The following is a 57,671-nucleotide window of genomic DNA, read 5'->3' as shown; positions in this document are numbered from 1 at the left end:
AAATTAACTAGTTATAATATTAATGTTAATGTATAATAAAATATGCTAAATACACATAAGAAAAACTTGAAAACAAGGAGGGGTACAAATGAAAAAACTTAAAATGCCAACAGCATATACTATTTTATTTGCAATTATAATAGCTGTAGCAATATTAACATGGGTTGTACCAGCAGGTCAGTATGATTATGTTGATCCTAATGCCGCAAAGAAAGAGCCGATTCCTGGTACTTATCATCTTGTTGATAGAAATCCACAGGGATTTAAAGAGGTAGTAATGGCTCCTATTGAAGGATTTTACGATGCAGTTGATGTAGCTTTATTTGTTATAGTAATAGGTGGTTTCTTGGGAGTTGTTATGAAAACAGGTGCTATAGATGCAGGAATAGCTAAAATAACAAGAGATTTAAAAGGTAAGGAAAAATGGATGATTCCAATTCTAATGATACTTTTCGGATTAGGTGGAACAAGTTTTGGTATGGCAGAGGAAACTATAGCATTCTATCCATTGTTGTTACCTGTATTTATAGCAGCAGGGTATGATTCTGTAACAGCTATATCAGTTATAATGTTAGGAGCAGGTGTAGGAGTACTTGGCTCTACTGTGAATCCATTTGCAACAGGAATAGCATCAGGATTTGCAGGAATTTCGTTAGGTGAGGGTATTGGATTAAGATTATTAATATTAATAGCAAGTGAGTTAGCGGCTATTTTGTTTGTTATGAGATATGCAGAAAAAGTGAAAAAAGACCCGACAAAATCCATTGTATACGATATGTGGGAGGATAATAAGAAGCATTTCTTATCAAAGAAGCCTGAAAATGAATTCCCAGAATTAACTGGTAAGAGAAAGTTTATATTATTTTTATTTGCTCTAACTTTTATAATTATGGTATTTGGAGTTATTCCTTTTGAAGATATAGGTATTACAGCTATTCCGACTTTATGGTGGTGGTTTGGTGAATTAACTGCACTATTTTTAGTTTCAGCAATTGTTATTGGTTTGGCTGCTGGTATGAGTGAAAAGGAGCTTGTATCTGCGTTTGTAGAAGGAGCACGTGATTTGTTAGGTGTTGCATTAATAATTGGGGTATCTCGTGGTATTACTGTCGTAATGAATGCAGGTAATATTACAGATACTGTACTTAATTTAGGAGAAAAAACTTTATCACAAACGGGTTCTGTGCCGTTTGCTATATTAACATATTTATTCTATATACCATTATCATTCTTAATTCCTTCTACATCTGGATTAGCAACTTTATCAATGCCTATTATGGCGCCGTTAGGAGATTTTGCAGGAGTTGCAAGACATATAGTAATAACTGCTTATCAATCTGCTTCGGGTATTGTTAATTTAATTACTCCTACTAGTGCAGTTGTTATGGGAGGTTTAGCTATAGGCAGATTATCTTATGATAAATGGTTAAAACATACATGGAAACTTTTAGTGATATTAATGATAATAATTATTGCTGCATTAAGTTTAGGAGTAATAATTGGATAATTTAAAGTATAATTAGCAGTTAGCAATTTGGAGTAAGACACCTTCTAGCTAAAATAGTCTAGAAGGTGTTTTGCTCATATTAAAAAATTCATATTTTTAAAAGATAAGTTCAAATATACTAAATGGGGGAGATTAGAATGAAAAAAAGATGTGGATGGGTAACTAATGACCCTATATATGTAAGATATCACGATGAAGAATGGGGAGTACCTATTCATGATGATGGAAAACTATTTGAATTTTTAGTATTAGAGACATTTCAAGCAGGTCTTAGTTGGATTACTATCCTTAAAAAAAGAGAAAATTTTAGAAAAGCATTTGATAATTTTGATCCTGTAAAAATATCAAACTATGATGAAAATAAAATTGAAGAGCTAATGAAAAATAAGGGTATTATTAGAAATAGAAAAAAGATTGAAGCAGTAATTAATAATGCTAAAGCTTTTTTAAAGATTCAAAAGGAATTCGGAAGCTTTGATAAATATTTATGGCAGTTTGTTGGTAATAAGCCGATAGTAAATTCGTGGACAGACGAACCCTTGATACCTTCTAAAACAGAGTTATCTGAAAAAATAAGCAAAGATTTAAAGAAAAGAGGATTTAAATTTTTTGGTCCAACAATTTGCTATGCTCACATGCAGGCAGTAGGAATGGTAAATGATCATATTACAAATTGTTTTAGATATAAAGAAATAATTGAGGGATATTAGTTTGTTGACAAAGTTAAATTTGATAATGAATTGAAAAACAATGCTTATAGACAAATCTTTTTATGTTTATAGTCTGAATATTATTTGACAATGTCAAAAATCTTATAGAGAATTGATACTATTCGCTTTTGGTCTTCTAATTTAACGAATATGTAATGACGAATGACTAATAACGTTAATTGATAGGAGTGTTCATTTTGAAAAGGATAGATGAAAGAGATACAATGTTCGCGAGGATGAACTATAAAAAAGGTACGCCTCAGTATGAAGACTATTATAAAAGGAATAAGGATAAAAAGGAAATAGATGATGATATTAGAAGTAGACCTCAAATATGTGGAGAGGGTACAGCTACTTATAGCCCAGTAAATTCACCAATTGCAGTAGCAAACTTCAGATTTTTAGGTAATATAACGAATTTGGTAGAAGGAGAAATTAATCCTGATAAAGTTGAAGCTAATGCGGAAGACATGACAAAAAAGATAAAGGGATTAGCAAAGTATTATGGAGCTAAGCTAGTTGGAATAGCAAAGATGGAAGAATATCACTACTACAGTCATAGAGGTAGACGAGATGAGGTATATGGTCAAGAAGTTGAAGCTAAGCATCCTTATGGAATAGTTTTTGCAATTGAAATGGATAAAAATATGATTAATAGAGCACCTCAAGTATCTGAAGTGATAGAAACATCAAAAGCGTATGTAGATGCAGCTATAATAGGAATGCTTTTATCTTATTATATTAGGGAGTTAGGTTATGATGCAAGAAATCATATGGATGGTAATTATTTAGTTGTAGCTCCGCTTGTAGCAAGAGATGCAGGAATTGGCGATATAGGAAGAAAGGGAATAATAATAACTAGAGAATACGGTTCAAGGGTTAGATTAGGAGTAGTTACTACAGATATACCACTAATACCCGATGAGAGAATAGATTTTGGATTAGAGGAATTTTGTAAGATATGTAAAAGATGTGTAAGAACATGCCCAGGTAGAGCGATTCCTCCAGGTGATCCAGTAGAGATAGATGGAATAAAGAGATGGCAAATAAAACAGGAAGATTGCTATAAGATGTGGAGAAGTTTAGGTACTGATTGTGGAATATGTATAAGCAGTTGTCCATTTAGTCAAGGTATAGATTTAGAATTAATAGATAGAATAAAAGGATCAAAAGAAGTAATTGAAGAAATATTAGAAGAACATGATAAAAAGTATGGTATAAGACCATATATAAAGGATCCACCAGACTGGATTAAATAAATAGTATTTATTTAAAAAATTAAACTTTTTATGATTCAGAAAGTATGTTGGCTTAACATAGAGTTAAGCCAACATAATATTAAGTTATCAATACTAATTCTAATTAGCAATTTCAAAGAGTATTAAAATGCTGGGATAACTCCTCCATTATACTCTTTTTCAATAAATTTCCTAACCTCTTCTGATTGAAGAGCTTTAATTAGTGCCTTTAATTTTGGATCGTTTTCTTCTCCTTTTCTAACAGCCACAATATTTGCATAAGGAGAATCACCATCTTCAAGTAAAATAGCATCTTTTGTAGGTATAAGACCTGCCTCTAAAGCATAATTTCCATTAATGACAGCACCGTCAACGTCTTTAAGCACTCTTGGTAGTTGAGCTGCTTCTAAAGACTTAAACACAAGTTTCTTTGGATTTTCAATTATATCTTTCTCCGTAGCTTCAAGACCTGCATTTTCTCTAAGTTTTATAAGGCCATTTTTTTCAAGAAGTATAAGAGCTCTTCCGCAGTTTGTAGGGTCGTTTGGTATAGCAATAACTGCACCTTCTTTTAATTCTTCTATTGATTTTACTTTTTCTGAATATAAACCAAGTGGCTCAACGTGTACTGCTCCTATAGATACAATATCTATATTATTCTTTTTAGCAAAGCTGTTCATATATGGTATGTGTTGAAAGAAATTCGCGTCAATTTCTTTTTCTGCTAAGGCTAAGTTTGGTTTTACATAGTCAGTAAATTCAATAATTTGTAGGTCTATACCTTGTTCTTTAAGTTTGTCTTTTACTACTTCAAGTATTTGAGCGTGAGGTACTGGAGTAGCCCCAACTTTTAGTACATTATTATCTTTTTTTGAAGATTGGCAGCCAATAAGAATAATACCACTTAATACAGAAATAATTAGTAATAGAATTAAAGATTTTTTCATATTTATTCCTCCTTATCTTTTTTTGCTAATACTCAATGCAATTTTATTGCCTATTGCTTGTACTCCCTGTACAAGTAAAATAATTATTATCACAGATGCAATCATTATACTAGTTTCAAAACGGTAAAGCCCATAACGTATTGCTAAATCTCCTAAACCACCTCCTCCAATAGCACCAGCCATAGCTGAATAGCCAATTAAATTTATGATTGTTAGAGTGATACCAAGTACTAACGAAGGCAAAGCTTCTGGAATAAGTACTTTAAAAATGATTTGTGGGATTGTAGCTCCCATTGCTAAAGCAGTTTCTATAACTCCACTATCGACTTCCTTAAAGGAACTTTCAATAACCCTTGCTACAAAAGGAGCAGCTGCAATTGCTAATGGTATTATACTGGCTGTAGTTCCTATAGATGTTCCTACAAGGATACGTGATAGAGGGAAAACTAGAATCATTAAAATAATAAATGGGAAAGAACGACATACATTTATAACAGTACCTAGTACTGAATTTAATACAGGCTTTTCCCAAATGCCATTCTTTTCTGTAACTACTAGTAAAATACCTAGAGGGAAACCTAGGATTAGAGCAAATATTGTTGAAGCTGCTACCATATATATGGTTTCCCATAAGGAGGGAAAAAGTAATCCTATCAAGTTATCCATTCCATACTACCTCCAATCCGATTTTCTCTTTTTTGAGCCATTTGATTGCATTTTCTACTTCTTCATTTTTCCCATAAATTTGTATAAGCAGGGTCCCTATATTTGTTGTTTGTAATTCATTTATATTAGCTGATAATATGTTTATATCTACTGAAAAAAGTTTAATCAATTGAGATATAATAGGTTTTTTCACAACTTCTCCTAAAAGTTTTAATCGTATAACCTTAGAGCCAGAGGTTTTAGGGAAATTGATTTCTTCTTTATTATGTTGAATGTGTGAAACAAAGTCTTTAGCAGTTCTAGTTTTAGGGTTTGTGAATATTGTTTCAACTGTATCTAGTTCGATTATCTTTCCGTTTTCAATAATTGCAACTCTATCACAAATATCACGAATTACTTCCATTTGGTGTGTTATAAGAACTATTGTCAGACCGAATTTACTTTGAATTTCTTTAAGAAGTTTCAAAATAGATTTTGTTGTTTTAGGGTCAAGAGCAGAAGTTGCCTCATCACACAATAAAATATCTGGTTGATTAGCAAGAGCACGAGCTATGGCAACTCTCTGTTTTTGTCCTCCACTTAGTTGGGAAGGATATGCATTCATTTTATCTGAGAGTTCAACTAAAGATAACAGATTTTCTACTCTTTCTTTAATTTGTTTCTTGTTGTAACCTGAAATTTCAAGTGGAAAAGCTATATTTTCAAAAACTGTTCTTGAGTTAAGTAGGTTAAAATGTTGAAAAATCATTCCAATACGTTTTCTTATTTCTCTAAGTTCATGTTTATTTAAAACCGTTATGTCTTTTTTGTTAATGAAAATACTACCACTAGTAGGTTTTTCAAGAAGATTAATACAGCGAATAAGAGTAGATTTTCCTGCTCCACTCAAACCCATGATTCCAAAAATTTCACCTTTTTTAATTTCTAAATTGATATCTTTTAATGCATGTACTTTTTCGTTTTTACTTTCATATATTTTGCTGAGATTTTGAATTACAATCAATTACTTCACTCCTTTATCGGTTTAATGTGATAAACTAAAACAGTTATAATAATACCCCTTCTGTGGATAGAAGGATATTAAAAAAACCTCTTTCGGATGAAAGAGGCATAAAAAACTTATTTCTCTCTCTCATCTCTCGGTATATCTTATACCGCAGGAATTGGCACCTTGTGTTTTGAAACACAGGTTGCCGGGCTTCATAGGGCCAGTCCCTCCACCTCTCTGGATAAGAGCGTATTATTTATTTTTATCACTATAGTTTAAGATTCTAAATCATTTCATAGAGTTTGTCAATACTTTTTTTATGGTAAAATAGTTTATTAAAAAGAGTAATGAAACAAAGTTGTTTAAATAGCTTTGTTTCAGCTATTTAAATAAAATATAATCTATGATATACTAGAACTAGTGTTCTATACTTATAAGAATCAGTTGGAGGATACAAAAGATGAAGGGTAAGACGCATGTTATGCTAGGGATTGCAGCAGGAATTACTACTATTTCAGATTATTCTTTAGAAAGGGGTATTATTTTTATTTTTTCAACGGTATTAGGGTCTTTATTACCTGATATAGACCATCCCAAGAGCAAGTTAAATCAAAAGCTTCTTTTTAAGAAAAATAGAATATTTAAAATTATATTTTATATAACTTTAAGTTTTGGTTGTATTTATTTCGGTATAAGTTTAAACAGTAGGCTTTTAAAAATTTTATCTATAACTTTAGCATTTACAGGAATATCTCATCATAGAGGATTTACTCATAGTTTACTAGGTCTTTTACTGTTTTCAATGGTTGTTAAAATTTTAGCAATGAGATATAATTTAATTGATGTGTATAAAGGTTTCGTTATAGGCTATATTAGCCATTTGATTGCCGATTTTCTTACTAAAGGCGGCATAGAATTATTTTATCCATGTAGTTTTAAAATTTCATCTCCTTTTAATGTAAAAAGTGGTGGTGAAGAAGAACTTATATTAAAGGGTTCGTGTTTTTATTCGATTTATGTTTTACTTAAGATTATAGGAGTTTAGAAAGAAGGAATAATTATGGGGATTGTAACTAAAATAGTTGAGCAAAAAAATAATAAAGAAAATGTTAATATATATATTGATCATGAATTTTTTGCTGGAGTCCATAAAGAAGTTATTTATAAATTTAGAATTGAAGAAGGAATTCAAGTAGATAAAGAAAAGTTAGAACTCTTAATATTTGATGAAAACCTTAGAAGAGCTAAGAACAGAGCTTTTAGTATATTGGCTAGAACAATGCAAAGCGAGATGTTACTTAGAGATAAGTTATCTAAAGAAGGTTATCAAGGTGAAATTATAGATAATGTAATAGAAATTTTAAAAGAATATAAAATGGTTAATGATGAAGAATATGCAAAAAATTATGTTAGAAATAAAATAAATAGCAATAAATACGGAAAAAAACGTATTATATTTGAATTAACAAAGAAAAAAATAAGTGAAGATATAATAAACAAAGTTATTTCAGAAATAGAAGATGAAAAAATATATGAAAATGCAGTTTATCTGGCCAAGAAAAAATTAAGAAGTATAAAAGATAAAGATAAGAATAAAATATATCAGAAGTTATCTCAACACTTAGCTTATAAAGGATATGATTATGAAATTATAAAAAAAGTTGTGAACGCTGTTATGAAGGATTCAAGTAACTAAAATTAAGAAATTTCATTATTCTTTACTTAATACTGATGATATAATAATATTATTTATGTGTAAATAATACAAAGATATTTTGATGAAAAGGGGTTTTGAGTATGAAAAGGATATCTTATATTATTGTTTTTACAATAATTACAATGTTAGCTATAACAGGGTGCAATTCAGTAACTGACAAGGATATGAGCTATAAGGATGGTACTTATAAAGCGTCTGATGATTATGATAAATATGGGTGGAAAGCAGAAATTTCAATAACCTATAAGGATGGTAAAATAGTTGATGTTGTATTTAATGAAGTTAACAAAGAAGGACAAAATAAAAATGAAAATAAAGAATATGCTAAAAAAATGAAAGAAGCATCTGGAATAACTCCAGAAGATGTTAAGGTTAAATTAGAGAAAGAGCTTGTTAGTAAACAGGATGTCGATAAAGTAGATGTAGTTACTGGTGCAACGTATACTAGCGAAAGATTTAAAAAATTAGCTAAAAAGGCTATGAATAAGAATATGAAATAAAGGCTTTAGAGTTTGACTCTAAAGCCTTATAATATATTTAGGGTTAAAATTGAAGTATGAATTGGAGGATTAAAATGGGAAAATTTAAGAGAATTATTTGTTTATTGTTAATTCTTGCATTGTTTTTGAGTTTAGTAGGATGCTCAACAAAAATTAGAAACAAACCATTAACAAGAACAGAATTCCTTTTAGGGACTATAGTAACAGTGAATATTTATCAGGATGCTAACCCAATTGTACTTGATAAGGTATTTGAAAGGATTAAAGATATAGATAACAAAATGAGTAAAAACATTAAAGATAGTGATATTTATAAAGTTAATATTAACTCAGGAAATGATTATATCAAAGTTTCTGAAGATGTATTTGATGTAATTAAAAGAGGGATTTTTTATTCTAAATTGTCTAATGGGAAATTTGATATTACTATAGGACCTTTAGTTGAATTATGGGGAATAGGCACAGATAGGGCTAAAGTGCCGAGTGAAGAAGAAATAAATAATACTATAAAACTAATTGATTATAAAAAGATACTATTAGATGAAAAAGAGAAAAAAGTAAAACTTATGGAAAAAGGTATGAAAATAGACCTTGGAGGAATTGCGAAAGGTTATGCTGCTGATGAAGTAGCTGATATTTTAATAAATGAAAATGTAAAGCATGCTATTATAAATTTAGGAGGAAATATTTTTGCTTTAGGTAGTAAACCTGATGGGTCTCCTTGGAATATAGGAGTTCAGAATCCTTTTACTAAAAGAGGAGATTATATTGGGATAGTTAAGGTTATAGATAAGACTGTAGTTACGTCAGGTGTATATGAGAGGTATTTTGAGCAGAATGGAAAAAGATATCACCATATATTAGATCCTTATACAGGATATCCAGTAGAAAACTCATTGGTAAGTGTTTCGATAATAACAAATAAATCAATTGATGCAGATGCACTTTCAACTGTTGCTTTTTCTTTAGGGCTTTCTGAAGGAAAAAGACTAATAGAAAATTTAGATGGAGTAGAAGCTATATTTATTACTAAAGACAAACGTGTTTTTATTACAGATGGACTTAATAATACTTTCAAGTTAACTAATCCAGATTTTCATATGCAAAAATAAATGCGGCTATTTTAGCCGCATTTATGCTATACTATTTACTAATTGTATATCTAAATTTTCAAATCTTGATAGCCATTTAACTCTTTCTTCTTTTAATTTATTTACTAATGCCTTATATTCTATTTCTGTATAATATTTTCTTGGATTATATTTACCCATGTCTAAACCATTTACTGCTTTTGGTACTAGATAACCCCAGTCTTTATCAGTTACCCATTCTATTGTATTTCTTGCAATTTCACGCATAATAGTTGTTGAAACTTCTATAGTAATTTTTTCGCCTCCAAAATTGTTGTTTTGTCCAACTCTTCCTGTGTTTAAGATGTAGCATTCCATATCAGGATTTTGTTTTAATATTTGATATAGCTTGTGACCTTCTTCTGCTTCAGGTCCTATAATAAAAGGATTTGTACCAACACATCTTTTTGACTGACCTGCTTTAGTAGGATCTCCAGCAGAAGTTTCAATAGATTCTCCTAGCATAAAGAATGTAGCTGCTTGAGAAACAGTTAATTTAGCAACTGGTGGTATGATATCATTTCTTCTAGTTATAAATATAAGTTTATGAGCTTTTTCAAGATTAATACTATTATCTGTATTATCGATTTCTTCTCTAAGTACTACGCCTCTTCCATTTGAAGTTAGCTCAGTATTAAAAAAGTCAACTTTGCCATTTTCATAAACTTTAACGTTTTCAAAAATAGCATTTTGACTTATTGCAGCTTTATATAAAACTCCTTGGCTTTCACTTAAACCTTCAGTCTTAATAAAGAAGCCATTTTCACTTCCGGTACAGTATCCATTTTTATCCATAAATATTACATCATCTTGTCTAATAATAGCTTTTTCTTCTCCTTTTAGATTGTGGTCATGTATTGTTAAAGTTGTTTTTCCAGTACCACTTAATCCAAACATAATAAATCCTACATCTTTTAATATTCCATTTTTATCTTTTACTCTTAGCACTTTACTGCCTGCATGAAGGCCTAAACCACCCATTTTTTTAACCTTGTACATAGCCATTCTTAAGAAAGATTTTTTAGCTTCGCCAAAATAATCGGTTCCTAATATATAAGTTACTCCTTCTTCTGGATATATTAATATAATTCTTTGTGGCCATTCTGGAACATAAACACTTACCATGTCAGGATTATTGATATCATTAGGAGCAAATAAAGAATTATTCCACATATATGCAATTCTGCTATATTCCTTAGTTATATAAAGTCTACAGTTAAATGAAAATTTACTATTAAGCCCCATTTTTCTATCTAATCTAATTAATTCTTTATGCATTAAATAATTATTCACTTCATTAACTATTATATCTGCTTCTTTTCTGGAAATTCCTTGTTGATCTACACCTAAAGGTATTTCATCTACGACAAAAGTATTTTTAGCACTTCTATTTCTTACATTAGTTATGAAGCAAAGACTATTAAATTCTGTAATTATTCCTTTATCTCTGCTTAGCTTAATTAAATCCTCTTTAGCTGGATTGATAATCATATTATTAAAAGCATTATTATCAAATAAGTATAACATAATTACAGTCCTCCTATATTTATATGTATTTACATAGAGCCAATGAGATTAAATCTATAAATAGTATAACACATTAAACAAAATTGTACAGCATAAAATTATAAAATTATTGAAATATATTATATCATATTCAGCACATTGTGTTTGCGATAAGATTTTGTTCTGATAGCTATCAGTTGAGGGATAGATATGAAAAATTATTAAGTAAATGTAATATACAATTGTAATTTTTGCTATTGTTTGGATTGTATTAGATATTCTAGTATGATAAAATTATTTTTGGATAGTATCCTTAAAAGGAGCTATACCGTTTAGTTAATTTATTTGACAATAATAGAACAAAATAAGCTGCTCTGAGCCTATGTGGACGGAGACAGGAAGATAGAATTTAAAAAAGAGTATGAGTTTTATACCCTTCTTGTGTCTTTTTGCCCACAAGAGGGGTTTTTTTATACAAAGGAGGGGGATAAATGAAGATAGGCTTCATAGGGGCAGGGAAAGTAGGGTGTGCTTTTGGAAAATATCTAAAAGATAATAACTTTGATGTTGTAGGATACTATAGTAGAAAGTTTGAATCTGCACAAAAAGGAGCTAAAGAAGTCAAAGGCGTTGCTTTTAGAAATTTACAAGAATTATTAGATTTAGCACAATTGATATTTATAACGACTCTTGATGATGTAATTAAAAAAGTAGCTGATGAAATATCCAAACATTACGATATTAAAAAAGGTCAGATTTTCGTTCATATGAGCGGAGCATTATCTTCAAAAGAACTTTTTTCACTGAAACAGAGAGGAGCTTATATATATAGCTTGCATCCATTACAATCATTTGCAGATATAAATTCTGCTTTAATAAGTCTAAAATCTACAGTATTTACTGTAGAAGGGGATAAAGAAAAAATAAATATACTAGAGGATATGATGGAAAAATGCGGCAATAGGTTCTTTACAATAACAGAAGAGTTGAAAGGACTTTATCATGCTTCAGCATGTGTAGTATCGAATTATTTAGTTACCTTGATTGATTATGGTTTAAAGTTTTATGAAATTATGGGAGTAGATGAAGAATTAGCAATAGAAGCTGTATATCCATTAATTAAAGGAACTATTGAAAATATAAGAAAACTTGGGCCTAAAAAAGCTTTGACTGGTCCTATAAAAAGAGGAGATGTTGGTACAATAGTTAAACATATTGAAAGTTTAGAAGGTTTTGCACCAGAATTACTAAATTTATATAAAATTTTAGGTTATGAGACTGTTAAATTGACTGAAGGAAATAAGAACAATAAATCTATTTTGGAATTAAAAAAAATATTAAAAGAGGTGTAGATTATGAGTGAAAAATTTACAACTGCTAGTTTTTTAAAGGCTAAAGCTGAAGGAAGAAAAATTACTATGCTTACTGCTTATGACTACTCAACAGCAAAACTTTTAGATGAAGTAGGAGTAGATAGTATACTTGTAGGAGATTCTTTGGGAATGGTAATGTTGGGATATGAAAATACTTTGCAGGTGACTATTGAAGATATTATACACCATACTAAAGCTGTATCTAGAGGAGTAAATAGAGCATTGATAATAGCCGACATGCCTTTTTTATCTTATCATGTCAGCATAGAGGATACTATTAGAAATGCGGGCAGATTGATAAAGGAAGGTGGAGCTCATGCTGTTAAATTAGAAGGTGGAGAAAATATAATTGATAAGGTTAAAGCGTTAGTTAGTGCACAAATACCAGTATGTGGACACTTGGGACTTACACCTCAATCAGTCAATGTATTAGGAGGATTTAAGGTTCAAGGAAAAAGTATTGAAAATGCTAAGAAGATTATAGAAGATGCAATTTTATTAGAGAAAGCTGGAGTTTTTGCTATAGTTTTAGAGGCAGTACCAGAGCCACTTGCTAAGATAATAACGGAAAAAATTTCGATACCAACTATTGGAATAGGCGCTGGAAGGTATTGTGATGGCCAAGTTTTAGTATTACAAGATATGTTAGGTATGTTTAGTGATTTTACTCCTAAATTTGTGAAAAAGTTTAGAGATTTAGGTAAAGAAATAAGAGATGGTGTTAAAGAATATATAAAAGAAGTTTGCGAAGGTACATTTCCAGAAGTTAAGCATACTTTTAAAATGAGCCAAGAGGTTGTTGACAAGCTTAAAGACTAAATTGAAAGGAGCACTATAATGGATATAATAAAAAGCATTGATCAAATGAAAAATATAATTGCAGACGAAAAAGCTAAAGGAAAATCAATAGGCTTTGTTCCTACTATGGGTTATTTACATGATGGACATCTTTCATTAATGAAAAGAGCAAAAGAAGAGAATGATGTAGTAGTAGTAAGTATATTTGTTAATCCTATACAGTTTGGACAGGGAGAAGATTATGAAGTTTATCCAAGAGATATTGAAAGAGATAGTAAACTAGCAGAAAGTGTCGGGGTAGATTATATATTTGCACCAGAAGTTAAAGAAATGTATCCAGAAGGCTATAATACCTTTGTTGAAGTATTAGGTGTTACAGATAAATTATGTGGAGCTTCAAGACCAGGACATTTTAGAGGAGTTACTACAATTGTTATGAAGTTATTTAATGTTGTAACTCCTGATAAAGCATATTTTGGACAAAAAGATGCCCAACAAGTATATGTTATAAAGCAAATGGTTAGAGATTTAAATATGGATGTTAAAATAATATCATGCCCGATAGTTAGAGAACATGATGGATTAGCACTAAGTTCAAGAAACACATATTTATCAGAAGAAGAGAGAAAACAGGCTTTAGTTTTATCAAAAAGTTTGTTTTGGGCACAGAATATGATTAATAAAGGTGAAAGAAATGCAAAAACTTTAATTGAAGGTATAAAATCTATGATAAATGAAATGCCATTAGCAGATATTGATTATGTTGAAATAATAGACTATGATACTTTTAGAGAAGTAGAAAAACTTAAAGGTAATATTTTAATTGCATTAGCAGTAAAAATTGGGAAAACAAGATTAATAGACAATATATTAGTGGAGGTAGAATAATAATGATGCTTAACTTATTTAAAAGTAAGATACACAGAGCAACCGTAACAGAGGCCAATTTAAATTATGTAGGAAGTATTACAATAGATGAGGCTTTGATGGATGCAGCTGGTATTATTGAGAATGAACGTGTACAGGTTGTTAATATTAATAATGGTGCAAGACTTGAGACATATGTGATAAAAGGAGAAAGAAATAGTGGAGTAATATGTCTAAATGGAGCAGCAGCTAGATTAGTACAGCCAGGAGATAAAGTAATAATTATTGCATATTGTTGGGTTGACAAAGAAGAGGCAGAAAAACTAAAGCCAAAAGTAGTTTTTGTTGATGAGAATAATAAAATATTGGATGTTGCTAATAAAGAAGAACATGGAGAGATAAGATAAAGGCGAAATTTTTCGCCTTAATTTTTTAAATGTAACATTATTGATTAAAGGTGATGTGATATGAATATAAATTACATTCGAAAGAAAATAAGTAATAGAAAAGGTAGAGCTTTAGGAATAGAAAAAGATTTTAGTGTTTTACTACCTTTAATAAAGGTCAAAGATGAATTGCATATACTATACGAGGTGAGATCAAAAAAATTAGATACACAGCCTGGTGAAATTTCTTTCCCCGGAGGAATGGTAGAAAACGGTGAAACCTATAAAGATGCAGCTGTAAGAGAAACTATTGAAGAATTAAATATAGGTAAAGAAAATATTGCTATAATTGGTGAGTTAGATTATATAATGACGCCATTTAATATATCTATATATCCATTTGTTGGGTTATTGAAAGACTTAAAAACTGATAGTATAGACTTTAACTATGACGAAGTTGAAGAAATTTTTACAGTTCCTTTAAGCTTTTTTATAGAAAGTGAACCACTTAAATATTATATTCATATAGAACCACGAACAGACGATGATTTTCCATATCATTTGATACAAAATGGAAAAGATTATAACTGGAGGAAAGGCAAATATCCTGTTTACTTTTATAAATATGAGGATTATATAATATGGGGTATTACGGCAAGGATAACTAAAAATTTTATAGATATAATAAAATCTAGCACATAACAAATCGAGGGTATTAACCTCGATTTTGTTATTTTTCAGATATCCTTAGATAAAATTTATTTAATTAAATTATGGAAAGTTTAAAATATAATTTTCGTAATAGATTTTATCAAAATCTTTCTTAATTTGTTTAAAGTCAAAGCTTTTGTGCTTGTGAGAAAACTGCTACTGATTAAATATTATGAATATTCCGTATCATTGTGGAAATAAAATTGAACATTGTTAAGTAGAAATAAATTTAAAAAAATGGTAATATTAAATCAGACAGAACAATAAAAAACAATAAAAGTACTTATAAGCCAATATCGATAATGGTAAAAAGGAAATAAAGAAATTATTTAAAGGAATTGTAAGATGAATTAAATCATAGCCCAAATATTAAGTATTTTATCATTCCAAGTAAATTTATAATTATAATTAATCTTGTAATGTTAGGTTAATGTAAATTCTAAATAAAAATAGTTATATTTAAACCACCGGTGGATAAAAAAGCATAGATATATCTGAACATATTAGCATTAAACTTTATAAAATCTGTTAATTTATATTCTATTAGTGAAAAGGAAAACGCTTCATTATTAATTATTTAATAAAATAGAAGGAGGAAAAACATGAATGATTTAAAAGAAATTTTAAAGGACACAAGACAGCATCTTATGACAGGAGTTTCATACATGATACCATTCGTAGTTGCTGGGGGGATTTTATTAGCATTATCTGTAGCATTATATGGACAAGGGGCTGTACCTCCAGAAGGAACATGGCTCTATGACTTGTTCTTTATAGGTGTTAGAGGTTTTCAGTTAATGATACCGATATTAGCAGGCTTTATAGCATATTCAATTTCAGAGAGACCCGGGATTGCACCTGCGGCTATAGCAGCATATGTGGGTAATGAAATGGGAGCTGGATTTTTCGGGGCAATAATAGCTGGTTTACTAGGTGGAATAGTTGTATATTACTTAAAGAAAATTAAAGTTCCTGCAGTATTTAGATCAGTAATGCCTATATTTATCATACCGATAGTTGGTACATTTATTACAGCTGGATTAATGCAATGGGTTATAGGAGCACCAATAGCTTCTTTAACTGATGGATTAACAGCATGGTTAAAAGGTTTACAAAGTGGAAGTATTATTATATTAGCAATTATAATGGGTCTGATGGATGCATTTGACATGGGTGGCCCAGTAAATAAAGTTGCATATGCATTTACTATTATGGCTGTTTCACAAGGTCTGTATAAGATAGCTGCTATTAATGCAGTAGGTGTTGCGGTTCCACCTATAGGAATGGGCCTTGCTACTTTTTTAGCAAAAAATAAATATACTGAATCAGAGAGAGAAGCTGGTAAAGCATCAATATTAATGGGACTTGTTGGTATTACTGAAGGGGCTATTCCATTTGCAGCAGCAGACCCATTAAAAGTTATTCCATCTATAATGGTTGGTGCAGCAGCTGGTAGTGCTTTAGCTGCAATATTAGGTGCAGAAAATATGGTAGCTTGGGGAGGGTTTATTGTATTACCTGCAGTTACTGGCAAAATTCAATATATTATTTCTATATTAACAGGTTCAGTTGTTACAGCTATAATGGTAAACTTATTAAAGAAGCCTATTGAAGATAAAATTGATGAAAAATCTGATGTATCAAACATAGGAGAAGAAATTGATTTATCTTTTGAGTAAATATTATTTAAATTAAATATTATTAAAATATAGATATAATTAAAAATCAAACAAAGCTAATCTAGAATGGAGGCGGAAATATGAAAATAGTTGCAGTAACAGCATGCCCATCGGGAGTAGCCCATACCTATATGTCAGCTGAAGCTTTAGAGAGAGCTGCAAAGGCCAGAGGAATAGATATTAAGGTTGAAACTCAAGGTTCTATAGGAATTGAGAACAAGCTAACAATGGAAGATATAAAAGATGCAGATGTAGTTATTTTAACGAAAGACATTGGATTAAAGGAAACAGAAAGATTTAACGGTAAGACAATAGTTAGAGTAGGAGTAAGCGACTTAGTAAAGAAATCAGATAAGGTTATAGAAAAAATTGAGGCTCACATTAAGAACAAACATAATAAGTAATATTTCTATCTATAGAAGAGTATTTTAATTTAAAATACTCTTCTATAATGCAAAGATAAATATGGAAGACTAACTATAAAAAGAGGAGTAGTTTTTATGAAAACAATAAACTTTGCAATTATAGGATTTGGAAGTATAGCTAAGAATCATGTATTAGCTGTTTATGATGCCAACTTGCGATTTTCACTGCCATATAAATTAAATATAAGCCATATTGTAACTAGAAGACCAGTAGATATTCCACTTAATGGGGTCAAGAATGTATTAGATATTGAGGAAGTATTTAAAGAGGAAAGTGTCGATTTTATTGATATTTGTACTCCAAATGATTCTCATTACGAAATAGTTAAAAAAGCTGTTAAATTTGGCAAGGCAATTTATTGTGAAAAACCTCTTGCATCAAATTATAAGGATGCATTAAAAATGACCAATTTAGTCGAAGAAAATAATATAAAGAACTCTGTAGCACTAATGTATAGATTTATGCCTGCTGTAAGATTATTAAAAAGAGAGTTAAAAAGAGATACTATTGGAGATATAATAGATTTCAAAATAAGAACATATCATAAAAGTTATTTAAGTGAGAAGAAAAAAGGTACATGGAGAACACTGAAAGCTTCAGGTGGAGGTGCTTTATTAGATTTAGGGATTCATCTCATTGACTTAATTCATTTTACGCTAGGTGATATTGAAAGGGTAGATTGTAATACCAGAATATATTTTAGAGATAGAAATGAAGTAGATGAGATTGCTTATTGTAATTTATATTTAAAAAATGGTATCATTGGAAGTTTAGAGGTTTCGAGGATTTTTGCCGAAAGGAAACAAACAGATGATTATACTATTTTTGGAACTAAAGGTAGTATTAAAATAGATTTTACTAATCCATATGAAATAGAGATATATAAATATGAAAGTAACTCAACAGAAATTAAGTCAGTATCAACCACAGATAAAATTATGAAATATTATTCAGATAAAAGAAGTTCATTAGGGTTTTTTCAAAGCAGTCATACAGCTTCATTAATAAATTTTACAAACCTTATATTTGATAATAACAGTTCAGATATAAGTGCTAAATTCAAAGATGCTTTAAAATCTCAGAGAATAATTGAAGATGCATATAATCAATTAAAATAGGAAGGAAAATAGCTTAGACCTCTGTGTATACAGAGGTCTAAGCTATAGTTTGATACAACTAATTTAAAAGGTATATATCATAATAGTATAAAAGTTTTAATACATTAAAATAAACTATTTTACATTAATTGTTAACGTGTCCTTTCCATATACTTTAGTCCAATCATTAATAAATTGGTTAACACTCCAATCTGTAAGGGGATGCTCAAGCATTTTATCTAATATTTCGGGATTTACAGTAACAGAGTGTGCTCCAGCAAGAGAAACTAGATGTACCTGTTGAACGTTTTTAAAGGAAGCAGCTAAGACCTTAGAATCTAAATTATAATGCTCAAACAATTGAAGGATTTCCGTTACAACACCAATACCATTACCACTAATATTATCAATTCTGTTAACATAAGGTGCCACAAACTCCGCTCCAGCTTTTGCTGCCATTAGAGCCTGTTGAGCTGTAAAAATTGCTGTAGCAGTAATTTTTATTCCTTTGTTTTTAAGGATTTTCATAGCTTTTATTCCTTCATGGATAACAGGGATTTTAATATATAAATTCCCACCTATTACTTGGTTCAAGTATTCAGCTTCTTCAACCATTTTTTCTGCATTTGTACTAATTACTTGTACATGTAACATTGACTCTACGCCTATTATTTTTCTAATATCTTTTAGAATATCTAAAAAATTTCTTTTTTCTTTTGAAATAATTGTAGGGTTTGTAGTAACACCGTTCATAGGATATAAGTCATAAGCCTTTCTAATTGACTCTAAGTTTGCAGTATCTAATAAATATAGCATAAATATCTCTCCTTAGTTTTATATTTTGAATTTATATTCTTTTATACATTTTTTTATTGCTTCCTTTGAGTGAGAAAACTTTATTCCATATTTAGCAATTTTATCTGTGCAAAGACGAATATCTCTATGATGATTCTTATACTTTTCTGTATCATTTTCAAGTAATTCATCTATTCTATTTTCCAATCCAAGTTCTTTTAGTATTAAGCAAGAAATTTCATATCTATTTAAGTTATTTTGACTTCCTACATGATAGGTGCCATAAGGAATATTAAATATTTTTGAAAATTGATCTATGAGTTCATTAACATAAGTTAACCCTCGGTATTCATTACTAGTAACCTTTGTTTTTTTACCTTTTAGAGCAATCGATATAGTATTCCAAAGTATATTAGGAGACATACCACAATTTCTTTCAGGAAGCCCAAATAACCAAGTAAATCTTAAAATCCAAAGGTCATCTAATATTTCTTTTAGCAAGTTTTCAGCTTCTAATTTGTTTTTTCCGTACATTGTATCAGGTTGTGGAATATCTTCTTCTGTGTATGGACCACTTTTAAGATTTCCATTAAAAACTTGCTCTGTACTGATAAATATCATCTTTGCATTTGTTTCTTTACATGCTTTTGCAACGTTTAAAGCTCCAGTTACATTTACCTTATAAGCTATCTCAGGATTTTTATTACAAAAATCAGTACTTGCAATAGCGGCTGCATGAATAACATAGTCAGGATTGAATTCTTTAAATGTTTCCATTATCTTTTTTTCATCTGTGATGTCTAAATCAGGTACATCTGTAGATAATATTTCATAGGAATCCTTGTATCTTTTAGTAAACCTTGAACAAAAGAAACCATTTCCACCGGTTAATAAGATTTTCTCCATTAAATCACCTCATCAAAATTTATATTAACCACCAACAACAACATTAAGACATTCATTTTTCATTTTATTTTTTATTTTCTGTATCAGTTTATCTGATGGAACAGGAACATCTTTAAGTTTATATTCCTTGTTTAAAAGCTGATACTTATTGCTTCCATATTGATGAAATGGTAATATATGAATTTCTTTTAAACCTAATTTTTTGACAAATTTAATTATTTCTTCTATGTTTTCATCATCTAAAGTATAACCGGGTATTAGAGGAATTCTTGGTATAACTTTTTTTCCCATTTCAACTAAGATTTTAAAATTGTTTTTTATAAGATCAATGTCTGCACCCAATATCTGCTTAGATTTATTCTTATCCATTATTTTAAGATCAAAAAGTATCAAATCTAAGTAATTAGCAAAATCAATAAGGTCTTCGGTCTTGCCTTGACCACTAGTTTCAATAGCGGTGTGTATCCCTAATTTTTTTAGTTCTTTCAGTAGTTGTTTTACAAATTTAGGTTGTGATAAAACTTCACCACCAGAAAGAGTTACACCACCATTCGAAGTATAGTAAAAAACATTATCTTTCATAATTTCATCTAGAATTTCTTGAATAGTCATATACTTACCAAACTCTGTAATTGCTCCTGATGGGCACTCATATAAATCAAAGCTACAGTGTTTACAATGTATACACTTAGAATTTATTTTTACTTTTTGAATTTTAAAGCTTAAACATTCTGGATTGCAGCACCATGGGCATCTAAGTGGACAACCTTTAAAAAATACAATTGTTCTAATTCCTGTACCATCATGAAGGGAATATCTTTGAATATTTGATATTAATCCTTTCAAATAATCACTTCCTATAAATTGTGTTCAGTTCTTTTTATTATGTCATCTTGGATTTCCTTGCTTAGCTCTGTAAAGAAGGCACTATAACCTGCTACCCTTACTACTAAGCCCTTATAATCATTTGGATTAATTTGTGCTTTTCTTAGTGTATCAACAGAAATAACGTTGAATTGCACATGTTGTATTTTTAGTTTCATAAATGCTAAAAGGAAATCAGAAAGTTTGTTGATACCGTCATTATTTTCGAGTGATTTAGGGTTGAATTTAATATTTAAAAGACTACCATTTGTTGTTAAGTAGTTGTCAAGCTTGCTTACACTCTTTAATATAGCACTAGGGCCAAGTATATCTCTACCAACCATAGGGGAGAGACCTCCATCAGCAAGTTGTTCTTTTTCTTTTCTACCATCAGGAGTTGCTCCAACTGCTTCGCCAAGAGGAATATGGGCTGAAACTGTATAGCAGCCAGGGATAAAGAATCCGTCTCTTGGATTTCTATATTTTTCAACAGTCTTTGAATAATATCTAAGTATATCTGAACCTATGTTATCTACTTCGTCATTATCATTACCATATTTATCGTACTTGTTAATTAATCTAACCCTTAATTTTTCGTATTTTTCACCTTCAAAGTTGCTTTCCAGAGCTTTTATTAATTCGCTAAAGGAAAGTCTTTTTTCTTCAAAAACAATCTTTTTAAGAGCATATAGTGAATCGCTTAAATTTGCTATACCGATACCCTGTACACCAGAAAAATTATATTTTGCACCACCATAGGTTATATCTTTTCCTTTTTCTAAACAACTATCAATAAAGCATGATAATAGCGGAACAGGGGCAAATTCTCTATGTCCAATGTCAACAATATTGCTACCAGTTACCATTAGTTTTACATATTTATCTATTTTTTCTTTAATTTTATCTATTATAAGGTCAAATGTAACATCTTCATTGTACCGATTTTCCTTTAGAGTAATCTCCATAAGTTTTAGTAAGTTAAACAAAGCTATATCATGAAGACCGTAGGTTTTACCTGGTATTGTTAGTTCAACACATCCGACGACAGAATAATCTCTAGCATCCTCTAAACTAACCCCTCTGTTTAAAAATCCAGGAATGTTTACTTCGTCATTAAATACTTGAGGTATTCCTGTGCCAAGTCTTATTGTTTCAGCTGTTTTATTTAAAAAAGGTCTTTCTATAAACTCATTTATTCTTACACCTATGTTAGGCTGAGGCAATCGGATGTCATGATATGTGTCCAAAACAAGAAAAGATAATTCATTTACTGCACTGCGACCATTAGCTGTAAGTCCACCAAGGGTTATTGTATATCCGGTAGGAAAACCAGCAAAGTACTTAGCACTATTACTGCTTCTTATTAAAACTACATCATTTGTTTTAATCCATAAACATAATAGAATTTCTCTAAGTTTTTCTTTAGATATACCTCTTTCTATATCATGTTTGTAGAATGGGTACATATATTTGTCAAAACGACCTAATGATAATGAACTTGCATTAGATTCATATTGAAGAATAACACATAAATACCATAATAATTGGCAAGCTTCATAGAAAGATTCAGGCTTTTCTTTAGAAATTTTTGTTGAGATTCTTGCGATTTCTAAAAGCTCACGCTTTCTTTCTTCATTTGATTCCTTTTCTGCATAAGATTCTGCTAATTTTGCATATCTTAAAATATGTCTTTGGGAAGCCTCAAGAACGATTAAGGCAGCTCTATAAAAATTATTATCTGGATGTTTTTGTAACAGTAATGAAGTCTCATCAATAATTTTTCCAAGTCCCTTACTTAATAGACTTTCAAAGTTTGCAATAATATGTCCTTGCCCCTTGTCGGTTTGATTTAGTTTAACAATTTTTAATTCTATTGGTTCTTTCACTTCAGGAGTTAATTTAGCATTAATAAAATCTTTTAAGGATTTCCCTTTCCAGTAAGGGTAGAGGATTTCCCTATATATTTTTTTGTCTTCTTGTGATATGAAAAATTTATCCTGAGGCCTACTTTCTAATATATCAAGTTCATCGTAAATCCAATAAGGATCCATTTCAGGAGAGATGATCCCACTTCTAGGCTTTATTGTTCTATTACCGACTATAAGTTCGCCATCTCTTATGGAAATCTTTACATTGTCAAGTATATGAGCTGTAGCTTTTGCTCTACGTATAATCGTTGGTTCTCCTTCAGTTTTCTTATAGCTTTCAGTATATAATAAAGCTCTTTCAATGGAAACCTCTCTTTTGTTTTCAAAAAGTTGTTTTTTTAGCAATTCAATTCTTTCATATATTGTCAACCTATTCTTACCTCCTTTCAAAAATTTAATATTATTGTTTTGTATTATTGTTTATTGTTTTATATTATTGTATAATTAAACAAAATAAAATTCAAGTATGAATTTTATTAGAGTTGAATGTTTATTATATATTTGTTATTAATATATTAGAGAGGGGTAGTATTTTGAAAGATTATGAAAGAGTATTAAAGGAAATTAAAAAGCAAGAAGAAACACTACAATTCAATGAATTTAATAGTAAAATAGCTTTAGAAGTTGGATTGCTTTTAATTGAGAAAGCAAAAAAAGAAAAGAAATCTATATCAATTGATATAACAAAAAGTGGACATCAATTATTTCATTATTCTTTTGATGGAACTTCGCCGGATAACGATCAATGGATTTTAAGAAAAAATAATGTAGTTAATAGATTCTATAGGAGCTCATTATATATAGGCACAAAACTAAAGATGGAAGGGAAGACAATTGAAGAAAAATATCATATTCCTTCCAAAGATTATTCTCCTTATGGAGGTGCGTTTCCAATTATTATTAAAAATATTGGAGTAGTGGGTAGTATAACGGTATCGGGTTTAAAGCAAGAAGAAGATCATATGTTTGTTGTAAGAGTTTTAGAAGAATATTTAAGCAGATAAATATCATTTGAATAAAGTAGTATAACTCATGTTATCAATAAATTCATACCAAATGAAGAGTCTTTGCAAGCAGGATAGATAATAAGATGATGGAGGTGTGATTATTTGTTTGCAGAAGAAAGATTAGATCAAATAATAAAGCTATTAAATCAAAATGGAAAAATTATTGTTAAGGAGTTAAGTAAAAGATTTAACGTAACTGAAGATTGTATAAGAAAGGATCTTAAAAGTTTAGAAAAGAAAGGGATAATTAAAAGAACATATGGTGGAGCTGTACTTAAGAGAATAGCTGCACAAAATAGTAATATCATTAATAGAAAAAATATCAATATAGAAGCAAAGAAAAAAATAGCTGAAAAAGCATTTGATATTATTAAGCCTAGAGAAACAATTTTTCTTGATATATCAACAACAAATATATTAATAGCTGAAAGAATTGCAAATAGCAATAAAAGACTTACAGTAATAACAAATATGATAGACATTATCAACGCTTTTTCTAATAGTGATTATGTAGAAGTAATAGGAATTGGAGGAGTATTCAACAAAGAGCTAAATGGATTTATAGGCTCAACGGCTATAGAAAGTATAGCTAAATATAAAGTCGATAGGGCTTTTATAGGTAGTTGTGGTGTAAATACCTTTGACAAGAGTATTACAACTTTTTATATCGAAGATGGGAATACAAAAAAAGCAATTATACAATCGGGTAAAAAGGTATATTTAGTCATGGAAAATAAGAAATTCTATTTTGATGGAACATATAAATTTGCAGATATTTATGATATAGATGCAATTATTGTAGATGAAAAGCCAGAGGAAAAAATCTGTAATGTTTTAGCAGAAATCAATGTGGAGATTATTTAAAGCATTTCTTATTAAGAAATCCATTTGAAGATGGATGTATCAAATCTGTTATTAAACCAGTTGAAGAATGGTTAAATAGTGTATAAAAAACCTCGCATTTTGCGAGGCTTTTACACTAATTTAACCATGTGATATACTTTTTTTCCCTTTCTAATAATTAACTTATCATCTGTAAAATTGCTTTCATTTATTACAAGGTCTGAATCTGTAACTCTTTCGTTTTCTATATATATACCACCTTGCTTAATTAGTCTTCTACCTTCTCCTCTTGAAGAAGTAAGACCGGTTTCAATTAATAAGCTTAAGATATCCATACCTTCAATAAGTTTATCTTTACTAATTTCAGTTGTAGGCATATTTTCCAAATCGCCTTTTCCTCCGAAAAGTGCCTTTGCTGCTTTTTCAGCTTTTTTAGCCTCTTCTTCACCATGAACTAGTTTAGTAACTTCATATGCAAGAACTTCTTTTGCTTTATTTATTTCTGCACCTTCAAGAGAACCCAATTTTCTTACTTCATCCATTGGTAAGAAAGTTAATAGAGCAAGACATTTTTCTACATCTCTATCATCTATATTTCTCCAGTATTGATAGAAGTCATAAGGTGAAGTTTTATTAGGATCTAGCCATACTGCTCCAGATTCTGTTTTACCCATTTTCTTACCTTCGCTAGTTGTCAGCAGTTTAAATGTCAAACCGTATACAGAAGCACCTTCAACTCTTCTTACTAAGTCGACACCACCTAATATATTAGACCATTGGTCACTACCACCAAGTTCTAATTTGCAATTATATTTTCTATAAAGCTCTAAGAAGTCGTATGATTGCATTAGCATATAATTGAACTCTAAGAATGAAAGGCCTCTTTCTAGTCTGGTTTTGAAGCATTCAGCTGTAAGCATTCTATTTACAGAGAAATGTCTTCCGATTTCTCTTAAGAAATCTATATAATTTAAATTAGTTAACCAATCGGCATTGTTTAAAAGTAGTGCTTTATCTTCTCCAAAATCGATAAACTTTGAAAACTGTTTTTTAAAGGATTCAGCATTTTTATTAATTTGCTCTCTAGTAAGCATTTTTCTCATTTCAGTTTTACCTGTTGGATCGCCTACTAAAGCAGTACCTCCACCAATTACAGCAATTGGCCTATGACCTGCTCTTTGCATATGCATCATAACCATTACTTGAATAAAGTGACCTACATGAAGGCTGTCGGCTGTAGGGTCAAATCCAATATAAAAAGTTACAGATTCTTTTCCTAAAAGTTCTCTTATTTCATCTTCATGAGTGGCTTGCTCAATAAAACCTCTTTCTTTCAAAATGTCATAAACATTTGTCATTAAAATCCCTCCTTTTTGTTTTTGAGTTACCAGTGGATAGGGAACAGAGGACAGCTTATTACAATTAGCAATTAATAACTCAAATCAAATATCTGTACTCTGTTAACTAATAAAATAACAAAAGGTCTTCTATCCGTATAAGGACGGAGGAAGACCCGTGGTACCACCTTATTTCGCATCAAAGATGCCTCTTAGCCACTATAACGTGTGGCTTACGCAATGCTTTCACATTGAAACTCCAGAGTGTAATTCGCCTCTTTATGTACTGCAGACTTTTCACCAACCAGTCTGCTCTCTGAATTGTAACCATAAAGAGCTACTATCTCCTTCATAGTTATAATATATTTTTCTATTTAAAAACAAGTACAAATAAAAGAAATTTGGAACATAAGTACTTTATATGTAATCGTTTTTTAATATACTAATATATGTATATTAAATTTGTCAAGTGCATACTTCTATTTATCAATTAATAAATATATATATATATTGCACTAAAAAATTTAATATCATACAATAAAATTATAAAATTTCAAAAGAAACCATGTCTGTATAAACCTAAATAAAGGTTTTATGGAGGTGGTTTGTTTGAAACATAAATTTCAGTATGTGGATTTTGTACAAGCAATAAAAGAAAATAACTTACCACGCAAATATTATCCTTTTAACAACAAAAATAACATTGAAAGAATAATTAAAATACTTCCCAGACCATGGGTTGTTTTTTTGGGTTCAGGGGACTATCATTATCTAAGCTACTTTTTAATTAAAAACCTTTATAAGAAGCCATATCTTATTTTATTTGACAATCATTTCGATATGAATTATTCTCCAGATGAAATGCTTTCTTGTGGTTCGTGGGTACGTGAAGCTTTAATGGACAATTTAATAAGAGGAGTTTTAGTTATAGGAGCATCTTCTACGTCAAAGCCTAAAAAATTTTGGCATCCCAAAATAGTTCACATTACAAATTATAGCGATATGATTGATTTAAATAAGTACAAAAATATATTCAAATATGATTTATATATTAGTATTGATAAGGATGTATTAGATTCATCTGTATTAAAAACTGACTGGGATCAAGGTAAAATGAAAGAGGATACTTTATTAAGGTGGTTATTCGAGATTAATTCAAAAGGAAAAGTAGTAGGAGTAGACCTGTGTGGAGATATTAAACAAGATCCTATATCAGAGCTAATAGACATAAATAATAAAAAAGCTCATGAGAGAATTAATAGAAAAATAATAAGCTTATTTACAGAAAACTATTCAAAAACTGCATAAAATTCAAATTGAGGGACATAAAAATCCCTCAATTTTTTATAATCCATAGGAAATTATATTCCTTGTTAAACTGTGGATAATTTTGAATATAATTTCTGTTTATGGATTTCAACAAAATTTTCCTTAGTTTATTTAAATCGAAGATTTTGTTCCTATTCTTCTACTTTTATTTCTTTACTATTTTCCCATAAACCGTGTAAATTGCAATAGCTTAATGCATAAATAGTACCAGATTTGTTTAATTTGATATGAGTTGTTATAACAGGTTCATTTAGAATATTGTTTTCACCATGAGCAGTAAAATTAAAAGTTCCTAATTCAACAGGAAATTTACTGTCTTCAGGTAAATAGAAAACTTTAATCCATGAAATATGATGTTCTAATGTATTTGGATGTTTTATTTCTTCTCCAACTAAAACTTTTAGTTCGATTTCTTCATTTGGTCTAATTTTTTCAGGAATCTGAATTACAGGAACGTGTTTTTCGTTTTTCCAGTCACCACTTTGTAATAACTGTCCTAATGATTTCATATTTAACCCTCCTTTATTAGTAAATCTAACATTTTTATACCCAAACAAAAAAAAATAACACATTTTAAATTAAAATATCTGATAAAATATTATTATCTGATAAAATATAGAATAAATGTAATAGGAGCGATGTTATGTCAAAAGTAGAATTAATAGCTACAACAACATTTGGTCTTGAATCAGTTGTTAAGAAGGAAGTTCAAAATTTAGGTTATACAGATATAAAGGTTGAAAATGGTAAAGTTATGTTTACAGCAGATGAATCTGCTATACCTAGAGCTAATCTTTGGCTTAGGTCAGCTGACAGAGTTTTATTAAAAATGGGAGAGTTTAAAGCTTTAACTTTTGAAGAATTATTTGAAAAGACTAAAGCATTACCTTGGGAAGAATGGATAACAGAAGATGGCGAATTTACTGTAACAGGTAAATCAGTAAAGTCAAAATTATTTAGTGTATCTGATTGTCAAGCTATAGTAAAAAAGGCAGTAGTAGAAAAATTAAAAACTAAATATAAAACTGAATGGTTTAAGGAAACTGGACCGAAATTTACAATTCAAGTTTCACTTTTAAAGGATATAGCTACACTGACAATAGATACAAGTGGAGAGGGGTTACATAAGAGAGGTTATAGAGTAAATCAAGTTGAAGCACCTCTTAAAGAAACTTTAGCTGCGGCTTTAGTACAGTTAAGTTATTGGAGTCAGGATAGAGTTTTACTAGACCCATTTTGTGGGTCAGGTACTATACCGATTGAAGCAGCTATGATTGGTAAAAATATAGCACCAGGATTACAAAGAAGCTTTGCTTCTGAACAATGGCCTAGAGTAGGCAAACAATTATGGAAAGAAGCTAGAGTCGAGGCACTAAAATTAATCAAACAAGACGTAAAATTAAATATTTTAGCTTCGGATATTAATAAACAAGCTATTAAGATAGCTAAGGAAAATGCTTTTGAAGCAGGTGTTGATGATTGTATAAAGTTTAATATTATGGATGCTACAGAGATTAATATTAAGGACAAATATGGAGTTATCATTTGTAATCCTCCATATGGTGAAAGGCTTGGAGAAGAAAATGAAGTTAATAAATTATATAAAAAATTGGGTAAGGCTTTTTTAAAACTTGATACATGGTCAATATATGTGTTGACTTCTAATGATAAATTTGAAAAAATGTTTGGCAGGAAAGCTGATAAAAAAAGAAAATTATATAATGGAAGAATTAAAGTAGATTATTATCAATTTCACGGGCCTAGGCCACCGAAAAACCAATAGAGATTTATGTATAACTTAACATAGGGGGTATTAGTTAAATATATAATGAGGTGATTATATGGATATAACTAAGGATGTATGTAAAAGATGTAAAGGGAGATATTGTACAACTAAAGTATCTATTTTTTCTATACTTCAGCAGAAACAACTAAAAGAAATAACAGATGTTATTATAAGAAAAGAATATAAAAAAGGTACTATGATTTTCCTAGAAGGGGATGTATCAGACAAACTGTATTTAATTACAAAAGGTAAAATTAAAATATTTAGATATACAAAAGAGGGAAAAGAGCAGATATTGTATATTATGTCTGAAGGTGACTTTGTAGGTGATTTAAGTTTGCTTAAAAAGGAAAGATTTAAATTTAATGCAGAAGCTTTAGAAGATGTAAAACTATGTATTTTAACTAAAGAGGACTTTGATAGAATACTAAAAAAGAACCCAGAAATAGCATTGAAAATAATGGAAGTTTTATATGATAGAATTATTGCATTGGAGGATTCAGTTCAAAGACTAGGCACAAAAGATGCTGAATCTAGACTTGCGGGGTTGTTACTTAGCTTAATAAAGGATTTTGGAAAACCTACAGATAAAGGTATAGAGTTAGATATTCCTCTTAACAGAGAAGATATGGCTAATTATATAGGAGTTACAAGAGAAACGATAAGTAGGAAGTTAAGTAGCCTTCAAGAAGAAGGGATTATAGAGGTTGTAGGCAGTAAGAAAATTATAATTAAGAATTTAGAGGAACTAGAGTATTTATCATAAACCCCACTTTTTAGTGGGGTTTTAGCTTGTTGACAAAGTTATATTTATAAATGAATTAAAAAATAATGCTCATAGACAAATCTTTAGAGAAAACTAGGATTCATAATTTTGAAAAATCCTAACGCACCTAATCAAGACGTCGTATCTTATAGGATGCTGGTTTGACATCCTGTCAAACCTACGGATTTTTCTAAAATTATTCATCAAGTTTTCTTTGCTAAAGCTTTGTAATTATTCGCTTTTATTTTTTAATTTTTTGTCTATAGTCTGAAACTCCACTTTTTAGTGGGGTTTTTTGATTTATATCACATACAAATAGTCTGCTGTTTAATATAATTAAGTTACAAAATAAGAGAAAGGGGTTTTAAGTATGGCGGTTAGAAAAATTGTTCAGATAGATGAAGAAAAATGCAATGGTTGTGGATTGTGTGTACCAGGATGTGCAGAAGGAGCAATTAAAATTATTAATGGAAAAGCTAAGTTAGTAGCTGATAATTTATGTGATGGATTAGGGAACTGTATAGGGCATTGTCCACAGGGAGCTATAAAAATAATTGAAAGAGAAGCAGAAGAGTTTGATGAAAAAGCAGTAGAAAAGCATCTTGGTCATCATCAAGGTGGCGGATGTCCAGGAAGTAGAGCGATGACAATTAATAGAAAAGAAGAAGTTAATGATAATGTGGCTGTAACTTCTCAAGATATTGAGATTAGCATAAAACCACAATTAAATCAGTGGCCTGTACAGCTAATGCTTGTTCCAGAAAGAGCTTCATATTGGGATGGGAAGGAACTTTTAGTTACAGCTGATTGTGTACCATTCGCATATCCAAATTATCATTTAGATTTACTTAAAGGTAAGTCTGTAGCTATTGGATGTCCAAAACTTGATGATATTGGATACTATATAGAAAAGCTGACTAATATAATAAGATATAATGATATAAAAGGAATAACAGTTGCATATATGGAAGTACCATGCTGTAGAGGAATAGTTATGGCTGTTGATGAAGCGGTAAGAAGATCAGGAAAAAATATAGAAGTGAAAAAGATAGAGATAAGTATAGATGGAAGAAAAAAATAAATTAATTAAAGAAAGGTCCTTAGAAGGGCCTTTCTTTGATGACTTTTTTTTGCCATTTTCCAGTCATATAAATTACAAGACCTACTAGACAAATAATTGCATTACTTAAAACCATAGCAAACCATACTGAATTAGTGCCTAAAGCAGTGAACTTTTTAAATAATACTATAAGAGGAATCCTAAGCCCCCAAAGCCTGCCCATCATTAATATCATAGCAGAGATAGTGTGTCCAGAGCCTTGGAAAGTGCCTATAAAAATTTGAAAAAACCCCATAAAAGGAAGAGAAGCAGAGATTAATTTTAAGTAATAGGTACCTTGACTTAAAACTTCAGGATCATTAGTAAACAAATCAATTATTTTTTCAGCGAATGTGAATAATACTGAGCCACCAACAACTAAAAAAATTGTTGTTAATATAGTACTAGTTTTTACAGCTTTTTTAGCTCTATCTATATTATTTGCTCCTAGATTTTGGCCAATAATAGTAGCTAAAGCACTTCCTATACCCATGGCAGGCATTAGGACAAGCGAGTTAATTCTATTGCCTATACCAAAAGCAGCCATAGTAGAGTTTCCAAAAGATATAATAAAGACATTTAAAATAGCAAAACCGAAGGCTGTAGTTGATTGGCCTATTGAAGAAGGTAAACCGATTTTAATCAGCTTTGTAAGTACTACTTTATTGATGTGTAAATGTTTTATGTTCAGATGAATACCATCAGTTTTTGTAAATAGTGCATATACAGCATAAAATGCAAAAATACCTCTTGCTATAACTGTCGCTATTGCAGCACCTTTAATACCCATATTAAATACGAAAATAAAAATTGGGTCTAAAATCATATTTAAAGCTACAGATGCAGTAGAATATTTCATAGGTGTAATAGTATCTCCTTGTCCTTGTTTGATGGAATTAAAAGCGAAGAATATAAACATAGTTGGCATACCAAGAAAAATTATTCTAAGAAAATCTGCTGCATTTGTGAGTAATTGTCCTTCTCCTCCCATAGCTTTTACAATGTTATGAGATAAAAGTGAACCTATAATGCCTAAAAATAAAGAAAAGACAAAAGAAAATGATATTATTTGACCTGCTACATCAGTAGCATCATTAAGATTATCAGAACCTACATATTGAGAAATGAGGGCTGTACCTGCAATAGATACACCTATACCTAGAGACATCAAAAGAAATATTATTGGCCAAACAAGAGTCATTGCTGCAACTTCTGTAGAACCTAGCTTACTCACCCAAAATGTGTCAGTTAGGTTGTATATAGTTTGCACAAAATTATTAAACATGATTGGCAACGATAAGGTTAATATTACTTTAGGCATACTACCATTTAGGATAAGCTCTCGCTTTTTGTTATAATCCATAGTATTCCTCCAATTAAATTACTAAATTATATTATACCACTAATTATTTCGAGTATCAAAATAATTTATTAGTGTGTAATTATTGTTGATTTTTTCAAATATGTAATATAATATAATTAAATTGGTATTTAGGAGGGGTTAATATGATAGTTTCCCATGTAAAGAATATTGAGGGTATAAAAATAGAAAATCCTCAGGTAAAAGATGCAACAATGAAAGTGTTAATTTCACCTAAAGAGGGTTGGGAAGGACATGTAATGCGTGTGTTTGAGATAGGAAAAGGAGGATATACTCCAAGACATACTCATGATTGGCCGCATATTAATTACATAATAAAGGGCAAAGGAATGCTACACCTAGATGGAAAAGATTATGAGCTTGAGCCAGGTTCGTTTGCATATGTACCAGCTGGTAAACTTCATCAGTTTAAAAATATTGGCGAAGAAGAATTTGCTTTTATTTGTATAGTACCTGAAAAAGGACATCAATAGTAGAAAAAGGGAATAAAGAAAATTTAGTTGTATTATTGCAAAAGATTATGAAACAGATTTCTAGACTTAAAAACTTTAACTTTAAAGGCCAAGTTAGTAATAAAGTCATAGAATTAGGAGGGACGTGTCATATCCTCCTTTTTTTAATTCTTAATTTTTTCTATCTTAGATTTAGATAATATATTTTTATCACAAGCTTCAATAGTATCTATATTAGGCGCAACTATATATAAAATGATAGTCATTTTATAATTACTAAAATATTTTGCATAAATTCTACCTTTTAGTTTTACTAATGGAAAATCCTCTCCAGAATAATTAGCAGGTGGTTTGCCGTATTGTATATATCCTAAATGATTTTTTCTATATTTATGATTTGGACCATTTGTGACTACTGTTGAATCGATTTTAACCCAACCTTTTATACCTAAATAATCTATATTGTATTTTATTTTATCAATTTTACTTTTAAAATGGATTTTATATTCAGGACAGCCTAAAGATGGTAGAACTAATCTGGTTTGATCATATCTGGGTATAGATTCTAATTCTTCTATTTTAACTTTTCCATTAATATCAAAACCATAAGGAGTATCTGGATTTTCATTATTGTATATAACATACCCTCCGTAAAAACTACTGTAATAAGGAGAATCTGGGTCATAATAGTTGGATAAACCCTTTCTGAATTTAAAATATCCAAAATTATAAAAAATAGTTAAAGACAACTTTTTTCCAGTGTACTTTGAGAATCCTTCATTATCATTAAAAGTCAACACAAAGGGATACCAGTCTTTTTCTTTTGTGATAAGACCACCAGGAATATAGAATTTAATATTCCTTTTATAAGTTATACTATTTAATCTATTATAATGGCTGTACGGATACATAATAATATAACTTTTTAAAGTATTATATATATTTGTTTTTGCAAAAAATAAAATACATAATATCAATGAAAAGAAAAATAGCTTTTTTCTCATACTCATCACTCGAAAATAGAATTTTATTTAATATATAGTATATCCGAAAATTAATTTAGAGTATTATATATTTAAAACAAACCTTTTAAATGCAAATTACTTGCATTTAGGTTATTCTGATGATATATTTTTTTTAGAAATATCTTGTTGTTGTAACGTTCTCAAATTTTAATAGGAGGGGTCATTTTGGCTAAGAGAATTATAAGTTTAATACTAATATCTATGCTTATTTTTGCTGTTGGTTGCATAAGTGAAGATATAAAAACAGAAGGACAGAATACAGAAGACAAACTAAAAGTATATGCAAGTATTTATCCTATGTATGATTTTGCGAACAATATAGGAAAAGATAAGATAGAATTACATTTGATGATTCCTCCAGGGGCTCAGCCACATGATTGGGAGCCAACTGCAAAGCTTATGACTAAATTGGAAAATGCAGATGTATTTATATACAATGGAGTTATGCTGGAGCCATGGGCTGAGAAACTTTTAAATACTATAGATAATAAAAATCTTATTGTTGTAAAAGCTTCTGAAAATGTAGAACTTATAAATGTTCAAGATCATTATATTCATGAACATGAAGAAGAAAAAAAACATCATCATGGAGAATATGATCCGCATGTATGGTTAGATCCTATTAGAGCTATGAAGCAGGCAGAAAATATAAAGAATGCATTTATAAAAGCAGATTATAAAAATAAAGATTTCTATGAAAAGAATTTTAAAGAGTTTGCTGAAAAGTTAAGAGCATTAGATGAAAAATATAAAATAGAATTAAGCAAAGTTAAAAACAGAGAAATTGTAGTATCACATGCAGCATTTGGATATATGGCAAATAGATATGGACTAATACAAATTGCAATCAGAGGACTTAATCCAGAGGAAGAACCTAGTGCTGCTAAACTATCAGAGATTGCTGATATTATGAAAGATAAAAAAATAAAATATATATATTTTGAAACATTAACAAGTCCTAGATTAGCAGAAGTTTTAGCTCGAGAAGTTGGTGCAAAAACTGCTGTGTTAAATCCAATTGGGGGGTTAACGAAAGAAGAAATGGATTTAGGCAAGGATTATTTGAAAACAATGGAAGAAAATCTTGAAACACTAATAAGAACTTTGGGTGAATAATATGAAGGCTATAGTAAGTATTAAAAGTTTATTTTTTGGTTATAGAGAAAAAATGATATTAGAGGATATAAATTTAGATATTTATGAAGGAGATTATATAGGTATAGTAGGACCAAATGGTTCTGGTAAAAGTACGTTAATAAAACTTATGCTAAATATTTTAAAGCCTGTAAAAGGTGAAATTAAATTATTTGATCAGGATATAAAAAAGTTCCACGATTGGGATAAGGTTGGTTATGTTGCTCAGAAATCAAATTCGTTTAATAAGAAGTTTCCTGCCACTGTAGAGGAAGTTGTTGCATCGAATCTATACCCTAAAATTGGGCTTTTTAAGTCAATTAAACGAAATCATTTAGAATTAGTTCATAACACTCTTAAAATTGTTAATATGGAAAAGTATAAAAGTAAATTAATTGGAGATTTATCGGGTGGTCAGCAGCAAAGAGTTTTTATAGCTAGAGCTTTAGTTAATTCTCCGAAAGTAATTTTCTTAGATGAGCCTACTGTAGGCATAGATATAAAATCACAGGAAGAATTCTATAAACTGCTGGACAAATTAAATAGCGAGATGAAAATTACAATAGTTATGGTTACTCATGATGTTGGTGTTATTAGTGATAGAGTAAAAAAAGTTGCATGCATAGGAAATAGAAAATTAATAATACATGATAAAAGTTCTAAAACTTAATTTCATGAATTAGGAAACTATAGCAAGTATTAGAGTCAGAAAATTAGAGAAGGAGTATAAGCTATGATAGATTTGCTTAGGTATAGTTTCATGCAAAGAGCTTTAGCTGCAGGGATGATAATAGGTATAATATGTCCTCTTATTGGAATTTTTGTTGTCTTAAGAAGAATGTCTTTAATTGGAGATAGCTTGTCTCATGTAGCTCTATCAGGAGTGGCAGCAGGATTATTAGTAGGATTTTACCCTTTAGGTACAGCTTTATTGTTTTCTGCATCGGCAGCTTTGGCTATAGAAAAATTAAGAAAAAGCTATGAAGATTTTGCCGAATTAGCGATAGCGATTATATTGTCTTTAGGGATAAGTGTTGCAGTTGTATTAATTAGTTTTGCAAAGTCGCTTAATGTAGATTTGATGAGTTATTTATTCGGTAGTATTATAACTGTTAGTAAAACAGATGTACATATGATAATGGGATTAGGATTAATTATAGTGGTTTTTGTAAAACTATTTTATAAAGAGCTTTTCTTTATAACTTTTGATGAAGAAGCAGCAAAAATTGCTGGTGTTCCAGTAGGAATAGTTAATTTACTTTTTATTGTTTTAGTTGCGATGACAATAACAGTTTCAATGAGAATAGTTGGAATATTGTTAGTATCTTCGATGATGGTTATGCCAGTAGCAACTAGCCTTCAAATAGCTAGAAGTTTTAAACAAGCTACTTTTTTTTCTATAATATTTGCAGAAATATCAGTTGTATTTGGGATTTTTATTTCATATTATCTTGAAATAGCTTCAGGTGGAACTATTGTGTTGTTTTCTGTATTAATGCTAATTTTAACTATCATGTTAAAAAATCTAATTCTCAAAATAAAACTAAAAAAAGCTTTAAGTAATAGTTAAAACTAGGGTAGTTTATTAGCTACCTTTATTTTTTTACATTTATCACAGTATCCGTACAGTTCGAATTTATGATCCGTTAGTATAAAATTTTTCTTATTTACTTCCGATAGAATTTTATCTAACGGGCAAAAATTTATAAATTCTGTTTTACCACATTTTTTACAAATGATGTGGTGATGGTGCGAATCATTTTGTATTAGCTCGAATATAGATGTATTATTTTTTATATTAGTTCTATGGATTATATTGAGCTTAATAAGGATTTCTAAGTTGCGATAAATTGTAGAAAAATTGGTTTGAGGACATTTTTCCTTAGATTTTAGGAAAATCTCTTCTGCTGTTAAAAAATTGTCTTTATTTTCGAATAGAACTTCTATAATTGCTCTTCTCTGATTAGTTAACTTTAAGCCTTTTTCCTTTAATCTTTTTTCTATCGATTCTATCGTAATCATATAATTCAACTCCTGTAGATTGTCGTATTAAAAATATTTTATAATAATTTATGCTAAATTTTAACCCTAAGATATAGAAACTTATGTTCTTATGGTATAATGGAATAAATGTAGTACTTTTTTTAGTAAGTAAAGAGGTAAAATTATTACATAAGGGGTGGGGCTTATGTTGAAAGAAGGTTTGAAGCAAGGTGAAAAGATAGAAATTCATCAAAGATTATCTTATGACATACTAGATGGCATGATTGATTGGGTTAGAGTGATTGATAGAGATGGAACAATAATATACGCTAATAAAACTATGAAAGAAGAATTAGGAGAAGATATAGTAGGTAGCAAGTGTTATGCTGCATTAAAAAAACCTTGTCACTGTAGGACATGTATTACTGAAACTACAATAGATACTGGGGAAATATTAGAGAAAGAAGAAATCATAAACGACAGAATTTTTGCTGTGAAAAGCTCTCCTGTTCGAGATAATCAAGGTAATATTTATGCGGCAGTTGAAGTTTTTAGAGATGTTACGAAAGAAAGGAAGCTTGAATTTGAGCTCATTGAAAAAAACCAAAAAATGCGCAGCGAATTGGCATTTGCACGTAAATTACAAGAAAGGATATTGCCTAAAAAGGGAATATATGGAAATTTACTCATAGACTACATATACAATCCTTCAGAAATGTTAAGTGGTGATATGTTTGATATATTTAACATTGATGATGAGAATGTAGGTGTATATATAAGCGATGTTGTGGGACATGGGGTATCTGCTTCTATGATAACTATGTTTGTAAAGCAAAGTATGAGAGATATAAAAGACTATAAGCTAAGCCCAAGAGAAGCTTTAATAAAGCTTCATAAGGGTTTTGTTGAACTTGGATTAGATGATGATAAATACTTTACTATATTTTATGGGATTATAAATATAAAAGAAAATATCTTTACTTTCGTAAATGGTGGTCATAACTGTAGTCCTATTTTAATAAGAGACAATAAAGTTAAGTTATTAGAGGCAAAAGGATATCCTATAACATATCTTTTTGATAAAGTAGATTATGATGAACACAAAATAGAACTTAATAAAGGTGATAGATTAATATTTTATACAGATGGAATTGTTGAAGCTATAAATGAAAAAGGTGAACAATTTGGAATAGATAGGCTATTAAATATGATGAAGTATGAAGGCGACCAGTTTATGGGATATATAGAAGATGAGATAGATGATTTTAGGCAAAGTGCTAATCAAGATGATTTTGCTGTTTTAACAATGAAGGTTTTAGAATAATACGAATAAAAATTTACACACTTTTTCCACAATTATAATATTTTTATTCCAAAGTCTCCTCTTATAATAAAAGTGTAAAGAGAAAAAATAAAATTAAGAGAGGAGAGATGAACATGAAAAAACTTTTAACATTCTTATTAGTAGGTGTGATGCTTCTTACAATTGCAGGAGGTGCTTTTGCAGAAGGGCCAAATAATTTTGCGAGAGATTTTTCAGAAAAACCATTTAAATTGAGTGAAAAGCCATTTGAGATTAGAGCGAGAGAAAATCTAAGATTTGAAGCAATGAAAGAATTCAAGGATGAATTACACAAGATAAATCAACTTAGAATAGAAAGACTTAGTTTAAGAATGCAAATAATAGAAAAACATGATACTTTATTAGATTTGTATATTGAAGCTAGAGAAAATGGAAATGTTGAAGCTTTGAAAGAGGCTAGAGAAGTAAGAAAACAGGTTAGAGAAATAAACAGAGAAATCAAAGATTTATTTAAACAAATAAGAAGTGAAAGAAAAGCGTTTAGAGAAGATGTAAAAAATAACGACTTCGATTCAGCAAGAGAGCATATTAATAAAGTTATAGAACTAAAAACACTTATAAACGAGAAGATTTCTGAGAAGATTGTATTATTAGATGAAGTAATCGATATTCTTTCATAAAGAGATAGGTTTATCCTATCTCTTTTATTGTATGTTATAATCTATTTGAGGAGGTGGATTATGAAGCATATTTTTGTTGTTGATGATGAAAGAAATATTAGAGACCTTATAAAGAAATATCTTCTGAAAGAAGAATATAGAGTTACTTTATTTGAAGAAGGTACTAATCTTTTAAGAGAGATTGATAGACTAAAACCGGATTTAATAGTACTAGATATTATGATGCCAGGTATTGATGGATTAGAATTATGTAAGGCGATTAGAAAAAATAACGATATTCCTATAATATTTGTTTCGGCCAAGGACGAAGAAGTAGATAGAATTATAGGTTTGGAACTCGGCGGAGATGATTATTTATCTAAACCATTTAGTCCTAGAGAGTTAGTTGTAAGAATTAAAAATATTCTAAGAAGAATAGAAAAAGCTACAAATATTAATGACACTATAATTGAAATCAAAGATATTAAAATACATACATCGAGAAGATTTGTAGAAGCAAATGGCAAAGAACTTAGACTTACTACAAAAGAATATGATTTATTTGAATATCTTGCAAAAAATAAAAATAGACCTTTTACTAGAGACGAACTTATTGATAAAATATGGGGGTACGATTATATAGGAGATACGAGAATGATAGACGATTTGGTTAAAAGAATTAGAAAAAAGCTTAAAGAGATAGGTTCAAAACTAGAAATAACAACCGTTTGGGGTTATGGATATAGGATGGATGATTGATATGAAAAAGATAGGAAATAAAATTATACTATCATATTTTTTAATATTACTTGTAGCTTTCTTAGTTACTAGTACAACTTTTAATTATTTATCTAAAAAATATTTAATAAGAGAAACTCGGGTACAGTTGAGAGATGAAGGACAAAAAATTGCAGAAATATTAAGAAATATAAATCTTCAAGAGGGTAATTTAAAGGATGTTATTTTAGGTAGGAAACAATTAAGACTTGCTGGTAAGTTTATAGACTCTGAAGTACTAGTACTTAATAAAGAAGGTAAAATAGTCTATAAGGATTTTAAAAACTTAAATCAAAGTATATTATATAAATTACTAAGATTTAAAAAAACTACTTTTAATGGTTATATAGTTGAGAGAGTTGCAATAAGAGGCAAAAATCAACGTGTTAATGGCTATATTTTTTTATTTACTAGAATAAAAAATATACACGCATTAAATAGATTAATGAGACAAACACAAAGTTTAAGTTTTATTATAGCTTCGATAATAGCATTGTTTGTTGGTATGATTTTTCAAAAAAATATTTCAAAACCTATTAAAATGCTAAAGGATAAAATGACGAATTTTTCAATTGATAATTTTCATGAATACCCAGATATTAACACAGGGGATGAAATAGAAGAGTTAGATAAAAGTTTTAAAGAAATGGCAGAAAGAATAAAAAAATATAGTAGGCAACAGAAAAGATTTTTACAAAATACTTCACATGAACTTAAAACTCCGTTGATGTCTATTCAAGGATATGCAGAGGCTATAAAAGATGGAGTTGTAGAAGGTAAAGAATTAGAAGAAAGTCTTGATATAATTATAGAAGAAAGTCAGAGATTGAAAAAAACAGTTGATGAAATAATATATTTAGCTAAGATTGAAAATGTAGAAGAAAACTTTGACTTTGAAGAAGTTAATTTATCAGAAGTTATATTTAAATCAATAAAAACTATTAAATCTTTGTCAAATGAGAAAAATATAAATATAGATGTGCAAATAGAAAAAGATTGTATTGTTAAAATAGATTCAGAAAAAATACTAAGGGCATTAGTTAATATTTTAGGAAATTGTATAAGATATGCTGAAAGTAAAATAAGTATTAATGCAAGTTGTACGGATGAAAAAATAGAAATAATTATTAAGGATGATGGAGAAGGGTTTAAAGATGGAGAGGAGAATAGAATATTCGAAAGATTCTATAAAGGGAAAAAAGGAAGTACGGGTATTGGATTAGCTATTACGAAAGCAATAATAGAAGGACATAATGGAAGTATTTATGCATATAATGGTATGCCCAAGGGAGCTGTTTTTAGGATAGAACTACCTAAAGTTGATTGTAGTAAATATTAGTGCTATACTTTTGGTATAGTGTAAAGATAGATGTAAATACGATAGAAGGGGTAATATATATGGATAAACAAAGGATTATTGATGAGATAATAAAACTAAAAAAAGAAAAGGATGCTATTATATTAGCTCACAATTATCAAATACCAGAAATACAGGAAATTGCAGATGTCGTTGGAGATTCTTTAGCTTTGAGCAAAGCTGCAAGTAATGTCGATAATAAAATAATCGTTTTCTGTGGAGTACACTTTATGGCTGAAAGTGCAAAAATACTTTCTCCAAACAAAAAGGTATTATTACCAGCGAAAGATGCTGGATGTCCTATGGCAGATATGGTAACAGCAGAAAAGCTAAGAGAATATAAAGAAAAGAATCCAGATACTTATGTTGTTTGCTATGTAAATTCTTCTGCAGCTGTCAAAGCCGAAAGTGACATATGTTGTACCTCATCAAATGCTGTAAAAATTGTTAATAGCATCGATACAGAAAAAATATTGTTTGTACCTGATAAAAATTTAGGTAATTATATAAAGAGTAAAGTTAAGAACAAACAAATTGATTTATGGCCTGGATTTTGTATAACTCATCATAGAGTTAAAGAAAATGAAGTAATAAAAGTTAAAGATATGCATCCAGATGCTTTAGTTTTAGTTCATCCAGAATGTAATGAAGGTGTTGTTAAAATGGCAGACTTTGTTGGAAGTACTTCACAGATCATTGATTTTGCTACAAAGTCTAGTAACAAGAAATTTATTATAGGAACAGAAATGGGAGTTCTGCACAAACTTAGAAAGAATAATCCAGATAAGAAATTTTATCTTCTATCACCTGGACTTATATGTAATAATATGAAAAAAACGAGTCTAGAGGATGTATTAAATGCACTTAAATATGAAGAATTTGAAATTACTGTACCTGAAGATATAAGAGTAAAGGCATTGAAATCATTACAAAGGATGATGGAGATAAAATAGATAGAGGTGAAATTTTGTGGGGTCAAAAAATACTACTGATGTTATTATAATAGGCTCAGGCTTAGCTGGGGTTTATACGGCTCTCAATTTAGATAGTAGATTGAAAGTTAAGATATTGTCAAAAGGAGAGATATTTGATAATAGTTCTTCACTTGCTCAGGGAGGTATTGCAGCAAGTTTAGAAATAGATGATTTAGATGCACACATTGAGGATACTTTAAATGCAGGTTCAGGTGTAAATAATATAGATAATTTAAAGATATTAGTGTATGAAGCTAAAGAAAATGTAGATAAACTTTTAGAATTTGGAGTTCCTTTTGACAGAGATAGTTACGGAAGATTAAGAACTACATTAGAAGGTGGACATAGTAGAGCCAGAATACTTCATGCTGGTGGAGATGCAACAGGGAAAGAAATAATGAAAACTTTATATAAAGAAGCAGTTAATAGAGACAATATTGAGATTTTAGACGATACAATGGCTGTTGAGCTAATCAAAAAAGATAATAAGTGTATAGGTGTCAAGATCATTAAAGATAATAAATTAATCAGTATTTTTTCTAAGGCTGTAGTTATAGCAACAGGAGGAATAGGAGCTTTATACAAAAATAGCACTAATTCTCCTTTAGCTACTGGTGATGGAATAGCAATGGCATATAGAGCAGGTTGTGTACTTGATAATATGGAATTTATCCAGTTCCATCCTACAGCACTTTATTCGGAAGGTGAAGGTAAGAAATTTTTGATATCAGAGGCTGTAAGAGGTGAAGGAGCTTATTTAAAAAATAAGTTTGGAGAAAGATTTATGCTTAAGATCCATCCTAGGGGAGAATTAGCTCCTAGAGATATTGTTGCACAGAGTATATATAATGAACTAATTAAAACTAATAGTGAATTTGTATATTTAGACATAACACATAAAGATAGAGATTTTCTTATTAAAAGGTTTCCTACAATCTTCAATAAATGTTTAGAGTATGGCTTAGATATGTCGAAGGATTTAATACCTGTTGCACCTGTAGAGCATTATTTTATTGGAGGTATAAAAGTTAATGATGATGGAATGACTAATTTAGAGAATTTGTATGCTTGTGGAGAATGTACTAACACAGGCGTACATGGAGCAAACAGATTAGCTAGTAATTCTTTATTAGAATGTATTGTATTTGGTAGACGAATAGCTAACTCTATTAATAATACTGTAGAGAACATTCCATTAAATATTTTAGATAGCGACTATGAAACTGAAATAAAAACTGAAGTGGATGAATACTTATTTAAAACTATCAAGGACAGAATAAAGCATACTATGGACAAATATGTAGGGATAGTACGTACAACAACAGGGTTATTAAAAGCTAGAGAAATAATAGATGATATATATGAAATGCTGAAAAATAAATATAGATATAATAAAGAATATATTGAAGTCTTAAATATGTCTATTGTATCAAAAAGTATTATAGAAAGTTGTATTAAAAGAGAAAATAGTTTAGGATGTCATTATAGAATAAATTAATAATGATGAGGTGTTAAGATGCTAGTGCTTCAAATAGAAGATATAATTAAAAATGCTTTAATAGAAGATATGAATAATGGCGATATTACAACTGATAATTTAATAGGACAAGATGATATTTCTGAAGCTGAAATTATTGCTAAAGAAGATGGGATATTAGCTGGAGTAGAAATAGCTGAAATTACTTTTAAACTGCTAGACAAAAATATACAATTTCATAGATTAAAAGAAGATGGCCAGCTTTTAAGAAAAGGTGATGTTATAGCTAAGATAAAAGGCAAAACTAGAGCTATTTTGTCTGGTGAAAGAACAGCTTTGAATTTTCTTCAGAGATTATCGGGAATTGCAACTAAGACCAGAAAGTTTGTAGATAAGGTAGAAAATTATAAAGTTAGGGTAGCTGATACAAGAAAAACTACGCCTGGTATTAGAGTTTTAGAAAAATATGCTGTAAAATTAGGTGGAGGTTCAAACCATAGATATAATTTATCCGATGCTGTTATGATAAAAGATAATCATATAAGAGCTGTTGGAAATATAGAAAAAGCGATTAAACTAATGAGAGAAAAGGTTTCACATACTGTTAAAATAGAAGTAGAAGTTGAAACTATTGAAGAATTTAAACAAGCTCTAAGTGCAGGAGCTGATATTATAATGCTTGATAATATGAGTATTGAGGACATGAAAGAAGCTGTGATTATAAATGATAAAAAAGCTATATTAGAAGCGTCTGGTAACGTTAATATAGATAATATTGAGGAAGTTGCTAAAACTGGAGTAGATGTAATTTCTGTTGGAGCTTTAACTCATTCAGTTAAAGCGTTAGATATTAGTCTAAATATTAAATAATTAAATTGAATCGAGGGATTTTGGTTCCCTCGTTTTTTGTAGAATAAATTAAACTTAAATTTATAAATATATTTGATTTGGATACTATATAATAGTAAAATGTAACTATTGGATATAAAATTACTAGGGAGGGAAATAAATGCATACTATTACATTAGACTACTCTAATGCTCTTATAAAAAAACATGAATTAGAATATATGAAAGATCAAATTTCTTTTGCTCATAAGATGCTTCATGAGAAAAAAGGACCAGGTAACGATTTTTTAGGTTGGGTAGATTATCCTATTAATTATGATAAAGACGAATTTGAAAGAATAAAATTAGCTGCTGAAAGAATAAAAGAAACTTCAGATGTTTTTATCGTAGTAGGCATTGGTGGTTCTTATTTGGGAGCAAGAGCTGCAATAGAAGCTTTGAGTCATTCTTTTTATAATATACTTCCTAAAAACAAAAGAAAAACTCCTGAAATTTATTTCGTAGGAAACAATATCAGTGGTACATATTTAAGACATTTATTAGATATTATAGAAGGAAAGGATATAAGTATAAATGTAATATCAAAATCTGGTACTACAACAGAGCCAGCTATAGCATTTAGAATATTAAAGGAATATATGGAGAAAAAATATGGCAGGGAAGAAGCAAGAAAGAGAATATATGCTACAACAGATAAAGTTAAGGGAGCATTAAGGAAATTAGCTGAAGAAGAAGGTTATGAAACTTTTGTGATACCTGATGATGTTGGAGGAAGATTTTCAATATTTACACCAGTTGGATTGTTGCCAATAGCTGTTGCTGGTATAGACATAGATAAAATTATGGAAGGTGCTAAAGCAGGTAGAGAAGAGTATATGGTAGAAGATTTGGGAAAAAATCCTTGTTATCAATATGCTGCTTTAAGAAATATACTTTATAGAAAAGGTAAAGATATAGAAATATTAGTTAATTATGAACCTGCTCTTCACTATTTAGCAGAGTGGTGGAAACAATTATATGGAGAAAGTGAAGGTAAAGATGGTAAGGGAATATTCCCAGCTTCAGTTGAATTCTCAACAGACTTACATTCTTTAGGGCAATATATACAAGATGGTAAAAGAAATTTATTTGAAACAGTTATAAACATAGTAAATCCTAAAGAAGATATAGAGATTCCAGAAAATGAGAAAAATTTAGATGGACTTAATTATCTTAAAGGTAAGACTATGGATTTTGTAAACAAAAGAGCTTTTGAAGGTACATTACTTGCACATACTGATGGAAGTGTGCCTAATATTGTAATAAATGTGCCTGAAATGAACGAATATTATTTTGGAAAGTTTATTTATTTCTTTGAAAAAGCTTGTGGGATAAGCGGATATATATTAGGTGTTAATCCTTTTGACCAACCAGGGGTAGAAGCATATAAGAAAAATATGTTTGCATTGTTAGGAAAACCTGGATTTGAAGATTTAAGAGAAGAATTAAATGAAAGAATGAAAAAATAAGCATGCTTTTAGGCATGCTTATTTTTTTGAAAAATTATTCAATGATTGTCATAACTTCTTCTAAAGGCTTTCTTGGGGGGCTTTTTAGTTCAGATTCTTCTGGTACTCCAAGTGGAGTCATTGCAGCAAGAAAATATCCTTCCTTTTTAAAACCTATATAGTCAGCTATTTCTTTACTTGCATAGTTAGGTCCTGTCATCCAGCAAGTACCATATCCCATGTTAGATGCAGCTAAAAGAATGTTTTCCATGGCAGCTGCGATATTTTGTATTCCTGGATTTGGTAATAAAACAGCATCTAGCTCTTCTTTAGACGCCCCTTTTTCTTTAAGCAGTTCAAGACCAGTTGAAGGATATGGACCAGCATACACTAATATTACTACTGGTGCATTTCTAAAAACTGTATGATATTTTACATATTTAGTAAAAGATTTCTTGGTATTTTCATCTTTTGCATAGTTTGCAAGTTCTGCATTTTTTCTCTCGACGATTCTAGCCATCTCTTCTATTTTTTCTTTATTCTTTACAATGACAAAATGCCAGTTTTGCAGATTCTTACCTGATGGAGCATATGTACCGGCTTTTATTATTTCTTTTATATCTTCTATAGGTACGTCTATGTCTTTAAATTTTCTAACACTATGTCTTTTGTAGATAAAATCTAAATTTTTCATTTATTATCCTCCTTTCGTTATTCGCTGTTCGTCATTTGAAAAGCGATAAGCGAAAAACGAATGACGAACAACGTCCTCTATTCTCTGTCAACTAAAGATAACAAAGTTTCTTTATTTATATTACACAAAAAAAGATAATAGTTCAATAAATTAGCAAAAAGAATGTATAAAACAACTTTTTGATTAAAAAACAAATTTTAAAAATATTTTTAATATTTAGATAATATATATTTTATATATAAATTTATTTTAACAAATATGTAAACAAGGGGGTGATTTTTGAATTTAAGCTTTTAATTTATTTAAAAAAGTATAAGGAGGGAGTATTATGCATAACAGAGAAAGATGGAGTACAAGGACTGCCTTTGTTTTTGCAGCTATAGGTTCAGCTGCAGGATTAGGTAATGCATGGCGTTTCCCTTATATGGCAGCTCAAAATGGAGGAGGAGCTTTCTTAATACCTTACTTTATTGCTTTAATAACAGCAGGAATTCCTCTACTAATAGCAGAATTTGCTATAGGCCATAAGTTCCAAGCTGGTGCACCTACTGCCTTTAGTAAGATAAAAAAAGGTTGGGAAAGTTTAGGCTGGTGGGCTATTGCAGCTAGTTTTGTAATTATTACTTATTATAGTGTAATTATGGCTTGGGTAATTGATTATTTATGTTATTCTTTAACAACAGCATGGGGTAGTGCGCCAAAAGAATTCTTCTTAAATAAAGTTCTTCAAATTTCTAGTGGTCCTGGTGAATTAGGTGGGTTTAGTATACCAGTAATAATAGGATTGGTATTAGCTTGGGGAGCAATTTATTGGTGTATTAGAAATGGTGTACATTCAGTAGGTAAGGTTGTTAAATGGACTGTACCATTACCTGTTATAATGCTTGGTATATTAGTTGTTAGAGCTTTAACATTACCAGGAGCAATAGATGGTATTAATTTCTATCTAAATCCTGATTTTTCAAAATTATTAGATCCTAAGGTTTGGGCATCGGCATATGGCCAAGTTTTCTTTACATTGAGTTTAGCGTTTGGTGTAATGATTGCCTATGCAAGCTATTTGCCTAGAAAGTCAGATATTACTAACAATGCTCTTATTACTGTGTTTGCAAATTGTGGCATTAGTTTCTTAGCAGGTTTTGCAGTTTTTGGAACAATGGGTTATATGGCTTTTACTAAAGGAGCTCTAGTTAGTCAAGTTGCAGGAAATGGTGGAGTTGGATTAGCTTTTTGGACTTATCCAGAAGCGATAAGCTTATTACCATTTGGTGCAGTAATATTCTCGTTAGTATTCTTTATAATGCTATTTACTTTAGGAATAGATTCAGCATTTTCGCTTATTGAAGGTGTTGTTGCTGGTCTAGTTGATAAATGGGGATGGAATAAGAAAAAAGTTGTGCGCTTAACATGTCTTGTAGGATTTATTATAAGCTTCCTTTATGCTACAAAAGGAGGACTATATTGGCTAGATATTGTTGATAGATATATTAATAACTTTGGAATAGTAGCAGTTGGTTTATTTGAAGCAATTGCTATAGGTTGGATTTATAAAACGTCAAAATTAAGAAATTACTTTAATCCTATATCTGAGGTTAAATTAGGTAAATGGTACGATATAATGATTACTGTTATTACTCCGATAGCTCTTGGTGGAATATTGATTTGGAATATAGTACAAGAGATAATTGATGTAGTAAATGGAAAATTATATGGTGGATATCCACTTTGGTCTATTATAATAGGCGGTTGGTTAATGTTAGCAGTTGTTATTATAGTATCTATAGTATTAGGTAAAACTAAGAGTCAATATAATTCAGATGTAAAAATAATGCAAGAAGAGTAGTAGCAAAAAAATAATATTTAACCTTTGAGGAGGTCGGTAAAGATGACCGTTGGAGCATGGATTATGCTTATAATAGGAGTATTATTTTTATACGGAGGGCTTTTCTGGTCTGTATCGATTGCAAAGAAAAGTAAAAATTAAAGAGAAGGATTAGAGGTTGCAAGATGCAATCTCTAATCTTTTGTATTTTGATCTAGGGTTATTGTTAGTTTGATGAATTTGTTAATATTTAGATTTATATTAAAAAAATGTAATATATAAAGGAATGTTTTTTGCTTTAACGAATATACTATATAATATTTTAGAAAGTTCAGAAAAATATCGGAAAGGTGGAATGTATTACTATGAGGTTTGCTATATTTAATGCGAGTATTATGTTTGTTTTTTTTGGTATCTGGTTATATTGTTTTATTTTATTTATTAAACTTGCTCATAGAGGTATTAAAGCACTTGATATTTATATTAAAAAGAATGAAGATGTATATAGATAAATTAGTGGATAATATTATAATTTTCAAAGAGTATTGTGAAAGTTATATTTTATATGGTAAAATTTAATTAATAAACTAAAGGAGTGTAAGTGGTGAAAGCTCAAGTTCTAAGTAATGTTATTTTGGATAGGCTACCAGCTTCAAATTCAGCGATTACATTTATTCAGGCAATCCAAGGGGGTAGTGTGTCCAAAATTAAATATTATGTTAACTTAGAACGAGTAAATTATCTTTACCACTAATTTTTAGAAAAAAGCATTTGAATGATGTGCTGAATGTATGCCTAGGTAAAGAATTATTTACCTAGGCTTTTTGTGTTTTTACAATTTGTATTGGTGGATTGGAAGACCTAGGTGAAGATATACTCGCCTAGGTTTTTGTTTTATTAATCAGTTATAGAAATGGAGGAGTTTTAATGATTGAGCTAAGTTTAAATGATGTTGAAAAATATTATGGAGCAAATAAAATATTGAAAAAAATTTCTTTTGAGGTTAAAACTGGTGAAAGAGTAGGGGTAGTTGGATCTAACGGTGCGGGAAAAACTACAATATTTAAAATAATAGCTGGTATTGGAAACTATGAAAATGGCATTATATCTATAAGAAAAGGAGCAACGATAGGATATCTTGATCAAATACCTGTCTATCCGTGTGAATATAAGGTAATAGATGTATTAAACACTGCTTTTGAAGAGCTATTCAAAATACGAAGAGATATGAAAAAGCTAGAAGAGAAAATGAATATTATGAAAGGTGAAGAGTTAGATAAAGTTATTAAAAGGTATGGTCAATTACAGTCATTATTTGAATATAAAGGTGGTTATGATATAGAAGAAAAGTTAAACAAAATATGTACAGGTTTGAAAATTAAAGAAGATTTTAGGGAAAGGAAATTTTCTACATTGAGTGGTGGTGAGAAGACTACTGTTTTACTAGGGAAAATTTTATTACAAAATCCAGATATATTATTACTTGATGAGCCTTCAAATCATTTAGATATAGAATCTATTGAATGGCTTGAAAGTTTTCTTAATGAATATAGCGGAACAGTTTTGATAATATCACATGACAGATATTTTCTTGATAGAGTAGTTAATAAAATAATAGAAATAGAAGCAGGGGAAGCTAAAATGTTCTATGGTAATTATTCTTACTATGTTAAAGAAAAAGAAAGACAACTATTAGAGACATATCAGGCTTATAAAAATCAGCAAAAAAAAATAAAAGATATGGAAGAAGCAATAAAGAGGTTTAGAGATTGGGGATACAGAGCTGACAATGCGGATATGTTTAAAAAAGCAAAAAATATGGAAAAAAGGTTAGAGAGAATGGAGAAAATAGAAAAACCAATATTAGAAAAACAAAAAATACAATTAAATTTTTCTATTAGTAATAGATCTGGTAAGGATGTAATAATAATAAAGGAGCTAAGTAAGTCGTTTGGAAATAATATTATTTTTAAAAAACTAAATTTACATGTTAGATATGGAGAAAAATTGGGTATATTAGGTAAAAATGGAAGCGGCAAATCGACACTTATAAAAATATTGTTAAATCAGTATATTCCTGATCAAGGAGAAGTTATTATTGGTTCTGGTGTTAAAATTGGATATCTAGAGCAAGATATAATATTTGATAATGAAGATTCTACTATACTAGAAGTATTTAGAGATTACTTCCCTATGCCTGAAGATAAGGCTAGAAGAATTTTAGCTAAGTTTTTATTTTATAGTGAAGATATATTCAAAAAAGTAAAAAATCTCTCTGGAGGTGAGAAAACAAGATTAAAGTTATGTTTATTGATGCAGCAAGATATAAATACTTTAATCTTAGATGAACCGACAAATCATTTAGATATTGATTCAAGAGAAATGTTAGAAGATGCATTATCAAATTTCAGGGGGACAATTATATTTATTTCTCACGATAGATATTTTATAAATAAAATTGCCGATAGGTTAGTAGAGCTTGAAGACAAAAAATTAATAAATTACCTAGGTAACTATGATTACTATAAAAATGAAAAAGAAAAGAGAATGCTCAGTAATAATATAAATAATCAAGTGAAACAGAAAGAAATAAAGAAAGGTCATAAGGAAAGAGCAAGTAAAAGAAAAATGAATGTAGATAAGCAGATATGCGATTTAGAAAAAGAAATAGAACATTTAGAAAAACTTATTGAAGAAAAAGACAAAGCTATGGAAAAATATAAAACAGATTATATTAAATTAAATGAAATTTATAATGAAAAACAAAAACTTAAACTGAAATTTGAAGAATTAATAGATAAATGGATAGAGTTGAATGATTAATAAAACTAATATTTAGTTATGCTACAGTTCATTATATGATATAAAGCAAGAAAAAAATTACTTACATGAGAAGGGATTTTCTAAAAAAAAATAGAAATAACAAGGAAGTCAATAAATTAATTAAAATAATCAATAGTTGATAGGCAATAGGTTAATAACTATTGATTATTAACTCAATATTAATTTTTTTAATCATAAGTTTAATTTATTTTTTTAATATATTAAATAAGGGGGAATTTTAATTGGCAGATCAAAGGATTGTAAAATTAGCTAAGCTTCTAGTTAACTACTCTCTAGAAATTAAAAAAGGAGACTATTTATTGATTACAGGTTATGATATAGCACATCCATTAATAAAGGAAGTATATAGAGAAGCTATAAGAAATGGTGCTCATGTAGAGACTCATATATCACTTCCGGGCTTAAATGAAATATTTTTGAAAGAAGCTAGTGATGAACAGTTAGAGTTTGTCAGTCCGATACAGAAATTTGTATCAGAAAATTTTGATGCTATGTTATCAATTTGGGGAGGATACAACGAAAAAACTCTATCCAATATTGATGCAAAGAGAATACAAAAGAGAAGAACAGCAACTAGAGAAATTAACATTAAATTTATGAACAGAATGGGTAAAGACTTAAGGTGGTGTGGAACACAATTTCCTACTTATGCAAGCGCACAAGAAGCTAATATGAGCTTAGAGGAATATGAAGATTTTGTTTATGGAGCAGGGCTCTTAGACAAAGATGATCCTATAAAAGAATGGATACAAATTTCTAAAAAACAGGAAAGGATTTGTGAATATCTAAATTCTAAGAAGACATTACATATTGTATCAAAGGATACTGATCTTAAAATGAGTATTGAAGGTAGAAAGTGGATAAACTGCGATGGTAAAGCAAATTTTCCAGATGGAGAAGTCTTTACAACTCCAATAGAAAATACAGTTGAAGGTTATATAAGATTTAGTTATCCTGGAATTTTTATGGGTAAAGAAATTGAAGACATAAGGTTAGAGTTTAAAGAAGGGAAAGTAGTTAAGGCGACTGCAGCTAAAGGTGAAGATTTACTTCACGCTTTATTAGATACAGATGAGGGAGCGAAATATTTAGGAGAAATTGCGATAGGTACAAACTATGGAATTCGAAAATTTACAAAGAATATGCTATTTGACGAAAAAATAGGTGGAACAGTACATGCTGCAATAGGTGCAGCTCCTAAGGAAACAGGAGGCAAAAATGAATCTGGAATCCACTGGGATATGTTATGTGATATGAAAGATGGAGGTAGGATTTACGCTGATGGCGAACTATTCTATAAGGATGGAAAATTTTTAATAGATTAATACTGATTAAAGGGTCTATGCTTTATAAGTATAGACCTTTTTGCTTAATTACACTGTAGAGATATTAAGGATATTTAACATAAAATTATAATAAAATTGGTTAGAATTTAAAAATAAAATAGGGTATAAATATAAAAATAGGGAAATGTTTAATTAGATGTTTAAAAGGTGAGTGATGAAATGCCTGATGTATGGACACATTTGTTATGTGGATATGATGTTATTAATTCTTTAGAAAATCAAGAATGGAAAAGAGTATTGAATAAAAAAATTAATATATTCAAATTGGGATGTCAAGGGCCCGATGTATTTTTATACAATGATTTTTGGCCTTGGAAGAAGAAAAAAAGAGGACCTAAATTTGGTAAAATCATGCATTTAAAAAGAACTGGTGATTTTTTTATTGAAAGTTTTAAGTATCTTAAAAAAAGAGTAAATAATTATGACGACTATTTGACACTTTTTACTTACCTATCAGGCTTTATTTGTCACTTTGGTTTAGATAAAAATGCTCATCCTTTTATTCACTATCAAGCTGGAGTATATGATGAAAGTAATCTTGATACGTTTAAATATAGTATATATCATAAGAAATTAGAGCTTATTATAGATACAATTTTATTAAAAGAAAGAAAAAATTTATATACTTACAAGTATCCAGTATATAAGGAGTTTAATGTAGAGAAAATACCTAATGTATTGACAGATTTTTACATATATATTTTGAAAAAATTATATACACCTGAGATAGAAGTAGATTTTATTGAAGATTCTTTTAAGGATATGATTAAAGTTTTAAAAATAATACATGATCCTTGGGGTTATAAGAAGGTTTTTCTAAACATGATAGATATAGTTATTAAAAAACAAATTGACTATAGCAGTTTAACTTATCCAAGGCATATAGATGAAAAAAAAGATTATTTGAATAGAAAACATAATTTGTGGAATCATCCGTGCATAAAAGAAGAAATTTATTATGAAAGTTTTGATGATATATATATGAGATCCGTTTTAGAAAGCCAAGAAATGATAGAAGGGGCTATTAAATATATAAATGGAGAAGTAAGAGAACAAGAGTTAATAAGATGCTTCCCTAATATATCTTATTCTACTGGTAAACATGTTGATGAAGACTGTAAACTTATTTATTATGACCCTATCTTTGATAGATAGGGTCATAATTATTGCAAAAAAAAATAATATTATGTTATAATAATATCATATATTAGTACCAGATACTAAAATCAACCAATAAGATTGGGAGGTAATTGCATGAACATTAAGGATATAAAAGAGTTAATATTGACAATTGACAAAACTAGTATAAATAAAGTGGATATTGAAACTGGAGATATTAAAATTAGCATAAGTAAATCAAGCGATGTTGTTTTAAGTAGTGAGAATCTAGTTGAGGGAGCTAAATTAGAAGAAACTAAAAAAGAACTATTAACAAGTAAGAAAATAATTGATGATGAAAATATATTTATTGTTAAATCACCTATTGTAGGTACCTTCTATACATCTCCAAGTCCAGGAGCTGAACCTTTTGTAAAGGTAGGAGACAAAGTTACTGAAGGGCAGACTTTATGCATTATAGAAGCTATGAAAATAATGAATGAAATAACAAGTGAAGTTTCAGGTCAGATTGTTGAAGTACTAGTTGAAAATGAGGAAGTAGTTGAGTATGGTCAGCCTTTGATAAAGATTAGGAGGTAAGGTTATGTTTAAAAAAATATTGATAGCAAATAGAGGTGAAATTGCAGTTAGGATTATAAGGGCTTGTAAAGAAATGGGGATTAAGACTGTTGCGATCTATTCGGAGATGGATAAAGATTGTCTGCATGTTCATTTAGCTGATGAAGCTGTATGCATAGGTCCAGCATCACCTACAAAGAGTTATTTGAATATACAAAATATAATTAGTGCAGCCTTATCTATAGGAGCAGATGCAATCCATCCTGGATATGGCTTTTTATCTGAAAATCCTAAATTTGCTTTAGTTTGCAAAGAACATGATATAAAATTTATAGGACCTTATCCTGAGCATATAGTAAAAATGGGTGATAAGGCTGAAGCAAGAAGAACTATGATTAATGCAGGAGTACCAGTTGTTCCTGGTTCTGAAGGTTCTGTAAATGGATTGGATGAAGCTAAAGATATTGCTAAAAAAATAGGATTTCCTGTAATGATAAAAGCAGCTAGTGGCGGTGGTGGTAGAGGTATGAGGGTAGTGCGTAATGAAGAGGAATTTGAAAAAAATTTTATTATGGCACAAAGAGAAGCACTATCTGCGTTTAATGATGACTCTATGTATATAGAAAAGCTTATTGAAAATCCTAGACACATAGAATTTCAGATATTAGCAGATGAGTATGGTAATATTATTCATCTAGGAGATAGAGATTGCTCTCTGCAGCGAAGAAATCAAAAAGTGCTTGAGGAAGCTCCAAGCGCAGCAGTTGATGATGAGTTGAGAAATAAAATGGGTGAAGCTGCAATAAGGGCTGCTAAGGCTGTAGGCTATGTTAATGCTGGTACTGTAGAGTTTTTGCTAGATAAAGACAAAAATTTTTATTTTATTGAGATGAATACAAGAATACAGGTAGAGCATCCTGTTACGGAGGCAGTGACTGGCATAGATTTGATAAAAGAGCAGATTAAAATAGCATCAGGAGAAAAGTTAAGTATATTACAACAGGATGTAACAATTAAAGGACATGCGATTGAATGTAGAATAAATGCGGAAAATGTTAGAGAAAATTTTAGACCTTCACCAGGATTAATAGAAGTTTATCATACAGCTGGCGGATATGGTGTTAGAATAGATAGCCATTTATATAGTGGATATGTAATACCGCCAACATATGATTCTATGATTGGCAAACTAATTGTTTGGGGAGAGAATAGATTAGAAGCGATTAGTAGAATGAAAAGAGTTTTAGAGGAAACTGTAATTGAAGGCATTAGTACTAATATAGATTTTCATTTAGACATTTTAAGTAATGAAAGATTCATAAAGAATGAAATTGATACTTCATTTGTAAATGAAGTTATTTTAGAAAAATATGTTGAGAGGTGAAAAACATGATTAAAGACCTCTTTCGTAAAAGAAAGTATGCAACTATAACTTTATATAAAGAGGACAATGAAGATAAAAAGCTAATAGAAGAGAAACCAAAAATGATAGAACAAAAAACTGTGAAAAATGGTGATAAGCATATTACATGTAAGAAATGTGGAGAGGTATTACTTATAGATGAAGTAAAGAAAAATTTAAAGGTTTGTACTAAATGTGATTATCACTTTAGAATGGATTCAAAAGAAAGAATAAATATAATTTTGGATAATGGAAGCTTTAAGGAATATGATAAAGACTTGAAACCAGCTAATCCTCTAAATTTTCCAGAGTATGAAAAAAAGATAGAAGCTTATAAAAAGAAGACGTCACTTGATGAAGCTGTAGTGACAGGTGAAGGAAAAATTAAAGGGTATCCGTGTGTTGTGTGTATTATGGAGCCTAATTTCATGATGGGAAGTATGGGCTCTGTTGTAGGAGAAAAAATAACTAGAGCGATAGAAAGGGCGATAGAAAAGAAAATACCTTTAATTATATTTTCTGCATCTGGAGGAGCTAGGATGCAAGAAGGTATATTATCTCTTATGCAGATGGCAAAAACTTCTGCTGCATTAGGAAGGCTTTCGGAAGAAGGACTTTTATATATATCGGTTCTTACAGACCCAACTACTGGTGGAGTTACAGCAAGTTTTGCTATGTTAGGAGATATTATAATATCTGAGCCAGGAGCTCTTATTGGTTTTGCAGGTCCTAGAGTAATTGAGCAGACTATAAGACAAAAACTTCCTGAAGGCTTTCAAAGGGCTGAATTCTTAAAAGATAAAGGCTTTGTAGACAAGATAGTTCATAGAAAAAATCTAAGAGATGTATTAGCAGATATATTATATATACACTCTTTAAGAGGTGAGTTAGATGTTTAACCATTTAGGATTTGAGAAACCTATAATTGAATTAGAAAATAAGGTTAAGGAATTAGAAAAGTTTAGTGTAGAGCATAATGTAGATTTATCAAAGGAAATAGATATATTGAAAATTAAATTAAATGCAATGAAAAAACAAGTATATGGTAATTTAACACCATGGCAAAAAGTAAAGCTAGCAAGACTTCCAGAAAGACCTACATCTATTGACTATATAAAAAAGATAATACCTAATTTTATTGAGTTTCATGGGGATAGACTTTATGGAGAAGATAAAGCGATAATTGGCGGAATAGGTACAATAGAAGGTATTCCTGTAACAGTAATTGGTCATCAAAAAGGTAAAGATTTAAAGGAAAATATAGAAAGAAATTTTGGTATGCCTCATCCAGAAGGATACAGGAAAGCATTAAGACTTATGAAACAGGCCGAAAAATTCAACAGACCGATTGTAACTTTTGTTGATACACCTGGTGCTTATTGTGGTATAGCAGCAGAAGAAAGAGGGCAGGGAGAGGCTATTGCAACAAATCTTATTGAGATGAGTAAGTTAAAGGTGCCTATAATTATTATTGTAATTGGTGAAGGTGGAAGTGGTGGTGCTTTAGCTTTAGGGGTAGGTGATAGAGTTTGTATGTTAGAACACTCTGTCTATTCTGTTATATCACCAGAAGGCCTTGCGAGTATATTATGGAAGGATGCAAATTTAGCTCAAAAGGCTGCAAATATTATGAAATTAACTTCTAGAGATTTACTACAATTTGGAGTTATAGATAAGATAATTGAAGAACCTTTAGGAGGGGCTCATAAAGATATAGCTTTTGTAGCAGAAAAAATAAAGGAATATATATTGAGTGAAATTCCTAAATTAATGAAATTTGATAAAAAGGATTTACTTAATTTGAGATATGATAAAATCAGAAAAATAGGAATTTGGCAGTAAAACCATTCTGTAATCAGAATGGTTTTTTTGCTTATAATCCATAGGAAATTATAAACCTTATTAAAGTGTAGATAATTTAAATATAATTTTCGAAATGGATTTCAACAAAATCTTCCTTAATAATTTATTTAGATTGAAGATTTTGTTTTAATAGAAGTTATTAAAATTTAGTAAAAGACTTTTTAATAAAAGAGGATTATTTGAATTTTTAAAGAATTATGAAATATATATTATTTAAAGAAAGGGAATAATTTGAATAAAATCTTCGATTTAAATAGATT

General features: G+C 29.6%; 57 protein-coding genes, 1 riboswitch and 1 other annotated feature. Of the genes, 43 read left to right on the top strand and 14 right to left on the bottom strand.

Going from position 1 to position 57,671, the window contains the following annotated elements; all coding sequences use genetic code 11:
* Nucleotides 1-88: 88 nt before the first annotated feature.
* The 3 genes from TR13x_RS06380 to TR13x_RS06370 all read left to right on the top strand — a co-directional run bounded on the left by TR13x_RS06380 (nucleotide 89) and on the right by TR13x_RS06370 (nucleotide 3,476).
* Nucleotides 89-1,507, top strand: coding sequence for a YfcC family protein (locus tag TR13x_RS06380; protein ID WP_054871079.1), 1,419 nt, complete (start codon nucleotides 89-91; stop codon nucleotides 1,505-1,507).
* A 137-nt stretch (nucleotides 1,508-1,644) separates the two neighbouring features.
* On the top strand, nucleotides 1,645-2,217 hold the full coding sequence (locus tag TR13x_RS06375) for a DNA-3-methyladenine glycosylase I (protein WP_054871078.1): 573 nt from the start codon (nucleotides 1,645-1,647) through the stop codon (nucleotides 2,215-2,217).
* A gap of 197 nt (nucleotides 2,218-2,414) precedes the next feature.
* Nucleotides 2,415-3,476 (top strand): 4Fe-4S dicluster domain-containing protein, encoded by a 1,062-nt coding sequence (locus tag TR13x_RS06370; protein ID WP_054871077.1) that lies wholly within the window; start codon nucleotides 2,415-2,417, stop codon nucleotides 3,474-3,476.
* Between the two features lie 122 nt (nucleotides 3,477-3,598).
* On the opposite strand, the gene TR13x_RS06365 is transcribed toward TR13x_RS06370, so the two are convergent.
* From TR13x_RS06365 to TR13x_RS06355, 3 genes are read right to left on the bottom strand one after another with little or no spacing between them, the layout of a single operon-like run.
* Nucleotides 3,599-4,402 (bottom strand): MetQ/NlpA family ABC transporter substrate-binding protein, encoded by an 804-nt coding sequence (locus TR13x_RS06365; protein ID WP_054871076.1) that lies wholly within the window; start codon nucleotides 4,400-4,402, stop codon nucleotides 3,599-3,601.
* Nucleotides 4,403-4,414: 12 nt separating this feature from the next.
* Nucleotides 4,415-5,068: a methionine ABC transporter permease gene (locus TR13x_RS06360; protein ID WP_054871075.1), complete on the bottom strand. Its 654-nt coding sequence runs from the start codon at nucleotides 5,066-5,068 to the stop codon at nucleotides 4,415-4,417.
* Nucleotides 5,061-6,071 (bottom strand): methionine ABC transporter ATP-binding protein, encoded by a 1,011-nt coding sequence (locus TR13x_RS06355; RefSeq protein WP_054871074.1) that lies wholly within the window; start codon nucleotides 6,069-6,071, stop codon nucleotides 5,061-5,063. Before TR13x_RS06355 ends, TR13x_RS06360 begins: the two co-directional genes overlap by 8 nt.
* 126 nt (nucleotides 6,072-6,197) lie before the next feature.
* A riboswitch (SAM riboswitch) is annotated at nucleotides 6,198-6,304 on the bottom strand.
* Nucleotides 6,305-6,516: 212 nt separating this feature from the next.
* Here TR13x_RS06355 and TR13x_RS06350 point away from each other — a divergent pair.
* From TR13x_RS06350 to TR13x_RS06335, 4 genes are all read left to right on the top strand, one after another.
* Nucleotides 6,517-7,101, top strand: coding sequence for a metal-dependent hydrolase (locus TR13x_RS06350; RefSeq protein ID WP_054871073.1), 585 nt, complete (start codon nucleotides 6,517-6,519; stop codon nucleotides 7,099-7,101).
* A gap of 15 nt (nucleotides 7,102-7,116) precedes the next feature.
* A complete protein-coding gene (locus tag TR13x_RS06345) occupies nucleotides 7,117-7,752 on the top strand; it encodes a regulatory protein RecX (protein WP_054871072.1) in 636 nt (211 codons plus the stop codon).
* Between the two features lie 101 nt (nucleotides 7,753-7,853).
* Nucleotides 7,854-8,273: an FMN-binding protein gene (locus TR13x_RS06340; protein WP_054871071.1), complete on the top strand. Its 420-nt coding sequence runs from the start codon at nucleotides 7,854-7,856 to the stop codon at nucleotides 8,271-8,273.
* A 74-nt stretch (nucleotides 8,274-8,347) separates the two neighbouring features.
* Entirely contained in the window at nucleotides 8,348-9,385 is a 1,038-nt protein-coding gene (locus TR13x_RS06335; protein WP_054871070.1) for an FAD:protein FMN transferase, read from the top strand.
* Between the two features lie 21 nt (nucleotides 9,386-9,406).
* Here TR13x_RS06335 and TR13x_RS06330 read toward each other — a convergent pair whose 3' ends face one another.
* Nucleotides 9,407-10,930, bottom strand: coding sequence for a phosphoenolpyruvate carboxykinase (ATP) (locus TR13x_RS06330; protein WP_054871069.1), 1,524 nt, complete (start codon nucleotides 10,928-10,930; stop codon nucleotides 9,407-9,409).
* A 470-nt stretch (nucleotides 10,931-11,400) separates the two neighbouring features.
* Here TR13x_RS06330 and TR13x_RS06325 point away from each other — a divergent pair, with 470 nt between their 5' ends.
* The 8 genes from TR13x_RS06325 (at nucleotide 11,401) to TR13x_RS06290 (ending at nucleotide 18,267) form a co-directional block, all read left to right on the top strand.
* The gene (locus tag TR13x_RS06325; protein ID WP_054871068.1) at nucleotides 11,401-12,261 is read left to right on the top strand and encodes a Rossmann-like and DUF2520 domain-containing protein; all 861 of its coding nucleotides are present in this window, start codon (nucleotides 11,401-11,403) and stop codon (nucleotides 12,259-12,261) included.
* 3 nt (nucleotides 12,262-12,264) lie between these two features.
* The gene (gene panB, locus TR13x_RS06320; protein ID WP_054871067.1) at nucleotides 12,265-13,101 is read left to right on the top strand and encodes a 3-methyl-2-oxobutanoate hydroxymethyltransferase; all 837 of its coding nucleotides are present in this window, start codon (nucleotides 12,265-12,267) and stop codon (nucleotides 13,099-13,101) included.
* A gap of 18 nt (nucleotides 13,102-13,119) precedes the next feature.
* Nucleotides 13,120-13,968: a pantoate--beta-alanine ligase gene (gene panC / locus TR13x_RS06315; RefSeq protein WP_054871066.1), complete on the top strand. Its 849-nt coding sequence runs from the start codon at nucleotides 13,120-13,122 to the stop codon at nucleotides 13,966-13,968.
* Nucleotides 13,969-13,970: 2 nt separating this feature from the next.
* Complete coding sequence (gene panD / locus TR13x_RS06310) at nucleotides 13,971-14,354, top strand: aspartate 1-decarboxylase (protein WP_054871065.1); 384 nt, start codon at nucleotides 13,971-13,973, stop codon at nucleotides 14,352-14,354.
* 60 nt (nucleotides 14,355-14,414) lie between these two features.
* On the top strand, nucleotides 14,415-15,035 hold the full coding sequence (locus TR13x_RS06305; protein WP_054871064.1) for a CoA pyrophosphatase: 621 nt from the start codon (nucleotides 14,415-14,417) through the stop codon (nucleotides 15,033-15,035).
* A gap of 611 nt (nucleotides 15,036-15,646) precedes the next feature.
* Nucleotides 15,647-16,723, top strand: a complete 1,077-nt coding sequence (locus TR13x_RS06300) for a PTS fructose transporter subunit EIIC (protein WP_054871063.1) — start codon at nucleotides 15,647-15,649, stop codon at nucleotides 16,721-16,723.
* A gap of 80 nt (nucleotides 16,724-16,803) precedes the next feature.
* Nucleotides 16,804-17,127, top strand: a complete 324-nt coding sequence (locus TR13x_RS06295; protein WP_054871062.1) for a PTS fructose-like transporter subunit IIB — start codon at nucleotides 16,804-16,806, stop codon at nucleotides 17,125-17,127.
* A gap of 96 nt (nucleotides 17,128-17,223) precedes the next feature.
* A complete protein-coding gene (locus tag TR13x_RS06290; protein WP_054871061.1) occupies nucleotides 17,224-18,267 on the top strand; it encodes a Gfo/Idh/MocA family protein in 1,044 nt (347 codons plus the stop codon).
* A gap of 114 nt (nucleotides 18,268-18,381) precedes the next feature.
* Here the strand turns inward: TR13x_RS06290 and fsa are convergent, their stop codons facing one another.
* Genes fsa through TR13x_RS06270 form a run of 4 tightly spaced genes read right to left on the bottom strand, consistent with a single transcriptional unit; the run spans nucleotide 18,382 to nucleotide 23,108 of the window.
* Complete coding sequence (fsa, locus tag TR13x_RS06285; RefSeq protein WP_054871060.1) at nucleotides 18,382-19,062, bottom strand: fructose-6-phosphate aldolase; 681 nt, start codon at nucleotides 19,060-19,062, stop codon at nucleotides 18,382-18,384.
* 18 nt (nucleotides 19,063-19,080) lie between these two features.
* The gene (locus TR13x_RS06280; RefSeq protein ID WP_054871059.1) at nucleotides 19,081-19,947 is read right to left on the bottom strand and encodes an NAD(P)-dependent oxidoreductase; all 867 of its coding nucleotides are present in this window, start codon (nucleotides 19,945-19,947) and stop codon (nucleotides 19,081-19,083) included.
* A gap of 24 nt (nucleotides 19,948-19,971) precedes the next feature.
* Nucleotides 19,972-20,793: a [formate-C-acetyltransferase]-activating enzyme gene (locus TR13x_RS06275; RefSeq protein WP_054871058.1), complete on the bottom strand. Its 822-nt coding sequence runs from the start codon at nucleotides 20,791-20,793 to the stop codon at nucleotides 19,972-19,974.
* Between the two features lie 11 nt (nucleotides 20,794-20,804).
* Entirely contained in the window at nucleotides 20,805-23,108 is a 2,304-nt protein-coding gene (locus tag TR13x_RS06270) for a formate C-acetyltransferase (RefSeq protein WP_255351315.1), read from the bottom strand.
* Nucleotides 23,109-23,272: 164 nt separating this feature from the next.
* Between TR13x_RS06270 and TR13x_RS06265 the strand changes: the two genes are divergently transcribed.
* Together TR13x_RS06265 and TR13x_RS06260 are read left to right on the top strand one after the other, a co-directional pair.
* Nucleotides 23,273-23,743 carry a heme-degrading domain-containing protein gene (locus TR13x_RS06265; RefSeq protein WP_054871057.1) on the top strand — a complete coding sequence of 157 codons (471 nt, stop codon included), beginning with the start codon at nucleotides 23,273-23,275 and terminating at the stop codon, nucleotides 23,741-23,743.
* Between the two features lie 105 nt (nucleotides 23,744-23,848).
* A complete protein-coding gene (locus tag TR13x_RS06260) occupies nucleotides 23,849-24,610 on the top strand; it encodes a DeoR/GlpR family DNA-binding transcription regulator (RefSeq protein WP_054871056.1) in 762 nt (253 codons plus the stop codon).
* A gap of 110 nt (nucleotides 24,611-24,720) precedes the next feature.
* Here the strand turns inward: TR13x_RS06260 and tyrS are convergent, their stop codons facing one another.
* The gene (gene tyrS / locus TR13x_RS06255) at nucleotides 24,721-25,947 is read right to left on the bottom strand and encodes a tyrosine--tRNA ligase (protein WP_054871055.1); all 1,227 of its coding nucleotides are present in this window, start codon (nucleotides 25,945-25,947) and stop codon (nucleotides 24,721-24,723) included.
* A gap of 136 nt (nucleotides 25,948-26,083) precedes the next feature.
* Nucleotides 26,084-26,288 (bottom strand) — a binding site (T-box leader).
* A gap of 247 nt (nucleotides 26,289-26,535) precedes the next feature.
* On the opposite strand from tyrS, the gene TR13x_RS06250 reads away from it, so the two are divergent.
* The gene (locus tag TR13x_RS06250) at nucleotides 26,536-27,234 is read left to right on the top strand and encodes an arginase family protein (RefSeq protein WP_054871054.1); all 699 of its coding nucleotides are present in this window, start codon (nucleotides 26,536-26,538) and stop codon (nucleotides 27,232-27,234) included.
* Nucleotides 27,235-27,386: 152 nt separating this feature from the next.
* On the opposite strand, the gene TR13x_RS06245 is transcribed toward TR13x_RS06250, so the two are convergent.
* Nucleotides 27,387-27,764 (bottom strand): class II SORL domain-containing protein, encoded by a 378-nt coding sequence (locus TR13x_RS06245; RefSeq protein ID WP_054871053.1) that lies wholly within the window; start codon nucleotides 27,762-27,764, stop codon nucleotides 27,387-27,389.
* Between the two features lie 134 nt (nucleotides 27,765-27,898).
* Between TR13x_RS06245 and TR13x_RS06240 the strand changes: the two genes are divergently transcribed.
* From TR13x_RS06240 to TR13x_RS06230, 3 genes are all read left to right on the top strand, one after another.
* Nucleotides 27,899-29,038, top strand: a complete 1,140-nt coding sequence (locus TR13x_RS06240; protein ID WP_054871052.1) for a class I SAM-dependent RNA methyltransferase — start codon at nucleotides 27,899-27,901, stop codon at nucleotides 29,036-29,038.
* 58 nt (nucleotides 29,039-29,096) lie between these two features.
* A complete protein-coding gene (locus TR13x_RS06235) occupies nucleotides 29,097-29,807 on the top strand; it encodes a Crp/Fnr family transcriptional regulator (RefSeq protein WP_054871051.1) in 711 nt (236 codons plus the stop codon).
* Between the two features lie 370 nt (nucleotides 29,808-30,177).
* Nucleotides 30,178-30,888, top strand: a complete 711-nt coding sequence (locus TR13x_RS06230; protein ID WP_054871050.1) for a 4Fe-4S binding protein — start codon at nucleotides 30,178-30,180, stop codon at nucleotides 30,886-30,888.
* 19 nt (nucleotides 30,889-30,907) lie between these two features.
* On the opposite strand, the gene TR13x_RS06225 is transcribed toward TR13x_RS06230, so the two are convergent.
* Entirely contained in the window at nucleotides 30,908-32,269 is a 1,362-nt protein-coding gene (locus tag TR13x_RS06225) for an MATE family efflux transporter (protein WP_054871049.1), read from the bottom strand.
* A 143-nt stretch (nucleotides 32,270-32,412) separates the two neighbouring features.
* Between TR13x_RS06225 and TR13x_RS06220 the strand changes: the two genes are divergently transcribed.
* On the top strand, nucleotides 32,413-32,760 hold the full coding sequence (locus TR13x_RS06220; RefSeq protein WP_054871048.1) for a cupin domain-containing protein: 348 nt from the start codon (nucleotides 32,413-32,415) through the stop codon (nucleotides 32,758-32,760).
* Nucleotides 32,761-32,903: 143 nt separating this feature from the next.
* On the opposite strand, the gene TR13x_RS06215 is transcribed toward TR13x_RS06220, so the two are convergent.
* Nucleotides 32,904-33,743 carry a hypothetical protein gene (locus tag TR13x_RS06215; protein WP_054871047.1) on the bottom strand — a complete coding sequence of 280 codons (840 nt, stop codon included), beginning with the start codon at nucleotides 33,741-33,743 and terminating at the stop codon, nucleotides 32,904-32,906.
* A gap of 186 nt (nucleotides 33,744-33,929) precedes the next feature.
* On the opposite strand from TR13x_RS06215, the gene TR13x_RS06210 reads away from it, so the two are divergent.
* The 3 genes from TR13x_RS06210 (at nucleotide 33,930) to TR13x_RS06200 (ending at nucleotide 36,468) form a co-directional block, all read left to right on the top strand.
* The gene (locus tag TR13x_RS06210; protein ID WP_054871046.1) at nucleotides 33,930-34,880 is read left to right on the top strand and encodes a metal ABC transporter substrate-binding protein; all 951 of its coding nucleotides are present in this window, start codon (nucleotides 33,930-33,932) and stop codon (nucleotides 34,878-34,880) included.
* A 1-nt stretch (nucleotide 34,881) separates the two neighbouring features.
* Nucleotides 34,882-35,568 (top strand): metal ABC transporter ATP-binding protein, encoded by a 687-nt coding sequence (locus tag TR13x_RS06205; RefSeq protein WP_054871045.1) that lies wholly within the window; start codon nucleotides 34,882-34,884, stop codon nucleotides 35,566-35,568.
* Between the two features lie 63 nt (nucleotides 35,569-35,631).
* Nucleotides 35,632-36,468 (top strand): metal ABC transporter permease, encoded by an 837-nt coding sequence (locus TR13x_RS06200; protein WP_054871044.1) that lies wholly within the window; start codon nucleotides 35,632-35,634, stop codon nucleotides 36,466-36,468.
* A gap of 2 nt (nucleotides 36,469-36,470) precedes the next feature.
* Here the strand turns inward: TR13x_RS06200 and TR13x_RS06195 are convergent, their stop codons facing one another.
* The gene (locus TR13x_RS06195) at nucleotides 36,471-36,920 is read right to left on the bottom strand and encodes a Fur family transcriptional regulator (protein WP_054871043.1); all 450 of its coding nucleotides are present in this window, start codon (nucleotides 36,918-36,920) and stop codon (nucleotides 36,471-36,473) included.
* Between the two features lie 166 nt (nucleotides 36,921-37,086).
* Here TR13x_RS06195 and TR13x_RS06190 point away from each other — a divergent pair, with 166 nt between their 5' ends.
* From TR13x_RS06190 to TR13x_RS06155, 8 genes are all read left to right on the top strand, one after another.
* Nucleotides 37,087-38,205 (top strand): SpoIIE family protein phosphatase, encoded by a 1,119-nt coding sequence (locus TR13x_RS06190; protein WP_054871042.1) that lies wholly within the window; start codon nucleotides 37,087-37,089, stop codon nucleotides 38,203-38,205.
* Nucleotides 38,206-38,318: 113 nt separating this feature from the next.
* The gene (locus TR13x_RS06185) at nucleotides 38,319-38,864 is read left to right on the top strand and encodes a hypothetical protein (protein ID WP_054871041.1); all 546 of its coding nucleotides are present in this window, start codon (nucleotides 38,319-38,321) and stop codon (nucleotides 38,862-38,864) included.
* 60 nt (nucleotides 38,865-38,924) lie between these two features.
* On the top strand, nucleotides 38,925-39,602 hold the full coding sequence (locus TR13x_RS06180; RefSeq protein ID WP_054871040.1) for a response regulator transcription factor: 678 nt from the start codon (nucleotides 38,925-38,927) through the stop codon (nucleotides 39,600-39,602).
* The gene (locus tag TR13x_RS06175) at nucleotides 39,580-40,959 is read left to right on the top strand and encodes a cell wall metabolism sensor histidine kinase WalK (protein ID WP_054871039.1); all 1,380 of its coding nucleotides are present in this window, start codon (nucleotides 39,580-39,582) and stop codon (nucleotides 40,957-40,959) included. Before TR13x_RS06180 ends, TR13x_RS06175 begins: the two co-directional genes overlap by 23 nt.
* A gap of 59 nt (nucleotides 40,960-41,018) precedes the next feature.
* Nucleotides 41,019-41,930, top strand: coding sequence for a quinolinate synthase NadA (gene nadA / locus TR13x_RS06170; RefSeq protein ID WP_054871038.1), 912 nt, complete (start codon nucleotides 41,019-41,021; stop codon nucleotides 41,928-41,930).
* A gap of 16 nt (nucleotides 41,931-41,946) precedes the next feature.
* A complete protein-coding gene (gene nadB, locus TR13x_RS06165) occupies nucleotides 41,947-43,449 on the top strand; it encodes an L-aspartate oxidase (protein WP_054871037.1) in 1,503 nt (500 codons plus the stop codon).
* A gap of 18 nt (nucleotides 43,450-43,467) precedes the next feature.
* Entirely contained in the window at nucleotides 43,468-44,298 is an 831-nt protein-coding gene (nadC, locus tag TR13x_RS06160; RefSeq protein WP_054871036.1) for a carboxylating nicotinate-nucleotide diphosphorylase, read from the top strand.
* A 139-nt stretch (nucleotides 44,299-44,437) separates the two neighbouring features.
* Nucleotides 44,438-45,784, top strand: coding sequence for a glucose-6-phosphate isomerase (locus tag TR13x_RS06155; protein WP_054871035.1), 1,347 nt, complete (start codon nucleotides 44,438-44,440; stop codon nucleotides 45,782-45,784).
* Nucleotides 45,785-45,818: 34 nt separating this feature from the next.
* Here the strand turns inward: TR13x_RS06155 and TR13x_RS06150 are convergent, their stop codons facing one another.
* Nucleotides 45,819-46,457, bottom strand: a complete 639-nt coding sequence (locus TR13x_RS06150) for a nitroreductase family protein (protein WP_054871034.1) — start codon at nucleotides 46,455-46,457, stop codon at nucleotides 45,819-45,821.
* Nucleotides 46,458-46,785: 328 nt separating this feature from the next.
* Here TR13x_RS06150 and TR13x_RS06145 point away from each other — a divergent pair, with 328 nt between their 5' ends.
* The 10 genes from TR13x_RS06145 (at nucleotide 46,786) to TR13x_RS06110 (ending at nucleotide 57,390) form a co-directional block, all read left to right on the top strand.
* A complete protein-coding gene (locus tag TR13x_RS06145) occupies nucleotides 46,786-48,300 on the top strand; it encodes a sodium-dependent transporter (RefSeq protein ID WP_054871033.1) in 1,515 nt (504 codons plus the stop codon).
* A gap of 42 nt (nucleotides 48,301-48,342) precedes the next feature.
* On the top strand, nucleotides 48,343-48,441 hold the full coding sequence (locus tag TR13x_RS11055) for a MetS family NSS transporter small subunit (RefSeq protein ID WP_152912125.1): 99 nt from the start codon (nucleotides 48,343-48,345) through the stop codon (nucleotides 48,439-48,441).
* Between the two features lie 203 nt (nucleotides 48,442-48,644).
* The gene (locus TR13x_RS11240; RefSeq protein WP_200905831.1) at nucleotides 48,645-48,791 is read left to right on the top strand and encodes a hypothetical protein; all 147 of its coding nucleotides are present in this window, start codon (nucleotides 48,645-48,647) and stop codon (nucleotides 48,789-48,791) included.
* Nucleotides 48,792-49,206: 415 nt separating this feature from the next.
* Nucleotides 49,207-51,102: a ribosomal protection-like ABC-F family protein gene (abc-f, locus tag TR13x_RS06140; RefSeq protein ID WP_054871032.1), complete on the top strand. Its 1,896-nt coding sequence runs from the start codon at nucleotides 49,207-49,209 to the stop codon at nucleotides 51,100-51,102.
* A 242-nt stretch (nucleotides 51,103-51,344) separates the two neighbouring features.
* The gene (locus TR13x_RS06135; protein WP_054871031.1) at nucleotides 51,345-52,448 is read left to right on the top strand and encodes an aminopeptidase; all 1,104 of its coding nucleotides are present in this window, start codon (nucleotides 51,345-51,347) and stop codon (nucleotides 52,446-52,448) included.
* Nucleotides 52,449-52,628: 180 nt separating this feature from the next.
* Nucleotides 52,629-53,624 (top strand): zinc dependent phospholipase C family protein, encoded by a 996-nt coding sequence (locus TR13x_RS06130; RefSeq protein ID WP_054871030.1) that lies wholly within the window; start codon nucleotides 52,629-52,631, stop codon nucleotides 53,622-53,624.
* Nucleotides 53,625-53,723: 99 nt separating this feature from the next.
* The gene (accB, locus tag TR13x_RS06125) at nucleotides 53,724-54,167 is read left to right on the top strand and encodes an acetyl-CoA carboxylase biotin carboxyl carrier protein (protein ID WP_054871029.1); all 444 of its coding nucleotides are present in this window, start codon (nucleotides 53,724-53,726) and stop codon (nucleotides 54,165-54,167) included.
* A 4-nt stretch (nucleotides 54,168-54,171) separates the two neighbouring features.
* Nucleotides 54,172-55,530: an acetyl-CoA carboxylase biotin carboxylase subunit gene (locus TR13x_RS06120; protein WP_054871028.1), complete on the top strand. Its 1,359-nt coding sequence runs from the start codon at nucleotides 54,172-54,174 to the stop codon at nucleotides 55,528-55,530.
* Between the two features lie 5 nt (nucleotides 55,531-55,535).
* Nucleotides 55,536-56,447: an acetyl-CoA carboxylase, carboxyltransferase subunit beta gene (gene accD, locus TR13x_RS06115; RefSeq protein ID WP_054871027.1), complete on the top strand. Its 912-nt coding sequence runs from the start codon at nucleotides 55,536-55,538 to the stop codon at nucleotides 56,445-56,447.
* On the top strand, nucleotides 56,440-57,390 hold the full coding sequence (locus tag TR13x_RS06110) for an acetyl-CoA carboxylase carboxyltransferase subunit alpha (protein WP_054871026.1): 951 nt from the start codon (nucleotides 56,440-56,442) through the stop codon (nucleotides 57,388-57,390). Before accD ends, TR13x_RS06110 begins: the two co-directional genes overlap by 8 nt.
* Nucleotides 57,391-57,671 lie beyond the last annotated feature (281 nt).

The sequence above is a fragment of the Caloranaerobacter sp. TR13 genome (assembly GCF_001316435.1).
Lineage (GTDB): Bacteria > Bacillota > Clostridia > Tissierellales > Thermohalobacteraceae > Caloranaerobacter.
This window is presented reverse-complemented; position numbering and strand designations above follow the sequence as displayed.

Coding starts and splice junctions, on each gene's coding strand:
- TR13x_RS06300 (WP_054871063.1), top strand. CDS start 15,647: ATGAATGATTTAAAAGAAATTTTAAAGGACACAAGACAGCATCTTATG.
- TR13x_RS06180 (WP_054871040.1), top strand. CDS start 38,925: ATGAAGCATATTTTTGTTGTTGATGATGAAAGAAATATTAGAGACCTT.
- TR13x_RS06360 (WP_054871075.1), bottom strand. CDS start 5,068: ATGGATAACTTGATAGGATTACTTTTTCCCTCCTTATGGGAAACCATA.
- TR13x_RS06235 (WP_054871051.1), top strand. CDS start 29,097: ATGGATATAACTAAGGATGTATGTAAAAGATGTAAAGGGAGATATTGT.
- TR13x_RS06150 (WP_054871034.1), bottom strand. CDS start 46,457: ATGAAAAATTTAGATTTTATCTACAAAAGACATAGTGTTAGAAAATTT.
- TR13x_RS06145 (WP_054871033.1), top strand. CDS start 46,786: ATGCATAACAGAGAAAGATGGAGTACAAGGACTGCCTTTGTTTTTGCA.
- TR13x_RS06325 (WP_054871068.1), top strand. CDS start 11,401: ATGAAGATAGGCTTCATAGGGGCAGGGAAAGTAGGGTGTGCTTTTGGA.
- tyrS (WP_054871055.1), bottom strand. CDS start 25,947: ATGACAAATGTTTATGACATTTTGAAAGAAAGAGGTTTTATTGAGCAA.
- TR13x_RS06375 (WP_054871078.1), top strand. CDS start 1,645: ATGAAAAAAAGATGTGGATGGGTAACTAATGACCCTATATATGTAAGA.
- fsa (WP_054871060.1), bottom strand. CDS start 19,062: ATGCTATATTTATTAGATACTGCAAACTTAGAGTCAATTAGAAAGGCT.
- TR13x_RS06190 (WP_054871042.1), top strand. CDS start 37,087: ATGTTGAAAGAAGGTTTGAAGCAAGGTGAAAAGATAGAAATTCATCAA.
- TR13x_RS06215 (WP_054871047.1), bottom strand. CDS start 33,743: ATGAGAAAAAAGCTATTTTTCTTTTCATTGATATTATGTATTTTATTT.
- TR13x_RS06330 (WP_054871069.1), bottom strand. CDS start 10,930: ATGTTATACTTATTTGATAATAATGCTTTTAATAATATGATTATCAAT.
- TR13x_RS06220 (WP_054871048.1), top strand. CDS start 32,413: ATGATAGTTTCCCATGTAAAGAATATTGAGGGTATAAAAATAGAAAAT.
- panD (WP_054871065.1), top strand. CDS start 13,971: ATGATGCTTAACTTATTTAAAAGTAAGATACACAGAGCAACCGTAACA.
- abc-f (WP_054871032.1), top strand. CDS start 49,207: ATGATTGAGCTAAGTTTAAATGATGTTGAAAAATATTATGGAGCAAAT.
- TR13x_RS06155 (WP_054871035.1), top strand. CDS start 44,438: ATGCATACTATTACATTAGACTACTCTAATGCTCTTATAAAAAAACAT.
- accB (WP_054871029.1), top strand. CDS start 53,724: ATGAACATTAAGGATATAAAAGAGTTAATATTGACAATTGACAAAACT.
- TR13x_RS06120 (WP_054871028.1), top strand. CDS start 54,172: ATGTTTAAAAAAATATTGATAGCAAATAGAGGTGAAATTGCAGTTAGG.
- TR13x_RS06240 (WP_054871052.1), top strand. CDS start 27,899: ATGTCAAAAGTAGAATTAATAGCTACAACAACATTTGGTCTTGAATCA.
- TR13x_RS06305 (WP_054871064.1), top strand. CDS start 14,415: ATGAATATAAATTACATTCGAAAGAAAATAAGTAATAGAAAAGGTAGA.
- TR13x_RS06225 (WP_054871049.1), bottom strand. CDS start 32,269: ATGGATTATAACAAAAAGCGAGAGCTTATCCTAAATGGTAGTATGCCT.
- TR13x_RS06350 (WP_054871073.1), top strand. CDS start 6,517: ATGAAGGGTAAGACGCATGTTATGCTAGGGATTGCAGCAGGAATTACT.
- panB (WP_054871067.1), top strand. CDS start 12,265: ATGAGTGAAAAATTTACAACTGCTAGTTTTTTAAAGGCTAAAGCTGAA.
- TR13x_RS06185 (WP_054871041.1), top strand. CDS start 38,319: ATGAAAAAACTTTTAACATTCTTATTAGTAGGTGTGATGCTTCTTACA.
- TR13x_RS06295 (WP_054871062.1), top strand. CDS start 16,804: ATGAAAATAGTTGCAGTAACAGCATGCCCATCGGGAGTAGCCCATACC.
- TR13x_RS06290 (WP_054871061.1), top strand. CDS start 17,224: ATGAAAACAATAAACTTTGCAATTATAGGATTTGGAAGTATAGCTAAG.
- TR13x_RS06205 (WP_054871045.1), top strand. CDS start 34,882: ATGAAGGCTATAGTAAGTATTAAAAGTTTATTTTTTGGTTATAGAGAA.
- TR13x_RS06245 (WP_054871053.1), bottom strand. CDS start 27,764: ATGAAATCATTAGGACAGTTATTACAAAGTGGTGACTGGAAAAACGAA.
- TR13x_RS06280 (WP_054871059.1), bottom strand. CDS start 19,947: ATGGAGAAAATCTTATTAACCGGTGGAAATGGTTTCTTTTGTTCAAGG.
- TR13x_RS06200 (WP_054871044.1), top strand. CDS start 35,632: ATGATAGATTTGCTTAGGTATAGTTTCATGCAAAGAGCTTTAGCTGCA.
- TR13x_RS06345 (WP_054871072.1), top strand. CDS start 7,117: ATGGGGATTGTAACTAAAATAGTTGAGCAAAAAAATAATAAAGAAAAT.
- TR13x_RS06195 (WP_054871043.1), bottom strand. CDS start 36,920: ATGATTACGATAGAATCGATAGAAAAAAGATTAAAGGAAAAAGGCTTA.
- TR13x_RS06380 (WP_054871079.1), top strand. CDS start 89: ATGAAAAAACTTAAAATGCCAACAGCATATACTATTTTATTTGCAATT.
- TR13x_RS06365 (WP_054871076.1), bottom strand. CDS start 4,402: ATGAAAAAATCTTTAATTCTATTACTAATTATTTCTGTATTAAGTGGT.
- TR13x_RS06175 (WP_054871039.1), top strand. CDS start 39,580: ATGGATATAGGATGGATGATTGATATGAAAAAGATAGGAAATAAAATT.
- TR13x_RS06110 (WP_054871026.1), top strand. CDS start 56,440: ATGTTTAACCATTTAGGATTTGAGAAACCTATAATTGAATTAGAAAAT.
- TR13x_RS11240 (WP_200905831.1), top strand. CDS start 48,645: ATGAGGTTTGCTATATTTAATGCGAGTATTATGTTTGTTTTTTTTGGT.
- TR13x_RS06130 (WP_054871030.1), top strand. CDS start 52,629: ATGCCTGATGTATGGACACATTTGTTATGTGGATATGATGTTATTAAT.
- TR13x_RS06335 (WP_054871070.1), top strand. CDS start 8,348: ATGGGAAAATTTAAGAGAATTATTTGTTTATTGTTAATTCTTGCATTG.
- nadA (WP_054871038.1), top strand. CDS start 41,019: ATGGATAAACAAAGGATTATTGATGAGATAATAAAACTAAAAAAAGAA.
- accD (WP_054871027.1), top strand. CDS start 55,536: ATGATTAAAGACCTCTTTCGTAAAAGAAAGTATGCAACTATAACTTTA.
- panC (WP_054871066.1), top strand. CDS start 13,120: ATGGATATAATAAAAAGCATTGATCAAATGAAAAATATAATTGCAGAC.
- nadC (WP_054871036.1), top strand. CDS start 43,468: ATGCTAGTGCTTCAAATAGAAGATATAATTAAAAATGCTTTAATAGAA.
- TR13x_RS11055 (WP_152912125.1), top strand. CDS start 48,343: ATGACCGTTGGAGCATGGATTATGCTTATAATAGGAGTATTATTTTTA.
- TR13x_RS06230 (WP_054871050.1), top strand. CDS start 30,178: ATGGCGGTTAGAAAAATTGTTCAGATAGATGAAGAAAAATGCAATGGT.
- TR13x_RS06340 (WP_054871071.1), top strand. CDS start 7,854: ATGAAAAGGATATCTTATATTATTGTTTTTACAATAATTACAATGTTA.